This is a genomic window from Dietzia sp. UCD-THP, from assembly GCF_000349585.1.
Classification (GTDB): Bacteria; Actinomycetota; Actinomycetes; order Mycobacteriales; family Mycobacteriaceae; genus Dietzia; species Dietzia natronolimnaea_A.
Map to the genome: position 1 here is coordinate 159,686 of NZ_KB714653.1, position 56,984 is coordinate 216,669.

Consider the following 56,984-nt stretch of genomic DNA (forward strand, 5'->3'; position numbering starts at 1 on the left):
CGGTCCGCTAGCGCCTCGACCTGCGCGAGGATGTGACTGGAGAGCAGGACCGTGCGGCCGGCGGCCTTGACCTCACCGATCGCCTCCTGGAACACGACCTCCATGAGGGGGTCCAGGCCCGCGGTGGGTTCGTCGAGCAGGAGCAGGTCCACCTCGGAGATCAGCGCGGAGATCAGCGCCACCTTCTGCCGGTTGCCCTTGGAGTAGGTGCGGGCCTTCTTGGTGGGGTCCAGGTCGAAACGCTCACACAGCGCGTCGCGACGGCGCCTGTCGAGCGGGCCACGCAGCCGGGCGAGCAGGTCGATCGCCTCTCCGCCGGTGAGCGTGGGCCACAGTTCCACGTCCCCGGGCACGTACGCGAGCCGGCGGTGGAGCTCGACGGCGTCGGCCCACGGGTCTCCGTCGAGCAGGCGGACGGTGCCGGCGTCCGCGCGGAGCAGGCCCAGCAGGACGCGCATGGTGGTGGATTTGCCGGCGCCGTTGGGGCCGAGGAAGCCGTGTACCTCGCCCCGGGCCACCTCGAGGTCCAGCCCGTCGAGGGCACGCGTGGTGCCGAACGTCTTGACCAGTCCTCTCGCCGAGATCACGTGGGCGTCCATCATGTTCACCGTTCCTTCCGGGGGTTGTCCGGGGCGTCAGGCCTGTCAGGGGTGTCGAAGGCGTCCGCGAACCCGTCGGCCGCGCCCGGTTCGAGCAGGCCCTGGCTGAACATCTCCACGACCGGGAGCATGTAGGGCGCGAGACTCTCCGGCGGGGCGCTGGTGTCGAGGAAGTCCACGCCGAGCAGCCGGTTCATGTGTTCGTGCAGGACCAGAGCGCCCAGTGACCAGAGCGTCAGCACGACGACTCGCTCGCGCGGATGGGCGCTGGGCGTGATGAGGCCCGCCTCGACGGCGGCGGCGGTGTACGCCTCGGCGTCGTCGACCATCTCGTCGATGAGCTGCGCGAGGTGATCGCCGCCCTCCGAGAGGGTGCGGGCCAGGTAGCGCAGCAGCGGGCGACTGTCCTCGATCTGCCGCAGCGACTGGAGCGGGTCCAGCTGCGGACCTTGCCCCATCGCGGATTCCTTGCCCTGCCGCACCAGCCGCACCACGTGCTCGTCGCAGGCCCGGTGCAGTCGGTCCTTGCTCCCGAAGTGGTGGAGGATCAGCGCCTGCGACACCCCCGCCTCGGCGGCGATGGCCTTGAGGCTCGTTCCCTTGACGCCGTGCGCGCCGAACTTGGAGATCGCCGCGTCCAGGATGCGGTCGACTCCGCTTCGATGAGCGCCGCTTCGATCGGCTCCGCTGCGGGACGGGTCATCCTCGGGCATGTGGGCCGCCTCTCGTTGCTGACTGACTGTTCAGTCAGCGTAGGACGGGCGGCGTGGGGCGTCAACACGCGATGATCATCGCGCCGGGCCGATGGGCCCCGGCTCGGCCGCGGGCGCGCCTTCGACGACGGCCTACCGGGAAGGCCGGATCCGGTCCCAGCCCGCCGTCTCCTCCGCCGCGCGATGCGTCTGCTCGAGGAATCGCAGGAGCATGGCGTCGGGATCCGGCGCCTGCCGCACGAGGTGGTACGGCAGGACGTACTCGCCCAGCTCCGAGTGCCAGTACGCGGGGCCCTCGACCGCCGGATGGGTGTCGTATCCCTCGGGGTGGGGATAGGCGTACGCGTAGAAGATCCCCTCCTCCGCGCCGCCCGGCCAGTACCCCGCGCTCGACACCTCGTCGCTGTAGGCCTCGTACATGACCCGGTCCGGACAATTCGGGACGCCGCCGGGGTGTTCGGGGGCGGTGCGTCCGGAGAACCGGGTGACGGCCAGGTCGAACGCACCCCAGAAGAAGTGGACGGGCGAGGACTTCCCACGGAACCCGCCGCGGAACCTCGAGAGGACTGCGTGCGCGCTGACCAGCGACCTCCAGAAACGGGCCACGGCGTCGGCGTCGTACGACCCGTGCGTGGCGTCCTCGGCGAACGGGATCACCTCCGGGAGTTCGACTGGGGTCCCGACGATCGGCACATCGAACCCGAGATCACCCAGGTGGCCGGTGTACTCGGCGTAGAAGTCGGCGACGCTCCGCGGTCCGAGCGCCATCCGGCGGGTGCTGCCGTCGGTGACGAGGAACAACAGTTCGTGGCTGACGAAGTCGAAGCGGATCTCCAGGCCACGGTGCTCGGCCACCATGAGAGAAGTGGTGAGCCCCCGCGCGTCCACGTACAGCGGGACACCCCACCAGTGGTTGATGTCCGGCCCGAGGGCCATGCGCGTCTTCCCGACGATCTGGGTCCACAGGTGGAGTGTGTCCCTGGTGTCGATCCACGACTCCAGGGGCAGGGCCGGCCAGGGCTCGTCTCGCGTCTCAATCGACTCATGATCCCCGACCCGGACGCAGGGCGACACCCCCGATTCATGGGCGGCGGACGGGAGCAATGGCGGGCGGGAGCGATGCCGTCAGCGCGAGGTCACAGGACCCCGACCAACTCACGGAGGGCACGACGGGCGCTCGCCGCGTCGATGGGCGCCGGGGTGGCCGTCAACTGTGCGGCCAGCCCGTCGAGCGCGGCATGCAGTGCGGTCACCCGTGCCTCGAGGGCGGGATCCGACAGCTCGGGGATCGTCGCGGTCGAGGCGACCACGCGGTGCCCGTCATCCGGGTCCGCCACGAACGGCGGGACGGGAGTTCCGTGGAGGTGACCGATCACCCTGCGGCACTGGTGGCGCGCTCCCGCCCACCCGGCCTCGCGCCACCGATCCAGCGCGACCGGAAAGGACGCGGAGTCGGCGACAGCCGACCACAGGAACCACTCGACGCGGCGAGGTTCGTCCAAGGGGAGAAGCTCTTCCAGCAGCGCACACGCGGCGACCCGGGCACCCTCCGCGGTGGTGGCGTCATCCAGGGCACGAATCAGGGGCACGAGCCGGCGCGCGGCCTTCGCGGTGACGTCGGCCATCACGTGTTCCAGCAGTGCCTCCTGGGTGGGAAAGAAGTGCCTCACAGCCCCGGCGGACATCTCCGACTCCGTCGCGACACCACGCACCGACGCGGCCTGGAGGCCCCCGCGAGCGATCAACCGCAACGCAGCCTCGACGATGTCGCGTTGCCGCTGCCGCCCTTTCACGCTTCGTGCCATCCACCCTCCCCGCGTCAGAACCCGGCCTGGCCACCGCCGATGGTGGACGCCCCCGGTCTTGATATCCCCGACCCGACCACCGTAGTCTCACAAAAACCGACACACCCGTATTGGAAAGTGGGACGTATGCGCCGTTCGGTCCAGCTCTCACTGGTTGCCGCCCTGACCCTCCTGTCGACACCGGTGACCGCCGACGCCCGATCCGAGAGCGACTCCCTACACGACCGCATCGAGCACATCGCGCACGAGGTCGTGGGCGGGTCGACCGCCGGCATGGCGGTCTCCGTGGTGGACGGGTCGCGGATCGAACTCCTATGAGCCTGGGGCCACGCGGACGACGATGGCGAACGTCCACTCGGACCGGACTCGCGTCTCCCCGTCGCCTCGGTCTCCAAAGTCGTCACCTCCCTGACCGCACTCACGCTGCACGAGGAGGGCACCCTGGACCTCGACGCACCGATCGAGCGATCGAGCGGGGTCCGATTGCGGGACGAACGGGCCACCGTTGACCGGACACCCCTGACGGGGCGGCACCTCCTGACGCACCACGGAGGCCTCGCCGAGTCGACCTTGATGCCCCCGTCCGTCGACGACGGCGACCTCGATCGCCCCCTGTCCGACTGGCTCGAGCGCCACCCGCCCGTCCCGGGCCACCCCGCGATCGGGATGCACTACTCGCCCCTCGTCGGCTACGCCCTGCTCGGTGCGGCGATCGAGAACGCTACCGGAACGGACTTCGACCACGCGGCCCGCCGCGCAGTGCTGGATCCGGTCGGCGCCGACTCCGCGACCTTCGAGGAGTCGACGGATCCGGACGATGCCGTGATCGTCGCGGCGACCGACGGCGGATTCGAGGCCACGCCGTGGCCCCGGGTCCCGGAGACCCCCTCGGCCTCACTCCGGTGGTCGGCACGGGACTCCGCCGCCCTTCTCTCGGCGCTGACTGTCCGGGACGGTGCACTCCCCGAGCGGGTTGTCGAGGAGGCTCGCACGACCAGCGTCAGGCCGCATCGCGGCGGCGGCGGTCACACCCAGGTGTTTTTCGAGGACCACCGCCGGGGTGTCAGGGTGCTCGAACACCCCGGGGCCAACGGGGTGGCCTGGCTCGCGATCGTTCCTGAGGCCGACGTAGGTGTGTTCGTCGCCGTCACCTCCCACGAGACCGCCGCGATGGAGGCGACCGACGCGGTCGTCGACTGGACGATCGACGCCGGACGTGCGCAACCGGCGCCCGCTGCGCCCGCGCCGGCGATCATCCCCGGATGGCTGCCGTCGAGCCGGCCGGCGATCCCGACAGGCACCTTCCAGGAACGCCTCTTCACAGGCCACGGACCGGAGAAGGCGCTGCGCAGCCTGCTGGGGCAGGTCCAAGTGACAGCCGACGGGCACGACCTCCTCATGAAGGGTCGGCGGCTCTCACCCGAGGGAGAAGGGCGGTGGTGCGACCAGGCGGGCTGCGTGGCGGGGCGGATCAGCGACTCCGGCATCACGGTGCTCGAACGTGGGGATCGCGGCATGCTCGAGCAGACGCTCACCCCCGCGTCGACATGGGACGATCAACGGACCATCGTGGCCGCGTTGGCCGCCTGGGGACTGGTCGTCCTCACCATCGCGATCCGGGCGGTCTGGCGGCTCGTCCGGGGCATCCGCGGACGCGCACAAGGCCAATCGCTGGCACCGGGCATTGCGGTCAGCTGGGCCGCCTCCACCACGGCCACCCTGGTCGCCGTGGTCATGGTCCCCCTCGGCCCGCTCCTATGGGGCTCATCCTCCGCCGCGACGCCCCATGCGGCCGCACTGTGGTCGCTGACCGCATTGGCAACGACCACAGTCGCGCTCGCCCTCGCATGGGTCATCACCTCCGTCCGCCGATGGCGGACGGTCTCCACACGCCACGTAGTCGCCGCCGGAATGTGCGCCGCCCTGGCCCTGCCGATGCAGATCTACCTGGTGGACTGGGGCGTCACCCTGCCAGGGTGAGCCCGGTGCCGCTGGACGGCGTCGTGGTTGCCGCAGCGGGCACTGCAGTAGCGCCGCCCACCGTTCCGGCTGGTGTCGACGAACACCTCGGGGCACCCCGTGCGGAGGCAGGCCCCCAGACGGCCGCCCTCCGACTCGACCGCGAAGATCGCCAGACCCCCGGCGGTGATGGCCCTGACGCGCTCCACCACGTCGTCGCCGTCGGCCGCGAAGTGCAGGTGGGGCTTGTGACCGTCGTGAGTACTGAGGGTCGGCCGCGAAGCCGCCGACTCCAACAACTCGTTGATCGCGGCGCACGTGCTGTCCACATCCGGGGCCGAGAACGGTACTCTCAGTCGAGACGCCCACTCCCTCAAGCGTTGTGACCCTTCCTCGTCGAGATCGGGCCTGCGAACGTTGTGGGCGCGGAGCACCGCGACGGCCGCGCCGGAGTCCCACGACCGCCCGGCGAGAGAGGCCAGCTCCGCCGCAAGCGTCGGGCCGACCATATTGCCATGGTTGAACTGCACTGACCCATTGCACCACAGTCAGCGCATGACCACAGCAACCCGTTCCACGAGGATCCCCGACCACCACGCCCCGGCCACGCCACCCGCGGCCCCGGAGGCGCACTATCACCGGTGGGTTCACCGCTCCGCCCACCGCACGAGCGAGGGCACTGTGACCTACGAGTCCTGCCACTGCGGGGCGCATCGTGTCGTGCGCGCCGGCGTGCCGGTCGCCTGGGTGGCCGGTACGCCGCCCACCCGGACGGGGCACCCCGGCACATGAGGTCCTCGGCCTACAGCGCGGGCGCGGGCGCCGAGCTGAGGAAACGCTCAGGTAGGCTCCGACCCAGTCGGTTCGGTCCCGCCTTCATTCCCGGATAGCTCGGAGAGCAGGCAGGGCCGATGCAAAAGGGAATCCGGTGCGAATCCGGAACTGTCCCGCAACGGTGAGAGACCCCAGCGCCCGTGTTCATCACGTGTCATCTGGTCCTCGAGTCCGATACCTGCCGACGCAGGGGCGCACACGGCGCTCCTGTCATGACGGCCGAGGAGCCTCTACAGATGAATACGAACAGACGTCGACCGCGCGTGTCTCGTGACAAGGTGGTCGCCCTGCTGGCAATGCTCGGACTGGTGGTCAGCACCGCATGTTCGGCGCCGGAACAACCCGCCGAGAACCCGCAGGACCAGACCATCACTGTGGTCGACGACGCCGGGCGGACCGTCGAGTTCGACGGCCCGATCGAGTCAGCCGTGGTGGCGAACCGCTACAACAGCGAGCTGATCCGGGCGATGGGCGACATCGACAAGGTGATCGCCGTGGACGGCAACACCGCCCAGGACCGCGTCTACTGGAGCCAGTTCGACCCGGACAACGTGATCGGCAAAGGCCAGAGCGAACTCAACGTCGAGAAGATCATCGAGCTCGACCCCGAAGTGTTGATCCTGCCGCGCAACGGCAACGTCGACGAGTACGCCACCGCCCTCGAACCCGTCGGGATCAAGGTGCTCACCGTGACCGGCTGGGACAACGGCGATTTCGCCTCGCAACTCGAGATCCTCGGCAGCGCCTTCGGCAACGAGGCAGGAGCAGAGAAGGTCACCGAGTTCTTCGAGTCGACCAAGGCCGACATCGCCGACCGCGTGGGTGGGATCGAGCCGAAGAAGACCGTGTACTGGGAGTACGGAGACCCCTACACCACCGCGATCCCCGAGACGTCCAACGACGGCTGGCACCAGATGATCGTGGCCGCGGGCGGGGTCAACATGTTCGGCGACCCCACCCTCGAGGGCGACACTGTCGACCCGGAGCAGATCCTGCGCACCGACCCCGATCTGATCCTCAAGACCACCTCGGGCGGGGCCCTCAAGAACACCGGCGTCTACACTCCCCCGGCCGACGGCGAGTTCGCCTCGATCGGCCAGGAGATGGTCGCGCGTCCAGGCTGGTCGGAGCTGACGGCGGTCCGCGAGGGCAACGTCCACATGATCACCGGATTCGCCGGGGGCGGACTCGGCAAGATCGTCGGCGCGGTCTACCTGGCCACGTGGCTCTACCCGGAACAGATGCAGGACATCGACCCCGACGAGGTCTTCTCCGAATGGCTGGGGCTCCAGGGCATGGAGCTGCCCGAAGGCCACGTCTACACCGTCCCGGCCGTACGGTGAACTGACGATCCGTGGTGGGTCGAGCCTCCGGCGAGGATCGCCGGGTCATCCTCAGGACCCGTCGCACACGACGGATGATCCTGGCTGCCGCGGCGGCGATCATGGTGGCGCTCGCCTGGGCGGGCGTGGTCAACGGCGTGACCGACATCAGCTCGGTCAGGTTGCTGGCCACGCTCCTGCCCGGCGGCGACCGGTGGGCCACCCCCCTGACGTGGAACGAATGGGTGGCGGTGGTGCAGCTCCGCCTGCCGCGGATCGCCATGGCCGTCGTGGCCGGCATCGGGCTCGCGGTGGCCGGTGCGGGCATGCAGATCATCACCAGCAACCCCATGGCCAGCCCCTTCACCACCGGGATCTCCAACGCCGCGGCGTTCGGCGCCTCGGTCGCGATTCTCACGGGCCTGTCGATCGTCGGCTCCCGCACCCTGGGCACGATGGTCGCCGCGTTCATCGGCGCGGTCCTGTGCTCACTGCTGGTCTTCTCCATCGCGACGGTCACGCGAATGGGTCCCACCGCGATCATCCTGGCCGGCATCGCCCTGAGCTACCTGTTCTCGGCTCTGGCGGCGGGCCTGCAGTACGTCGCGGACGAACAGCAGCTCTCGTCGATCATCCACTGGACGTTCGGGGACCTCGGCCGGGCGACCTGGTCCCAGATCGCGATCGCCGCCGTCGTCGTGGCCCTGGCCTGCCTGCACGCCCGCGCCAACACAGGCAACTACCAGCGATTCGCGGCGGGAGATGAGGTGGCGCGCGCTCTGGGCGTGTCAGTCACCAGGCTCCGCCTGGAGACCGGGCTGTCGATCACCCTGGTCGCGGCCACCGTGATCAGCGTGACCGGAGTCATCGGGTTCATCGGCCTCGTGGCTCCGCACATCGCATCCATGCTGGTCGGCGCGGACGAACGCTACCGCCTCCCCCTCACCGCGATCACCGGGGCGAGCATCATCCTGGCGGCGGACCTGGTGGGGCGCCTGACCCTGAGCCCGATCATCGTCCCGGTGGGGATCGTGGTCTCCCTCATCGGGGTGCCGGTCTTCCTGTGGCTGATCCTGCGCGAGGGCCGGTGGTCTCGGTGACCGACGACTCGAGATCCACGACGGGCCTCCGGGTGCGTGGCCTGACGGCTGCACACCGCCGCCGCGGCTCGGCCGTGATCACCGGCATCGACGTGGACGTGGCCCCCGGGGACATCGTCGGTGTTCTGGGCCCCAACGGCTGCGGCAAGTCCACCCTGCTCAAATCCGTGTGCGGTGTGATCTCGCCCCGGTCCGGCACCATCGTGGCCGACGGAACCGACCTGGCGCGGGTTCGCCCGCGCCGCCGCGCGCAGATCCTGGGGTACGTCCCACAACACGACGACGGGGTGGGCCGGGCGCTCACCGTGGCCGAGTCGATGAGTCTGGCCCTGGACCGGCGACGCCTCGGCGACGAGGCGACACTCGACATCGTCCTCCACACCGCTGAGCGGTTGGGGCTCGCGGGCATGGCGTCCCGGCGCGCCTTCGAGCTCAGTGGCGGTCAGCAGCAGCGCGTGCTGATCGGCCGCACCCTTGCCGCGCGAACGCCGTACCTCCTGCTCGACGAGCCGGTCAGCGCACTCGACCTGCGCTACCAGCTGGAGATCATGGAAATCGTGCGCGACCTGGCCCACACCGACGGCGTGGGCGTGTTGATCGTCCTCCACGACCTCAACCTGGCGGCCGCGTTCTGCGACCGCCTGCTCGTCCTCGATCAGGGGCGCGTGCATTCGCACGGGCGACCGGCCGACCTCATCACCACCGAATTCGTCGAGACCCTGTACGGCCCCGTGGCCGATGTGGTCGAGCTCAACGGCGCCAGGTACGTGGTGCCGACGAAGAGAAGGAAGTCCGAGACATGACCGACATCACCGCGCTCCTCACAGCTGTAGACGCGCTCGGTCCGCCCTTTCGAGTCGCCAGCACCGCCTGGGGCGACACAGCGGCCGGCAGTACAGCGGCGGGCGAGCATCTCTTCCACGGCTCGCAGCTGTGCGACCCGGGATCCGGGGAGGCCCGCAGGATGGTGGAACTCCACGCCCGATCCCGTGGGATGGTGACGGGACGTCACGCCGCGTCGTTGGTCTTCCAGCGCTACTGCCACCGTGTCTGCGGGGTCGCCGTCGCCGCGTGGGCGATCCACGGCGTGGCACTCGACCTCCACGCGGCGGGGGTCTCGGTCCGGTTCACCGACGGGTCACCCGACCTGCTGATCCTTCACTCGCCGCGGGCCCTGGACGACGCGACCCCCGAGCAGGTCCTCTCCGCCACCGTCGACGGCCACCTTCGTCCGCTCGCCCGGGCGATAAGCGCCGAGACGGGGCCAGGGATGGGAAACCTCATCGGGAACATCGCCGCCGGCTTCGCCGGAGGGTTCCGCGCACTCGTGGACCGAACCGGCACCGGACTGACGACCGACCAGGTCCGCGAGCGTGCCGAGACCCTGCTGTCCGCCCGGCCCGAGATGGACCGGGGAGGCGACTTCAGGGTGCTCCACGGTGCCGCCGGATCACGTCTGTTCTACGACCGCAAGTCCTGTTGCCACTGGTACGCCGCCCCCGACGGTCGGTTCTGCTCGTGGTGCTCGCGGCTCAGCCACGACGAACGGACGCAGCGCTTCTCCGAAGCGCTGGCGGGCGGGTGACCCCGCGGGCCTACCGCGCGTGAGGCACGGCGTCCCCGATCACGCCACTCAGGTAGAGGTCGAGATCGAACGCTCCTTGACCTTGAACCAGATCGAGAAGTCCTCGGCGGCCTGGCGCACGACGTCATAACCCCCTCCGCCGGTCAGATCATTGAAGCTGTCCCGCACGCCGTGGACTCCGGTGGACCGGGTCTCGGTGGGGATGCCGAAACCCATCTTCCAGTCGGCGAAGCTGCGTTCGGACGTGGATTCCGTCAGCAGCACCCGGACACGGCTGTGCCTGTCGTCGGCGGCGATCTGCGTCATCAACCTGTCGATCTCCGCCGGCGGACCTTCGAGGAACTGGATGAAGCAGTTGTTCCTGAACAGGAGGACGCCGGTGATCCCGGCCGCCCGATTGCGCTCCCGGGAGGTGAACAGGATGGACTCCAGATCTGCCGGCATCATCTTCCGCACCGGTGTACTCGTGTACACCAGGTACTTCAATTCGCCGATCTCAGGTGACGCGTGCGCCTCAGTGTCCACCGTCATTGGGCTCCCCCTTGATCGAATCGGAGAGGTACAGATTGTTGAGGCTGCCCATCGCGCTCTCCAGGGATGTGAATTCACCTCGCGGCCTCGACGTGCTGTCGAAGCAGGTGAAAGAACCGTCCGGATCGTGGTTGATGTACCCCACGAAGTTCCCCCGGAAACTACCGACGAAGAAGCGGTCCTCCACCTCCGACCACCGGATCTCTCGTACGTCTTCGTCTCCGTCGATTGCCGAAGTCAACCGATATCCCTCCACCTCTCCACGACGTCACACCCGATCGGGCCGTCTGACCACGCCGATGACACCTGATGTCGTCACGCACGTGGACAAGCGAGAGAGGACACGCGCCGCTGCGGCAGCACCGAGCACCATCATGGCGCACCCGCACGACCCTCGCCACCGCGGTCAGACCTCCTCCGGCCGCGTGATGGTCCGGCCCAGCCGGTCTGACACCGCGGCCCCCCACGGGGTGGCGAGCCTGGCGGCGGCGAGAAGTGCCTCGTCCCGCAACACCTGGTGGGCCGGGCCGCGGGTGAGGGCTCCGCCGGAGAGCACCACCGCCTCCTCCGCCCAGGCCCACGCGAGGTCCACGTCGTGCGTGGCCATGAGGATCGCGGTCCCGCCGCCACGCAGAGCCTCCAGCGCCTCGAGCAGCTCGGCGCCGGAGTACGGGTCGAGGCCGGCCGTCGGTTCGTCGAGGAGCAGGACGCGGGGACGCATCGCGAGCGCACCGGCCAAGGCCACCTTCTTGCGCTGGCCGAAAGACAGGTGATGGGGGACGCGGTCCGCGAGGTCGGCGATCGCCAGCGTTTCCAGCGCCCCGTCGACCCGCCGGGCGACCTCGTCCCGATCGAGCCCCAGGTTCACCGGGCCGAAGGAGACGTCGGCCCGCACGGTCGTCGCGAAGATCTGGTCATCGGGTTCCTGGAGCACCATCTGCACCGACTGCCGCAGGCGGGTGCGGTCGGCCCGGCGATCCCTCACCTGCTCCCCGTCGAGCTGTAACTCCCCGACCTCCAGGCGGTTCAGGCCCACGAGCAGCCGCAGAAGGGTGGTCTTTCCGCTGCCGTTTCCTCCGAGGAGGGCCATCGTCGCCCCGGCCGGAATCGTCAGATCGACGCCGTCGAGGACGGTCTGAGAACGGGCACCGGAGGGGTCCACACGCCGATAAGAGAACCGCGCGCCGCGGAGCGAGAGAACGCTCACGTCAGTACCCCCACCGTCGCCACGGACACCAGGACCAGACAGATGACGACGACGTGGACGGCCGAGACCGGGGCCGCCGCGGCGAGCACTGCCGTCTGTCCTCGCTCGGCGCGCAGGGACATGGCGTCGTCGATCGCCCGGGCCCGCCTGACCGCGAGGACGAAGACCGAGGCGAACTGCGTCCCGAGTGACAGGATCGCGGCCCGGCTGGTGCGATGCCCGAGTCTGAGGTCGTGGGAGTGCCGCAGGGTGCGCGCGGAGTCGATGAGCACGCCGATGAGTCGGTAGGTGGTGTCGACGAGGTGCGCCAGCGGGCCGGGCAACCCGGCCCTGCGGCCAGCGGCCAGGAGGTCGGCGACGGGAGTGGTGCACGCCAGGGTGATGGTGGCGGCCGTCGCGGCGATCGCTCTGCTCACCGTCCGCCACGCGGTGTCCACCCCGGCCGGATCCACCACGAGGCGCCAGTTCACGAGATCCAGGACGAGCGGGCCGGCCCCCACGGCCAGGAACGCGACGGGGGCGAGGAGCGCGGCGAGATAGATGCGCACGGGGACGCGGGCGAGGGCCACCGCGCACAGGCAACAGACGGCCAGGATCACCAGGTGGCCCACTGGTGGCGGCACGAGCAGTGCCGCCACCAGCAGGCCGCCGAAGAGCAGGAGCTTCTCGGCTACGGGGAGGTTCGTCCAGCGGTTGTGGGACGCCGCGAGTTCGAGCGGGTTCACCTGGTTCCCGGTCTATCAGTGCCCGGTCGGTCCCGCGGCCGTCGCCGGCGCCTGGGTGGCACCCGTCGCGGCCTCGCGGCGCTGCCTGGTCCGCGTGCGGAGTACGCCCAGGCCGTAGCCCACGATCCCGCCGCCGATCCCCGCCTGCAGGGCGAACACCCCGGATTCGACCTCTCCCGGCAACTCGGGCAGGAGCGGCTCGAACCACGGTTCGTAGTCGGGGGAGACCATGCCGATGGTCCCCTCCGCCTGTCCGTCGGCGCCCTCGAACTCGCCGCCCGCCCGGGCGCCGTAGACCAGCGAGAACACCGCGATCGCGACCGCCACGGCGAGCAGTCCCACCAACACCCATGCGTTGACGTGCGTCTTCCTGTTCATCGCACCGACTCCGTGGTCTCGACCGAGGCGGGGTTTTCGTCGGCGCCCGTGGGCGGCTCCACCACGGCCAGCCGGGCCCTCCGGAAGAAGCCCACCAGATCGAGTTCACGGGAGGCGATGCGCAGCAGAACGCTGACGATCACCACGACGATGAGGGCTTCGACGATCGCCAGCGGGATCTGGGTGATCGCGAAGACGGCGAGGAACTCGGACATCGAGTACCACACTCCGTGCTCGGCGCTCGGGAACGCCAGCGCGAGCTGGGCGCTGGTCACCAGGTAGGTCACCAGGTCGGCGAGGAACGCGGCCACGAACACCGCACCGAGCAGTGGCACCGCGACGCGTCGGCACAGGACGAACGCGCCGTAGGCGACCCACGGCCCGGCGACCCCCATGGAGAACACGTTCGCGCCGAGCGTGGTGAGGCCGCCGTGTGCGAGTAGCAGCGCCTGGAAGATCAGCACGACGGTCGCGATGAACGCCATGACCGGGGGCCGGAAGATGATCGTCCCCAACCCGGTCCCGGTGGGGTGCGAGCTGGACCCCGTCACCGAGGGGAGCTTGATGGCCGACATCACGAACGTGAACGCGCCGACCACGCCGAGCAGGACGCCTGCTTCCGGTGTCCGGCGGACGGTCTTGATGACCTCGCGCGCGCCGTGGATCACGAACGGTGCCGCGACGGCCGTCCATGCCAGGGCGTGCGCCGAGGGGAGAAAACCCTCTGCGATATGCATCTACCTGAGACCTTTCTGCCCGTCACCTCGCGGGCACTCGTGGTGGCAGCCACGGCCGGTCTCCTGGCTCACGGGTTCTCCCGGCCCACCCCAGTAGGGATGGACCGGATCGCCGCGGGTCCGCCTTCCCACCCACACAACGCGTGCGAGCAGTGGCACAGAGGACCTGCGACATCATCCGTTCACAGTGGCGAGGGCCGCCCCGGTCTCACACCGGGTTCCCGAGCACCGCAGCTGAGCAGATCCTAGCCCCCTCCCGGGTGCCGGCTCAGTACCGCACCGACTGGGCGTCCGAGACCAGACACATGCCACCGACGGACTCCAGAAGGGGGCGCAGCGCCAGGAGGACCTCGTCGATCCGGTCGGGGTCGACCGCCACGAGCACGAAGGTGTTGTCGAAGGTGGAGAAAGGGTCCCCGCCCCGCTCACCGTGCTGTCCCCGCCCGTAGATTCCCGGGATCACGGTGCGATGGGTCAGGCCCAGCGAATCCAACGCGCCGAGGAACCTCCCGGCGACCCCGGATTCCACCACCAGTTCGATCCGTTTGACGTCTCTCATGGGATCTCCTCGCCTCAGGCGCCCAGGTGCTGGGCGACGGTGTAGTAGAGCGGAATGCCGAGGACGATGTTGAACGGGAACGTCACGGCAAGAGCCATTGTGAAGTACCGGGACGGTCGCGCTTCGGGGATCGCGTAGCGCACCACGGCCGGGACGACGATGTAGGACCCGCTCGCCGCGAGCACGGCGAGCATGGTCAGGTCGCCGACCGGTAGCCCGGCCAGTGCACCCAGGGCCAGCGCCATCGATGCTCCGATCAGGGGCATCACGATGCCGAACCCGATCAGGAACGGACCCACGTCGCGGACCTCGCGGAGTTGACGGGCGACGAGCAGGCCCATCTCGAGCAGGAAGAAGGCCAGTAGGCCCTTGAACATGTCGTTGACGAACGGGGACATGGCCTCGCCGGCGTCGGCCCCCACCATGGTGCCGATCACGAGCGACCCGATCAGCAGCAGGTGCGCGCCGTCGGTGAACGCCTCGTGCAGGATCGCCCGCATCGACAGGGGTGCTCCCGACGCGGGACCGGAGGCTCCGGCCCCCGCGACGTCGCCCGCCATCTGGGCTGAGCGTTGACGTGACCGTGCCCAGGTGGCGAGAAGCACCGCCATGATGATCGCGGGCGATTCCATCAGCACCAGGGCGACCGTCATGTACCCGCCGGGTTCCTCCCCACGGGCGGTCACGAACTGCGTCGCGGCGATGAACGTCACCGCGCTGACCGACCCGTAGGTGGCGGCGATGGCGGCCGCATCGAACTCGTTCACCCTGCGCCGCAGGACCAGGAAGCCCAGCGCAGGAATCACCAGGGCCAGGAGCAGGGCGATGCCGATCACCGCCGCGGCGCGGCCGGTCAGACCGGTCTCGCGGAGAGCCTGTCCACCCTTGAACCCGATCGCCATGAGCAGGTAGAGCGACAGGAACTTGGTGACGGGGGCCGGGATCTCCAGGTTGGAGCGCACCGCGGCGACGAACAGCCCCAGGAAGAAGAACAGGATCGGCGGGTCCGTGAGGCTGCCGAGAATGCTGAGGTCCATCGAGTCTCCCCTGATCTGACCGGAGTCCGTACGCCGCCGAGCGGGGCGAGCGGATCTCCGTGGTGGCGCGCGGGCCGGCTGTTCCGAGCGAGTAACGGGAACGACAATACACGACTTGCAAGACGTGTTTTATAACAGCCTAAATCCATGTCGTGTGTCGTGGCGCGGCGCAAGGGCCGGCACCGCGGGAGATCGGGCATCGTGGACGCCCACATGCGTACCGTGATTCGCGTCAGGCAAAATGGCACTCGGAAGTCGTCGGTGATGGGGTGGTGTGGTGGCGGAGTGGACGTTTCTCACCAATCACGCGCACGTCCTGCTGTGCATCGCGCAGGATTCCGAGACGCGTCTGCGCGACATCGCCGACGCGGTCGGGATCACCGAGCGGGCCACCCAGCGGATCGTGGCCGAGCTGGAGGAGGCCGGGTACCTCCAGCGCATCCGGGACGGGCGCCGTAACCGCTACAGCCTGAACCGGGACCTGCCGCTGCGCCACCCACTCGAACGGGACCACATGGTCGGCGAGATCCTCAGCGTGCTGGGGGCCCCGCGAAAGGGTGCTGGCGACGGCAACGAGTGACCCGTCGGCACTGATCGTGGCGCCCCGACAGCCGGCCTCCACCGCCGTCGACACGGGGTTCGGACCACAGTGCCGCCCCGCCCGCCGAGCTGGGGCAGACTGACCGGATGTTACTGACGATCACTGCCCGCCGTTCGGAGGCGCTCGCCACGCCAAGTGATCTGGGATTCCTGCTGCACAAGCATCCCGACAAAGTGCAGTCATTCGGCGTATATGCGGGCACGGCGCACGTGTTCTACCCCGAGGTCGGCGCGGAGGCGTGTACTGCCGCAGTGCTGCTGGAGGTGGACCCGGTCGCCCTGGTCCGTGGGCGTTCCGGGCGCAGTGACGCCTTCGCACTCGGGCACTACGTCAACGACCGCCCGTACGTGGCGTCGTCGCTGCTGGCGGTAGCGATGGGAAAGGTGTTCCGGTCGGCACTCAACGGCCACTGTGTCGGCTACGAGGAACTGGTCCAGGCTCCGCTGGATCTGACGGTCACCTTGCCGGCGGTCCCCGGTGAACCCGATCTGGTGCGTCGGTTGTTCACGCCACTGGGATGGGACGTCCAGGCCGAACCGATCGCGTTCGACGCCACCCGACCCCAGTGGGGCGCGGCGCCACTGGTGAGTCTGACGCTGACCGGGTCCGTGCGACTGACGGACGCGCTCAGTCACCTGTACGTCCTGCTCCCGGTCCTCGATGAGGTCAAGCACTACTGGGTGGGCCGGGACGAGGTCGACAAGTTGCTGCGTGCCGGTGACCGGTGGTTGCCCGGGCACCCGGAGCGCAATCTGGTGGCGCACCGCTACCTGGCCGGCCAGCGAGATCTACGCGAGAGCGCCCTGGCCCGTCTCGCCGAACTGGACGACCGCACCGCAGAGATCGCCCACGACACCGCTGCCTCGGACGCTGCCCTCGCCCCTCGTCCCCTGGTCAGGCTGCGTCACGACGCGGTGCTGGAGGTGGTCCGCGACCTGGCGCCGGTGTCGATCGCCGATGTGGGCTGCGGTTCAGGCTCCCTATTGGGCGGTCTGCTCAAGGTCCAGGGTGTGGCACGCGTGATCGGCACGGAGGTCTCGGACATCGCCTTGGTCAAGGCGGCCACGCGGTTGAACGTGGACTCGATGACCGAGCGCCAGGCCGACCGCCTGTCCCTCCTGCGCTCCTCCCTGATGTACGAGGACGAGCGGTTGGCCGATCTCGATATGGCGATCCTGATGGAGGTGATCGAGCACGTCGATCCCGACCGTCTGCCGGCGGTGGTGCGAAACGTGTTCGGCGCGATGCGTCCCCGGCACGTGGTAATCACCACGCCCAACGCCGAATACAACGTGCACTACCCGGCACTGGCCGCAGGAGACTTCCGGCACCCGGATCACCGATTCGAGTGGACGCGGGAGCAGTTCCAGTCCTGGGCCCACTCCGTGGCCGGCACCCACGCTTATCAGGTGAATTTCCTTCCCGTGGGCGAGTCCGACCCGCAGGTCGGGCCGCCGACCCAGATGGCCGTGTTCAGTCAGTCCGCCCCAGTGGAGGTGTCCGCATGAGTGAACTGTCCATCCCGGAGCTGTCCCTGGTCCTGCTCATCGGTGCCAGCGGTTCCGGCAAATCGACCTTCGCCGCTACACACTTCGCCCGGACAGAGGTGATCTCCAGCGACGACTGCCGCGCGATGGTCTGCGATGACCCCAATGCCCAGGACGCCACCGCAGATGCGTTCGCGGTGCTGGAGTTCATCGCAGGCAAGCGACTGGCGCGGGGGCTGCTGACCGTGATCGACGCGACCAATGTCCAGCCGGCGGCCCGCAAGTCTCTGCTGGCCCTGGCCAAGGAGCATGACGTGTTGTCCGCCGCCATAGTCCTCGACCTGCCCACCTCGGTGGCGGTGGAGCGCAACGCGGCCCGCGCGGATCGCGATTTTGGCGCCCGGGTCATCAAGCGCCAGCAGGACCAGCTGCGCCGCTCGCTGCGCGGACTCAAGAAGGAGGGGTTCCGCTCCATCCACGTGCTGGATTCGGAGCAGGCGGTGGCCGACGCCTCGATCGTGCGGACCCGGTTGTTCAACGACCGCCGCGACGACCACGGGCCGTTCGATGTGATCGGAGATGTCCACGGGTGCCGCCTCGAGTTGGAGGAGTTGCTCGGGACGCTGGGCTACGCCCTGGAGAGGGACCAGGAAGGCCGCGCGGTCGACGCCCGCCACCCTGAGTCTCGACGCGTGGTGTTCGTGGGCGATCTGGTCGACCGCGGGCCCGACTCGCCGGGGGTTCTCCGGTTGGCGATGGGCATGGTCGAGTCGGGCAACGCCCTGTGCGTGTCGGGAAACCACGAGGCCAAGCTCGCCAAGGCGCTGGGGCGAGGGACGGTCAAGGCCACCCACGGTCTGCAACAGACCCTCGACCAGTTGGCGACGGAGGACGGCTCTTTCGTCGCCAGAACTCGTGCGTTCTGTGACGGTCTCGTGGCGCACTACGTTCTGGACGACGGCAACCTGGTCGTGGCACACGCCGGCCTGAAGGAGAAGTACCACGGTCGCGCATCCGGGCGGGTACGGGCGTTTGCCCTGTACGGAGACACCAGCGGCGAGACCGACGAGTTCGGTCTGCCCGTGCGGTACCCGTGGGCCGAGGACTACCGCGGAGCAGCGACGGTGCTGTACGGACACACCCCGGTCACCGAGACGGAGTGGGTCAACAACACCATGTGCCTGGACACCGGGTGCGTCTTCGGCGGATCCCTGACCGCGCTTCGCTACCCGGAACGCCAGACCGTCTCGGTCCCCGCCCAGGACACCTACTACGAACCGATCCGGCCCCCAGCGCCGCCCGAGCGGGATCCCGCGACCCTGAAACTGACCGATGTCCTCGGGCCCCGGGTGATCGAGACCCAGTACATGGGACGGGTGTCGATGCGCGACGACAATGCGGCCGGGGCGCTGGAGGTGATGAGCCGCTTCGCCGTCGACCCGGAGCAGCTACTCTACCTCCCGCCGACCATGTCGCCGGTCGACAGCTCCCCGCGTGACGGCTTCCTCGAACACCCTGATCAGGCGTTTGACTACTTCGCCGCGCACGGAGTCGATCGGGTGATCTGCCAGGAGAAGCACATGGGTTCCCGCGCCGTCGTCCGCGTGACCGACCAGGGCGACGGGGTGATCCATTCCCGCACCGGTCGCGCGTTCCTGCCCGAAGACCAGCAGTCGGTGGTCCTGCAGCGGATCGCTCGCGCGGCCACAGCCGCCGGGGTGTGGGAGGACCTGGGCGCCACCTGGCTGCTTCTCGATACCGAAATCCTGCCGTGGACGCTCAAAGCCGAGCCGATGATCCGTGACCAGTACGCCGCAGTGGGCGCCGCCGCTACCACCGCTCTCCCCGCGGCTCTCCACGTGCTCGACGCCGCCGCCCACCGCGGCATCGACGTGGGGACCCTGCTGGACCGGACACGCACCCGGGCGGGCAATGCCGAGCGGTTCGTCGAGGCCTACCGTCGCTATATGCAGCCGGTCGACAACGACCTCGGCCTGCAGATCGCTCCGTTCCAGATCGTGGCCAGCGACGCCGGCACCTACGAGAACCGGGATCATCACTGGCACCTGGACCTGGCCGACCGACTCATCGCCGCCGACCCGGGGTTGTTCCGCACCACACGCCGCCTCGACGTCGATGTCGCCGACGGCGGCTCGCGCGCCGCGGGGTCGGCGTGGTGGGACGATCTCACCTCGGCCGGCGGTGAGGGCATGGTCGTCAAGCCACTGGCCAACCTCACCCGCGGGAAGAAGGGCCTGGCCCAGCCCGGACTCAAGGTCCGCGGGCGTGAGTACCTGCGCATCATCTACGGCGCCGACTACACCACCCCGGCGACACTGGCCGGGCTGAAGAATCGCTCGCTCGGACAGAAGCGCTCCATGGCGCTGCGGGAGTACGCGCTCGGCCTCGAAGGGGCACGCCGGGCCGCAGCCGGCGAGCCGATCTGGCGCGTTCACCAGTGCGTCTTCGGTGTCCTGGCCATGGAGTCCGAACCCGTCGACCCGCGGTTGTGAGTGACTGCCCAGCGAACCCGGCCGACAGTGTCGCAGTACGTTCTACCTCGCGCCGAGTCGTCCTCGTCCCGGATGAGTGGCGGTTAACGAGTCTCTACATGTCAGGCCACGCTCTCCGGATATCGCCGATCCGATTACATCGGACCGGAGTAGTCGGGCGCGCAGGTCGCTGACTGACGAGAGTTGACCTTGAAGGGAGCAACCATGATCGAGTTTCTGAACCGCCTCGTCGACGAATTTGAAAGACGCCTCGGCGATGAACTCGACGTCGATACGATCGCCCGCGAGATGGGGACGACCGGCTATCACGCCCGCCGGATGTTCTCGTCACTCGCGGGGATGCCGGTGTCCGAGTACGTCCGGCGTCGACGGATGACCGTTGCCGCGTCCGACCTGGTCGGTGACGAAGACCTACTGACGATCGCCGTGCGGTACGGGTACGGCTCCACCGAGGCCTTCGGTCGAGCATTCCGTGCCGTGCACGGCGTGAGCCATGGTGACGTTCGACGCAATGGCGGCCCCCTTCGCAGCCAACCGCAACTCAGGTTCCGCCTGACCGTCGAAGGGAATGTCCCCATGGATGCCCGAATTCTCAACCACCACGCTTTCCGCCTGATCGGCCACGCCACTCGGGTGCCACTAAGCCACGAGGGCGTCAACGCGCACATCCAGCGACACATCGCTTCTCTGCCCGCCTCCGAGCACGATCGCCTCAAGCAACTCAGCGATACCGAGCCTTCGGGGCTGCTGCAGGTCAGCGCCGATGTTGACCCCGACTACGTGGAGGGCAGTGAACTGACCTACCTACACGGAGTGGCGGTCGCCGTCGACGCCGCAGTTCCCGACGACCTCGACGTGATCGACATGGCCGCTGGGGAGTGGGTGGTCTTCCGTACCTCCGGGCCGCATCCGGCGGCCCTGCAGGAGGCGTACGCAGCGTCATCGACAGAGTGGTTCCCCTCCAACCCGTGGAGGTTGCGCCCCGGCCCGTCGATCGTCTCGGTTCTCGATCGCGCTCCGGACTTCACTACGGCTACCTGCGATCTCTGGTTCCCGATCGAGCGCGCGTAGTTGGGGTACGGGTCGGGCTCCGGAGTATCTCCGATCCCGACCCACCACATCACGACTCGCGGAACTCGCGGCCCCGGCGACCGACAGGTGCCAGTGATGGCCGCGAGCCGAAAGACGTCTGGGCGCGCTTCTCCTGTCGCGGTCGACCGCCCGATTCGTTGACAGACGACCATTCCCGGGGGGCCCGCCGCCGGTCGACCATTGTCGAGTGAATCTCACTGCGGACGCCATCATCGTCGGGGCCGGTGTCATCGGCTCGTCGACAGCCCTCGAGCTCGCGCGCGCCGGCCTCCGGGTCGTCGTCGTCGACCGGCTCCACGGACCCGGTCAGGGCTCGACGAGCGCCTCGAGCGCCGTGGTCCGGTTCAACTACTCGATCTTCCCCAGCGTCGCGGCGGCGTGGGAGGCCAAGCACTGCTGGGAGGACTGGGCCGGCCACCTCGGCATGGTCGACCCCGTGGGGATGGCCGGCTTCCGCCGCACCGGGATGGTGTTCCTCGCCGTCGACGTGGCCCCGACCCACAAGGTGATGCCCCTGTTCGACCGGGCCGGCGTGCCCTACGAGGTGTGGGACGCAACGACCCTCGCCGCCCGCGTTCCCGGCCTCGACCCCGGCCGTTTCTGGCCTCCCAAACGGCTCGACGACGACGCCTTCTGGGGCGATCCGGTGGGTCAACTCGGTGCACTGTGGACCCCCGATGGTGGTTATGTGGATGACCCGATGCTTGCCGCCGTCAACCTGGCCACCGCGGCGCGAGAGGCCGGCGCGCAGTTCCTCTTCCGGAGGCAGGTCGCGGCCGTGCGACGGTCCGGTGGCCGCGTTGCCGGCGTCGACCTGACCGACGGGGAACGAGTGAGCGCGCCCGTCGTCGTCAACGTCGCCGGCCCCTGGTCGCCGACGTTGAACGACATGGCCGGCGTGGGAGACGACTTCACGATCACGACCCGGCCGATGCGCCAAGAGGTGCACCACGTGACGGCGCCTCCGGGCTTCAACGACGGGGACCGCATCGGCCCGGTCATCGCGGACCTCGACCTCGGCACGTACAGGCAACTACATCCGCTTGCTGTCGCCCCACGCTATCGTTGCCCATGCGTCCAACGGCCAACAGCATAGACACCGACCACCTAGTGACTTTGCCCATAGGAAATGAAGATGGGCCAGCATCCCTTGGCTCATGGATAGGAATCCTCACCCATCTGGCATATCGATACACGCGGTTGGCGGACGGCGACTACTCAACGCGCACTTTCTGGCGCGGACAGTCCCGCCCCTGGGTTCTATCCCCGGGGATACATCGAGCCCTCAGGGACACCAGCCAGTGGGGCTTGGGCCAGAACGAGTTCACCGACCGGTCAGTTTCGCTACTCACTAGAACCATTTTGAACGGGGCTCGCGCGCTGGGAATCTGCCCCCCTCAACTCCGTGGTGTCACCGAAATGCAGCTGCTCGCATACCTACAGCACCAAGGCGCTGCGACTCCCCTCTTAGACTTCTCATCCGACCTCATGACCGCCCTTGCCATGGCATGTTTCGACGCTTCAAACGACCAGTACGACGGCGTTCTCTTTTGTTACAGATACCGACCAAGCAGCGCCGCCTGGGTTAGGCCGTTCATCGACTTTGACGCGGCGGCCGCCTTTGACAACGGGGCAACTCCAAACCAGGTAAACCTCTTCGATCCGCCCTATTTGACGTCCCGCCAACGAATTCAACGCGGCCTGCTTCTCTTCTCTGCTATTTCTCACTCGAATCCAGCAACTACAACGGGAATCGACATAATGACGACGAGCGAGTTCCTGTCACATCTATCGACGTCTGGATCTGCCGAAACTTCGACCGGTGAGCATCCCATTCCAGACAGCAAGTGTGTGGCCATTCGACTGCCGGCCCCGATTAAGAATCCACTCCGCGAATGGCTACGGATTCAGCACCAACTCGACGACAAATACGTGTTCCCGGAGCCTCTGAACTCGGATGCTTACCGGCAGTTTGTAGATTCATGCAGTGCGGTATCGTTAATACGGAGCGACAAATTGCCCCCTTGGTGAGACGTCACTGTTAGCGCGAATCCAGAGAACGATCCAAGTTCCCACGCGCGGTGGGGCCAGTAGACAAAAGGGTGCCGACTGCCGTTGCCAATCGATTCACTAAGGAATCGACGACGCGCCATACTTGGGGGGCCAGTTCGGTTCTAGAGCAGCAGGGCGCAGCAGCTTTGGACTGCGCCCGCGCAGCGATGGACTCTAAACTAAGCTCGTAGCCCAAAGGAACATTACAGAGAGGACCAAATGTCGGAAGCTAATGGCATCCAGCAGTTTTGGCGCGAGTTCAATGAATTAGATCGCGATGTTGAGTACTTCGTGTCAGCCCGTCTCTTCGACGACACGCCCGCGGTCTGGTCATCCAGTGTTCAATATGTACGCTGGCGGCACGAAGTAGCAAAACGCCTCAGAGTGGATCCGACTGGAGTACAACTTGTCGGCAGTGCAAGGCTGGGGTACTCACTGAGTCCAAGGAAGAACTTCAAGCTGTTCGACGCCCAGTCGGACTTGGACATCGCAGTAGTATCCAACGAAATATTCGATGCCGCATGGCTTGAACTAAGGGACCTAATAGGAAGCCGAATCGAGCTTGACTCCAAGAAGCGATATCTAGGAAAGCTCGTATTCGAGGAGTGCATCGCCCTCGATATTGTCCTGCCACATTTATCCTTTGGCGAGCGGTGGTCGTATGTCCGCGACGAGATCGCTGACCTATTGGGGGACGAACTCAATGACCGCGAGATCAACTACCGTCTATATCGCAATCACCGCTCCCTAAGGGAGTACCAACTAATCGGAGTCTCCGGTGCGAGAGACCGAGCAATCGAGGATGGGATCTAACATGGCGACAGACTCGCCGCACACGTTTGATATCGACTCTTTAACGGTCGCCGACATCAGAAATATGCATAGATCCGGTGGTCTAATTCTACGCCCAGAATACCAGCGCCAAGCAGTCTGGCCCGACGCAGCAAAGGTCTCCCTGATGGAGACCATTCTGTTAGGCTATCCGATTCCTGAATTGTACTTGGCGTACGAAACGGACCCAGACGGAAACCAAACCGTATCGGTAGTGGACGGCCAACAGCGACTAACTGCACTCCTGGAGTACCTCGAAAACAAGTACACCTTAACGGGACTTGAAGAGGTCGAAATTGCGAAAAAGTACGAGGGAGCCCTTTTTCGCGACCTACCAGAAGATGAAAGGAAGTCATTCTTTCAATATCGGTTCCCCATTCGCAGACTCTCAAACCTCGACGACGAGTTCGTCAGGGCCGTCTTCGCGAGAGTGAATCGCGTCAATATGGTTTTGACAGAGCAAGAGCTCAGGAACGCACTTCTGCCGGGCCCGTTCTTTGACTTCCTTAAAGACTGCGCCTCCCACCGCTTAACGACAGATTCTGGAGTCTTCAGCGGCGAACGACGAAAGCGTGGCGGCGATCTCGAGTTTTTCGCTGAGGTCTTTGGCATGTGCGTCTTCGGCCTGTCTAATAAAAAGGCTGCGCTGGATGAGCGCTACGACGAGCTCTCAGCAAACTTCGACGAATACAGCGAAAAGGCTACTCAGTTCCTAGAGATGCTTACAGTCGTCTCACGCATAGTAAAATGGCAAGGGCAGGTCCGCTGGTCGAACATCATTGATATGTTCACCCTATTACACGTATGTTGGGGCGAGTTTGATTTCATTTCGACGGCTAGCGAAGACACGCTTAATCAGCTAGGTTCCACCCTGGACGAGTTTCAAGGGGCAGTATCTGCCAATAAACGTGAGGGACAGACAGGGCTAGATGACCGGGTGGCCAAGTTGTCGCAACTGGTCGATATGCCAGAGGACATGCTACGAGAAATCATTGAGGGATACCTCGCCGGGATTCGTAATTCATCGGATCTTGGGTCTCGAAGAGCCCGTACACGCGAGTTGCGCAGAGTGGTATTAAGGCAACTCGAAAAAGAACGTGGACTCCTTGAATAACCAAAAATCGGATCCGTGGGCGGTATTGCATCTCGTGCTGCACAGCTAAAGTCTGCGGCGACTAGGGGCTTCCTGCGGCGAGGAACTGGGAAATGGGTTGACCGTAGCTTCCATACTATCCGCCTCTATCGCCGCTTCGACTCCCTTTCCGGATCCGAGGCGTACAACCACGACTCCGCCTCCCCCGGCCGGACCAGCGCCCGGCCCACCAGGATCACCGCGGCCTGGCGCAGGCCGGCGGCCTCGACCGAATCGGCGATGTCGGCGAGCGTGCCCCGCAGCTCGACGCGGTGCGGGCGGCTCGCATTGGCCACCACCGCCACCGGGCAGTCCGCGCCGTGCGTGGGAACCAGCCGTTCGGCGAGCTCGCGGATCCGGGTGATCGCCAGGTGCAGCACCAGCGTCGCGCCGGTGGCGGCGAAGTTCTCCAGCGATTCGGAGGACGGCATCACCGTCGATCGGGCCTGGACGCGGGTCAACACGACGGACTGCACCACCTCGGGCACGGTCAGCTCCACCCCCAGCTCGGCGGCGGCGGCAGCGTAGGCCGGGACGCTGGGCACCACGTCCCAGGGCACGCCCGCTGCATCGAGCCGGCGGGTCTGCTCGGCCAGGGCCGAGTACAGCGACGGGTCACCCGAGCACAGTCGCACCACCTCGAGCCCCTCGGCGTGGGCGGCGACGATCTCCGCGATGATCCCGTCCAGGTCCAGGTGCTGGGTGTCCACCAGCCGCGCGCCTGATCGGCAGTGGTCGAGCACGCCGTCGTCCAGATAGGTGCCCGCGTACAGGCAGACGTCCGCCGCGGCCAGGGCCGCAGCCGCGCGCAGCGTGAGCAGGTCGGCGGCGCCGGGGCCGGCCCCGACGAAGTGAACTGTCACGAGGTCTCCCCTGTCTCCCCGGAGTCCGCCGCAGCGGCGGAATCTGCCATAACAGCGAAGGGCTTAATCGCGCACCACTGCACCACGGCCCGCGCCGGGGCCCAGCCGGTGAACGAGCCGATCGAGTCGGCGTGTTCCACGTGGAACCGTACGAGCTCACCGCCGAACTCCGCGCGGGCATCGATCAGCACCCGCTCCGTCTCGATCGTCACCGCGTGAGCGACCAGCCTGCCGCCGGGACGCAGCGCCTCCCAACACTGCCGCAGCAGGCCGGGCGCGGTGCCTCCGCCGCCCACGAACACCGCATCGGGGCGAGGGAGCCCCTCGAGCGCCTGCGGCGCGCGCCCGTGGACGACCTCCAGCGACGGCACCCCCAGCCGCGCGGCGTTCCGCTCCACGCGCGCGGCCCGCTCGGGATCGGCCTCTACAGACACAGTGCGGCAGGACGGGTGTGCCCGCATCCACTCGATGCCCACCGATCCGGCGCCGGCGCCTACGTCCCACAACAGTTCGCCGGCCGACGGAGCAAGCCGCGAGAGAGCCGAGGCGCGTAGGTCGCGGCGGGTGAGCTGGCCGTCGTTCTCGAAGGCGTCGTCGGGCAGTCCTGGGGCCACACCGAGCGGGCGCGAGGTGGGCCCGGCCAGGCACTCCACGGCAAGGACGTGCAGCTGGGGCACCGCGCGGCCCGGATCCCAGTCGCGCGCCACACAACTCTGACGTGCCTCGGCCGGGCTCCCCAGATCGGAGAGGACGGTCAGCACGCTGTCCCCGAAACCAGCGACGGCGAGCGCCCTGGCAACGTCCCCAGGAGTGTGCCGGTCGGCGCTCAACACCACCAGCCGCTGCCCCGGCGCCAGTACACCGGGGAGCTCGCGGTGGTCGCGCAGCACCGCCACCGTCTCGGCTGGCCACCGCATCCGGGCGCGGGCCAGCGCGACCGACGACACCGCCGGAAGTACCTCCACCGATTCCGGGCCGAGCAGGCCGATCAACGTCGTGGCCACCCCGGCCACCAGCGGGTCACCCGAGGCCAGGGCCACGATCGACCGGCCGTCGTAGCGCTCCACCACATCAGGCAGCCCCGAGCGCAGTGGCCGCGGCCACGGCTCCCGCTCGGCGGTGACCTCGGGGGGCACCATCGCCAGGTGCCGCTCCCCGCCCAGCAGGACGTCGGCACTCAGGACGGCGCGGCGACGGGCCTCGTCGAGGCCGGCCCAGCCGTCACCGCCGATGCCGACGACCACCACCCGTACTTTCATGACGCGGAACCTTACCGCCCGGCCCGACCGCCCGGAGCGCGAGGACGCTGGGTAGCCTCGGCCAGGAGAGACAACTACACCCCAACAGCACGAGGTGCCCCACGACCCGCCCCAGGCGGTGCGGAGGGGAGAATCAGGGAAGCCGGTGAGAATCCGGCACAGGGCCCGCTACGGTGACCCGGCCTCTGAGGCGAACGCGTCCAGCGCTATCGCCCGAGATGAGCCGGGAAGTCCGGAGACCGGCCTCGCGCTGACCAGCCTGGCAGACGAGAGCGGGAGCCCCCATGCCACTGCACTACCCCTTCAGCGCCGTCGTCGGTTCCGACGACATGGCGCTGGCCCTCCTGTTGAACGCGGTCTCGCCGTCGGTCGGCGGTGTGTTGATCCGCGGCGAGAAGGGCACCGCCAAGTCCACGATGGTGCGCGCGCTCGCCGGGATCCTGCCGCAGATCGAGGTCGTGGCCGGCGACAGGTTCTCCAGCGCCCCGTCCGACCGCGGCACCGACACCCCCGACGGACCGATCCCCCACGACGCGCCCACCGAGCACCGGCCGGTCCGTCTGGTGGAGCTGCCGATCGGCGCGACCGAGGACCGCATCGCCGGGTCGCTGCACCTGGAGAAGGCCCTGAGCGAGGGCGTCACCGCGTTCGAGCCCGGCCTGCTGGCCCGCGCTCACCGCGGACTGCTCTACGTGGACGAGGTCAACCTGCTCCACGACCACGTGGTGGACCAGCTCCTCGACGCCGCCGCCATGGGCCGGGTGACGGTCGAGCGGGACGGGGTGTCGGTGGAGCACGCCGCCCGCTTCGTCCTGATCGGCACCATGAACCCCGAGGAGGGGGAGCTCCGGCCCCAGCTGCTCGACCGCTTCGGCCTCACCGTCGAGGTGTCCGCCCCGCGCGAGGCGGCGCTGCGGGCCGAGGTGATCCGCCGCCGGGTCGCCTTCGACTCCGACCCGGAGCGCTTCTCCGCCACCTTCGCGGCGGATGAACTCGCCCTGCGCGAGCGGATCGTCGCCGCCCGGGAGCGCGTGGGCGGCATCGAGCTCACCGACTGGGCGCTGACCACGATCGCGACCGTCTGCGCCGGCTTCGACGTCGACGGCATGCGCGCCGACATCGTCACCGCGCGCACGGCCGCCGCCCACGCCGCCTGGGAGGGCCGGAACCGCATCACCCGCGTCGACATCCGCGTGGCCGCGCGCATGGCGCTCCCCCACCGCCGTCGCCGCGCACCGTTCGACGCCCCGGGGCTCGACGAGGACCTCCTCGACCGCCTCCTGGGGGACGACGACGAGCCCGATCCCGATCCCGATCTCGACACCGAGCCCGACCCCCAGGCAAAAACCCCGGCCGGGGACGACAATCCCGGCGCGGACGGCGCGGCAGGGGACGTCGACACCGCCGGGAACGACACCGCCGGCAACGACACGACCGGCGGGCAGGACGCCGGGTCGGGCGCCTCCGCCGAGCACGCCGACCCCTCCGCTTCCGCGGAGGACTGCGGACGCGCCGAGTCGGATGCGGCCCAGGACGAACCGAGCCCTGACACCGGCACCGATGCCGGGGCGGATACCGGCGCAGAGGGCCGACCGGGCGGCGCCTCGACCGAACCGGGGACGGTCACGGCGGGCTCGGACCCGTACCGCACGCGGCTGCTGACCGTCGCCGGGACCGGCCACGGCGTCTCGGGCCGCCGGTCCCGCGCGATCACCACGACCGGCCGCCGCACCGGCTCGACCGGGTTCACCGGGTCCGACGTCCACCTGCCCGCGACCATCCGCGCCGCCGCGCCCCGGCAGGCCGCGCGGGGGCGCGGGGCAGGACTCGACGGAGGGCGACTGCTCCTGTCCCCCCGCGACCTGCGCTCGGCCGTGCGCGAGGGACGAGAGGCCAACCTGGTGCTGTTCTGCGTGGACGCCTCCGGATCCATGGCCGCGCGCACCCGAATGGAGCAGGTCAAGACAGCAATCCTGTCTCTGTTGATGGACGCCTACCGCCGACGCGACACGGTGGGACTGGTGACCTTCCGGGGGTCCGGCGCGCAGATAACCCTGCCGCCCACCTCCTCGGTGGACGTGGCCGCCGCCCGGCTGGCCGAACTACCGGCGGGTGGCCGGACCCCACTGGCGGAGGGGTTGCTCACGACCGCCGAGGTGCTCCGCATCGCCCGGGTGCGCGATCCGCAGCGCAGACCCCTCGTCGTCGTCGTCACCGACGGCCGCGCCACCCACGGCCCGGACGCCATGGCCCGGTCGCTCGACGCAGCGGCCGGGCTGGCCTCCCTCGGCGTGGCCTCGGTGGTGGTGGACTGCGAGAGCGGCCGGTTCCGCATGGGCCTGGCCTCCGAACTCGCCGCCCACCTGGGCGCCGAGCACATCCCCCTGGGCGAGGTGACGGCCGAGGGGCTGACCCACACCGTCCGCACCCGTACGGCCGCGCGTCAGAGCCCCGCACACCCAGAGGGAGAGGTGGCCTGATGCCGCAGGGACAACCGACCCGCGTGCCCGACGACGGGCTGAGCACCCGGCAACGCCGCAACAAGCCTTTGATCATGGTCCACACCGGGCCCGGCAAGGGGAAGTCCACCGCCGCGTTCGGGCTGGCCATGCGCGCCTGGAACCAGGGCTGGGACATCGGGGTGTTCCAGTTCGTCAAGTCCGCCAAGTGGCGCATCGGCGAACAGACGGTGATGGAGCGCCTCGCCCGACTACACGCCGAGACCGGTGAGGGCGGGCCGGTGGAGTGGCACAAGATGGGCTCCGGCTGGTCGTGGTCGCGCAAGGACGGCACCGAGGAGGACCACGCCGCCGACGCCGCCGAGGGCTGGGCGGAGATCAAGCGCCGGCTCGCTGACGAGCGTCACGACCTCTACCTGCTCGACGAGTTCACCTATCCCATGAAGTGGGGCTGGGTGGACGTCGAGGACGTGGTGGAGACGCTGACCTCGCGGCCCGGCCGCCAGCACGTGGTGATCACCGGCCGCGACGCCGACCCCCGGCTGCTCGACGCCGCCGACCTGGTCACCGAGATGACCAAGGTCAAACACCCGATGGACGCCGGCCAGAAGGGGCAGAGGGGGATCGAATGGTGACCGGATCGCGCACCGAGCTGCCCCGACTCGTGGTGGCGGCCCCGGCCTCCGGGCACGGCAAGACCACCGTCGCCACGGGGCTGATGGCGGCCCTGCGGCGCAGGGGCCTGACGGTCTCGGGCCACAAGGTGGGACCCGACTACATCGACCCGGGCTATCACGAGCTCGCCACCGGACGACCGGGCCGCAACCTCGACCCGCACCTGGTCGGCGAGGACACGATCGTCCCCCTGCTGCTCCACGGCGCGCAGGCCGGACTTCGCCCGGCCGACGTCGCCGTGATCGAGGGCGTGATGGGCCTGTACGACGGCCAGATCGGCGGCGACGGCTTCTCCTCCACCGCCCACGTCGCCGGTCTCACCGACACCCCGGTGCTGCTGGTGGTGGACATCTCCCACGCCTCGCGCAGCATCGCCGCCGTGGTGCTGGGCATGGCGACGTTCGACCCGTCCGTCCGCATCGGCGGCGTGATCCTCAACAAGGCCGGCTCTCTCCGCCACTCGGACGAGGTGCGACGCGCGCTGGAGCCCCTGGGGATCCCCGTGCTCGGGGTGCTGAGCCGGGACGACGAGGTCACCGCCCCGTCCCGCCACCTCGGCCTGGTCCCCGCGGCCGAGCGACCGGGGGCGGCCGGCAGCCTCGACCACCTCGCGGATCGCCTCGCCACCTCGGTGGACCTGGACGCGGTGATGCGTCTGGCCCACACGGCACCGCCACTGTCGGGGCCGACCTGGTCCGCGGAGGAGGCGCTTGTGGGTGGCCTGCCCGACTCGGGACCGCCGGCGCTGTCGCTGTCCGGTCCGCGTCGTCCGGTCGTCGCCGTGGCGGGGGGCCGCGCCTTCACCTTCCGCTACGCCGAGACCGTCGAGTTGCTCGACGCCGCGGGATGCGACGTGGCCGTCTTCGACCCCCTCGCCGACTCCGCCCTGCCCGAGGGGACCGCCGGCGTCTACCTCGGCGGCGGGTTCCCGGAGGTGCACGCGGCGGGGCTGGCCGCCAACCGTCCCATGCTCGCGGCGCTGCGCACCGCCCTCGGCGCCGGCGTACCGACAGTGGCCGAGTGTGCGGGCCTGCTCTACCTCTGTCGCACCCTCGACGGCGCCCCGATGATCGGCGCCGTGCCGGCGGACGCGGCCATGTCCCCGCGCCTCACGTTGGGCTACCGCCGCGTCACCGCGGGGTCGACGAACCTCCTCACCGCGGCGGGAACCGAGGTCACTGGCCACGAGTTCCACCGCACCACCGTCACCCCGGGCTCCGGAGCGGCGGCGGCGTGGACGTGGGGGGACAGCGTCGAAGGCTTCGCGACCCCCACCCTGCACGCGTCATACCTGCACACCCACTGGGCCGGGCACCCCGCGCTGGCCGCGAGGTTCGCGGCCGGGGTCGCCCGAGCCGCCCGAGCCGGCCGCCCGTCGACGGGGGTCGACGGGCGGCCGGTATCAGGTGCTCGGGTCGTGCTCGGTCACATGAGGTAGCACGCCTCGGTGAACTCGAAGTCGGCCGCGGTCGGACCCTCGTACCACTCTTCCTCCAGGACCAGACCCGTCGGGCTGCCCGCCTCGATCCGGTTGAAGATGGTCGAGCGCGACGCGTGCTCGTTGACCTCACCCGAGTAGTCACCGGCGCCCTCGGCGAACATGCCGTCGGTGTCCAGCCCGGTCAGCTGGTCGGCGGTCTCGAAGACCCCGGCCCGGGTGAGGTCGTCGTTCTCGATGGCCTGCTGGAGCAGACCGCGGATGACGGTCTGGGCGGCCCATCCCAGCACGAACCAGTCGTTGGGCTCCGCGCCGATGGACTCGGCGAACTCCCGCATCTCGTTGTGGCCCTCGGAGTCGAATCCCCACGGCGCGACAGTGGCGGCGCTACGGTAGCGGGCCTCCAGCGCGGGGGCCGCCTGGCTCCCCATCAGCCCCGCGCTCCAGGTGGGGGTGGATCCGATGAACTGGCCCTCGTAGCCCTGAGCGACGGTCGCGCCCACGATGGCGCCGGTCTCGATCGCGCTGGTCGCGAGCAGGACGACGTCCGGACGGTCGGCCAGGATGCGCTGGATCACCGCGGTCTGCTCGTCGGTGCCACCGGGAGCCGTGGTGTACCGGGTGAACTCGACGTCGCGCTCCTCAGCGGCGATCTCCGCGCCGTTGGCGGCGTCGTCGCCGTAGTCACCGGGGAAGTGCACCATGCCGACGCTCGTCGCGTCGAGTTCGTCGACGGCGTAGTCGACCATGTTCATCGCCTCGGCGCAGTAGCTGGTGCCGAACTCCAGCACGCCGTCCTCGAAGAGCCAGTTCGATCCCAGCGAGGCGGGGACCGCGAGGATGTTCTGCTGCCGGGTGTCGTCGAGGATGCCGTTGGTGTGGGCGGTTCCCAGCGAGTGCGCCAGCACCAGGATCTGATCTCTGATCTCCCAGTACTCCTGGGAGTGGGTGGTCTCGTTGTACCCGCTGTCCCGGACGTGGGTCACCATGTCGACCTCGTAGCCGTCGATGCCCCCGTTCTCGTTGACGTTCTGCCAATAGGCCTGTGCGCCCTCGATCATCGGGGCGCCGATCGGGGAGAACGGTCCCGTCAGGTCGGTGATCGCCCCCAGGTAGATGCAGCCGTTCGACTCGTCGACCGCGTTCGGACACGGTTCCTCGGTGATCCCGGCGACCTCGGTGTCGGAGTCGTCGTCGCGGCCACACCCCGACAGGACCAGAGCGATGGCCGCCAGGCCGGCCACCCCGCTGCGTAGCGTCTTGGACTTCATGGTGTTCTCCTCGGTGTTCGATGGGTGAGATCAATAGGTGAAGGGGAAGCTCTTCCAATACATCCGCACCCGCAGCCATATGCCGAACAGGCCGCGTGGCTCGAACAACAGGAACGCCACGATGAGGCCGCCGTACAGGATCGCCTCGACCTCGTAGATGTTCGGGCTGACGTTGGGCGCCGTCGAGATGTAGGGGACGAAGTGCGCTATCTCGGAGGAGATCCGGGGCAGCGACGCGATCAGCAGGGCGCCCATGATCGTTCCGGAGATCGTCGCGGCCCCGCCGATGAAGACGATGGCGACGAACTGGATCGACATGATCAACCCGAACTGCTCGGGCCCGAAGTGTCGGTTGGCGACGAACAGCAGCGAACCGCACACGCCCGCGTAGAAGGAGGAGACCGTGAACGCGATGAGTTTGTAACGCGCGAGGTCGACGCCCATGACGCCGGCCGCGATGTCACGGTCGCGGATGGCCCCGAAGGCGCGGCCGACCCGCGACCGCGCGATGTTCCGGGCCGCGAGCGCCCCGATCAGCAGCAGTGCGAGGAAGAACCAGTACAGCTTCTGGTCCGAGGTGAACGCGCTGTCGAGGGTGAGGTCGTCACCGAACAGGATCGGCCGGGGGGCCTCACGTCCGACTCCCTGACCGCCGGTGACGCTCCCCCACTCGGTGAAGATGTACGTGCCCAGAAAGACCAGGCCCAGCGTCACCACCGCGAGGTACAGCCCCCGCAACCTGGTGGCCAGCGGCGCCACGATCACCCCGCAGAGCGCGGCCATCGCGCCCGCGGCGAGGATCCACGCGGGGATGAAGGTGATGCCCAGGCCCAGTGCACGCCCCTCGGGATCGCCCGCCACCACCGAGGCGGTGTAGGCGCCGACCCCCACGAAGAAGGCGTGCCCGAGCGAGATCTGCCCCGCGTAGCCGGTGATCAGGTTGAGCCCGATCCCGCCGATGGCCAGGACCAGCCCGAGCCCGAGGATCCGCAGCACGTCGTCGCTGACGTTGAGCGGCAACAGGACGGCGAGGACGACGAGCACCGCGGCGCCCAGCGCCTTGGCCCGCGTGTTGAACAGCGCCTGCTCCTGCCGGTAGCTGGAGTACAGCTCCGGCCGCCCGCGGGGACCGCCGAAGAACCCGGACCCCCGTCCGGTCGCGGTCCGCGGCGTCGGGGATCCCCCCGACGGTTCCGCCGCCGATACGAGTGTGCTCATACCCGTTCCACCTCCTTGGTGCCGAACAGTCCGTGGGGTCTGACCAGCAGCACGACCAGCATGATGATCCAGGGCATCAGCGGACCCAGGTTCGTGGTGAGTTCGGGCATGACGCCGCTGCCGTCGAACCACTGGTTGTGATAGGTCGAGACCATCGCCTGGGCGATGCCGATGGTCAGGCCGCCGATGATCGCGCCGCCTATCGAGTCGAACCCGCCGATGACGATCGCGGGCAGCGCGATGAGCGCAACCAGCCACAGCGTGTTGCCGATCGGCCCGCCGGTCGCGGCGAAGATCCCCGCGAGTGCGGCCAGGGCCCCGGCCATCGCCCAGGACAGGGCGAAGATCGCGCTGGCGCTGACGCCCTGGGCCATCGCCGCCTCCTGGTCGGAGGCGACCGCCCGCATCGCCAGGCCCACCGAGGAGTACCGGAAGAACAACAGAAGGGCGACGACGATCACGGCGGCGGTGACGAACGCCGCCACGTGCCGGTGCTGGACGATGACGCCGCCGATCACCGAGACGTCGGTCCCCCACGGGTCCCCGACCGAGCGCGGTTGGGTACCGAGGAACATCCCCGCGACGGTCCGGATGACGATGTCCAACCCCACGGTGATGATCGCGACGATGAACACCGCCTTCCCGACCATCGGGCGGATCGCAGCCCGCTCGACCAGCAGGGCGATGACGCCGATGGCGATCACCCCGAGGATCGCCCCGACGTAGAACCCCATCACCGGCGCGAGGAAGCTGACGATGATCGCCCCGGACATGAGGAACGCGGGCTGCGCGAAACTGATGACGCCGGTGGCCTTGAAGATCATGACGAAGCCGATCGCGACGAGTGCGTAGATGGCGCCCGAACCGAGTCCGACGCTCAGGGCGCTGAGGAACTGGGTCATCGTGCCCCCTCGTACAGCTCGTCGACCAGGTCCGCGAACATCCCCGTCACCGCGGAGCGCTTGACCTTCTGGGTTGCGGTCAGCTCACCCTCGTCGTGATCGAGTTCCTTGGGCAGCAGCGCGAACGCCTTGACCTGCTCCACGGCGTTGAACCTCTCGTTGGCGGTGTCGACGACCCCCTGCACCAGCTCGCGGACCTCGGGTTTCTCCGTCAGGTCGCGGTAGGTGGTGTAGGCGATCCGTTTGCGGGTGGCCCAGTCACCGACGGTGTCGAGTTCGATCCCGATGAGCGCGGTGAGGTACCTGCGGCCGTCGCCGATCACGAGGGCCTCCTTGATGTAGGGGGACACCTTGAGGGCGTTCTCGACCTCCGAGGGCGAGACGTTCTTGCCACCGGCGGTGATGATGATGTCCTTCATCCGGTCGGTGATCTTGACGTGGGTCCCGTCGACCCATTCGCCCACGTCCCCGGTGTGCAGCCAGCCCTCGGCGTCGATGGTCTCGGCGGTCTTCTCCGGGTTGCGCCAGTATCCGGCGAAGACCGCCGGACTCCGCACCAGGATCTCGCCCGTGGCGTCGTCGATCCTCAGCTCCGTGCCCTCATGGGGTTCACCGACGGTCCCGAGCTTGACCCGGCCGGGCTTGTTGGTCGTGGCGATCGCGGAGTTCTCGGTCATGCCGTAGAGCTCGTGCATCGGCACGCCGATCCCCATGAAGAACTTCAGCACCTCGGGGGCGATCGGCGCGGCCCCGGAGACGGCGTACCGCGCGTATCGCAGTCCCGTCCTGACCCTCAGTGCCCGGTACATGCAGACCCAGCCCACCAGGTACCACGCCCGGCTCGACGCCGTGTGCCTGCCACCGTTGGAGACCAGCGCGTCACCGATCCGCTCGGCCCGGGCGAGCCAGAACGCCGACCACTTCCGCTTGAGCCAGGTGGCGTCCTCCAGACGGATCTGGGCGGAGGCCAGGAGCTTCTCCCAGATCCGCGGCACACCCATCACCAGGGTGGGCTGCACCTCCTGCAGGTTCTGCGGCACCGTGTCGATGGACTCGGCGAAGGTCACCTGGAGTCGGCTGGCGCAGCTCATCCACGTGGTGAAGAAGCGCTCGGCGACGTGGGACAGCGGGAGGTACGTCAACACGTAGTCGGACGGCCCGGGTGGCGGATCGGACGTCCCACCGCGGGTCATGACGGTGTCGATGGCGAACTCGACGTTGGCCGTGGTGAGCATGGCGCCCTTGGGCGGGCCGGTCGACCCGGAGGTGTAGACGAGGGTGATCAGGTCGTCCGGTCGTGCCTGCTCCATCCGCCGGGCCACCGCCTCCGGGTCCCTCTGACGGTGCTCGCGCCCGAGCGCCAGGAAATCGTCCCAGAAGATCAGGCGCTCGTCCCGGTAGTGCCCCCGGATGCCGCGGGGCTCCAGATACACGATGTGGGTGAGGTCAGGACACTGGTCGGAGACGGCCAGGGCCTTGTCGACCTGCTCCTGATCCTCTGCCACCAGCAGCTTGACCTGGCTGTTCTCCAACAGATAGCCGACCTCGGCGCTCGGGTTGGTCGGGTAGACCCCTACGCTGACGGCTCGGACGGCCACGGCCGCGATGTCGCAGATCAGCCACTCGGGTCGGTTCTCGCTGTGGATCGCGACCCGGTCCTGTGGGTCGATGCCCAGGTCGACCAGTGCGTGCGCGACGTCCTGGATCTGCTCCCAGTACTGCGCCCACGTGGTGGGTTGCCAGACGCCGCGGGACTTCCTCCGCAGCGCCACGTCACCGGGGTGGGCGGCGGCGTTGTCCCGGACCCTCGTGGCCAGAGTGGTGGTGCTCATCAGTGCCCTCCTCCGTCCGCGGGTGCGGCCTGTCCGCCCAGGTAGGCCTCCACCACGGCCGGGTGACTCTGGACCTCGGCGGGGGTGCCGAGGGCCAGAGGGGCGCCGAAGTCGATGGCCAGCACGCGGTCGGCGATGTCCATGACGAGGCTCATGTCGTGCTCGACGAGAATCATGGGGGTCTTGAACTCCTGGCGGATCGACAGCAGGAACCGTGCGGTGTCCTCGGTCTCCTCGAGGTTCATCCCGGCCACGGGCTCGTCCAGGAGGAGGATCTCGGGTTCCATGGCCAGGGCCCGACCCAGCTCGATGCGCTTCTGGATGCCGTAGGGCAACAGCCCCACCGGCAGCTTGCGCCAGGCCTGGAGTTCCAACAGGTCGATGATCTCCTCGACCGCGGCGCGGTGGAACTCCTCCTGACGTCTGGCCCTGCCCACCCAGGCGATCGCGGCGAGCGTGCCGTACCGGAACTTGACGTGTCGGCCGAGCATGAGGTTGTCGACCAGGGTGAGGTTGGCGAACAACTCGACGTTCTGGAACGTCCGGGCGACCCCCAGGCGGGCGATCTTGTGTGGGCGCATCCCGAGGAGCTGGTGGCCGTTGAGCTTCACCGATCCCTGCTGGGGTCGGTACACGCCCGAGAGCACGTTGAAGATGCTGGTCTTCCCGGCGCCGTTGGGACCGATGATCGCGAAGAGCTCGTCCGGGTTGACGGTGAAGTCGACGCCGTTGATCGCCTTGAGGTTCCCGAAGGACAGACTCACATCCGAGAACTCCACGACAGGGGTGTGGGTAGACGAATCCGTCATGAGGCCCACCTCTTGCGGCGCCGGTACTGTTTGACGTCCCGGTAGGACTTGACCTGGTCGGATTCCGACCGGGCGCCCAGATAGAACTCGCGGATGTCGTCGTTGTCGAGCAGGTCCCCCGCGGGCCCGTCCATGACGACGCGACCGGTCTCGACGACGTACCCGTGCCGGGCGATCGACAGCGCCATCGCCGCGTTCTGCTCGACCAGCAGCACGCCGGTCCCCTGCGAGTTGATCTCGACGATGATGTCGCGGATCTGCTCCACCATCTTGGGAGCCAGTCCCAGGCTCGGCTCGTCCAGCAGGAGATAGCGGGGTGCGGACATGAGCGCCCGGCCGATCGCCAACATCTGCTGCTCGCCACCGGAGAGGTAGCCGGCGACCCGCGACCGGCGCTCGTGGAGCACGGGGAACAGGTCGTAGACCCGGGTCATCCCCTCGCGGACGTGGCGACGCTTGACGTGCGCACCGATGCGCAGATTCTCCTCCACCGAGAACTCCTTGAAGATCCGGCGACCCTCGAGGACGTGCTTGACCCCGTGGCGCGCGATCGCCGGCGCGCTGAGGGCTCCGATGTCCTCACCGTCGAGCGTCACCGACCCCTTGGTGATGGCCCCGTTGTGGACATCGAGCAGGCCGGAGAGGCTGCGCAGCAGCGTCGATTTCCCGGCTCCGTTCGCACCCAACAACGCCACGATGTGACCGTCCGGCACGTCGAAACTCGCGCCCCTGATGACCAACATGGCGTCGTCGTAGACGACTTCCAGATTGCGCACTGATAACACTCGACCTCCAGGTGTGATGCAGACCACACTATTGCCAGACCGCTCAGGTTTCCTGGTTATGGGCCGATTTCTCTGATCATGTTCTCGGTTCGCGCTCTCCGCGCGAAGTTCCTGCGCGGGGCACCGGAGCCGTGCTACGGAGCGTGCGGACGCTCGGCTCAACAGCCCTGAGCTGCGCCGATCCGGCCGGCGGCGGCCACAGTCGCGGAGCTCTCGACCGCGCCAACGCACAGCAACCGTCTTCTCTACACCTGTCCGGTGCGAGTTACGGGCCGGGATCGGAGGCCGTCAGGTCAGTGCCCGAACCCACTCCGAGGCGGCGTCGGCGGTGTCCACGCGCGCCACACCCCGCGTGGCTCCCGGGCGGCGGACCACCACCACCGGGACCCCGAGCTCGTCGGCGACCGCCATCTTGGGCCACGTGAAGGATCCGCCGGAGTCCTTGGTCACCAGCACGTCCGCCGCGTGCTCGGCGAACACCCGCCGCTCGTCCTCGACCGAGTACGGGCCCCTGTTCAGCACCACCCTCCAGCGTGGGGGAAGCGCGACCTCCGGTGGATCCACGACCCTCACGAGCGCCTCGTGGGTGGCGAGTGGGCCGGTGAAGCGCCCCAACGACTGTCGACCGATCGTCAGGAACGGGCGCCGGCCCAATTCCGCCGAGGTCGACGCCGCCTCGTCGTGACCCGACACCCAGTGCCACCGGTCGGCGCCGGGGGCCGCCGACCAGCCCGGCCGCTCGAGCCGGAGCAGGGGCACGTCGGCCTCGGAGCACGCGGCGGCCGCATTGGCGGAGATGCCGGAGGCGAAGGGGTGGGTGGCGTCCACGACCGCTCGCACCTCGGCGGCCCGTAGGTGGTCACGGAGCCCCTCGACCCCGCCGAACCCGCCGACCCGGACCCGGCCCACCGGGAGCCTCGGCCGGGCCACCCGCCCGGCCAGGGACGAGCAGAACTCGAGACCCGCATCCTGCAGCAGTACCGCCAATTCGCGGGCCTCGGCGGTCCCGCCCAGGACGAGGATCACCGCCCCGCCCCCGGCGGCAGGAACGGCATCTCCGGCGCACCCTGGCGGGCCAGCTGCAGCAGGGCGTCCAGATCGAGGTGCTCCTCCGCCAGATCACCCAGCAGATCCAGACGTCGTTCGCGCGCGGCCGCGAAGTCCACACCTGAGGGTTCGCGGGTGCGACCCACGCGCGACGCCACCTCGGCCAGATAGGCCTGACGGAACCCGTCGGACTCCAGGCTCCCGTGCCACATGGTGCCCGCCACACCGTCGCGTCTCGCGCCGCCGAGGAACTCCTCGTCGTCGCCGGGCGCGATCCGCCCGTGGTGGATCTCGTACCCGGCCGCATCGTGGCCGAGCCCCGTCCCGGTGGGCAGCCGGAGGATCTTCTCCGGCCCGAACTCCGTCTCCACGTCCAGCAGCCCCAGCCCGTCGACCTCTGCGCCCTCGGGCCCCTCCACTCCCTGCGGGTCCCGGACGAGGCGCCCGAGCATCTGGAAGCCACCGCAGATCCCGAACACCGATCCCCCGGCGCGGGCGTGGTCGATCACCGCGCGGTCCAGGCCCCGGGCGCGAAGCCAGGCCAGGTCGTCGATCGTCGCGCGCGTGCCGGGCAGGACCACCAGGTCCGCACCCCGCACGCTGCGGGGATCGGTGACGAACTCCACGTCGACGTCCGGCTCCAGCCCCAGGGCGTCGACATCGGTGAAGTTGCTGATCCGGGGCAGCCGGATCACGGCGACCCGCAACGCCCGGCGACCGTCGGCGCGGCGACCGCCGATGTCGAGGGCATCCTCGGAGTCCAACCACACGTCGGGGCTCCAGGGCAGCACGCCGTGGACCGGCCGGCCGGTGAGCCCGGCGAGGCGGTCCAGTCCGGGTCCGAGGAGGGACGGGTCACCGCGGAACTTGTTGACGACGAACCCTGCGACGAGCCGCTGGTCGGCCGGCTCCAGGAGCGCCACCGTGCCGTACATCGAGGCGAACACCCCACCGCGGTCGATGTCGCCCACCACGATCACCGGCATGTCGGCGTGGCGCGCCAACCCCATGTTGACGTAGTCGCCGGCGCGCAGATTGATCTCCGCGGGGCTCCCGGCGCCCTCGCACAGCACCAGGTCGACACGGTCGGCCAGCTCGTCGTAGGCGGAGTGGGCGGCGGTGGCCAGGTGCGCGCGACCGTCGACGAAGTCCCGGGACGAGACGGTGCCGGCGGGTCGGCCCATCACCACCACGTGGCTACGCCGGTCACCGCCCGGTTTGAGCAGGACCGGGTTCATCGCCACCTCGGGCTCGGCGCGGGCCGCGAGAGCCTGGATCCATTGCGCGCGCCCGATCTCCCCGAACCCGGCCGGCCCCGGGACGACCATCGAGTTGTTGGACATGTTCTGCGCCTTGAACGGCGCGACCGTGACGCCCCGCCGGGCGAACGCCCGGCACAGCGCCGTGACCACCACGCTCTTCCCGGCATCCGACGTGGTGCCGGCGACGAGGAGGGAGGCTGCCATGGGGATCGATCCTAGCCGCGCCCCTCCGGGTCACTCCGGCAGCGGTTCCAGCCCGGCCCCCTCGAGTGCTCGGCGGCCGCGATCCGAGGTCACCAGCTCGCGGAACCGGTCGGCCGCGACACGCTCCGCCTCGCCTCCCGGGCCGCTCTCCCCACCGGGTACGCGGGCGAGGATGTACCGGGTGGTGCCCGCGGACCTCATCAGGTCGCGTTCACGACCGTCCACCTCCACCGGCGACACCCACCCGTTCGACCCCGCCACGTCGGTCCGGTAGACGATCCCCACGTCCACCCCACCGTCCGCGAGCCTGGCGGTGAGAGCCCGGGATCCACCCGATTCCCTCACGGCGTCAACGGGTTCCACCTCCCAGGCGGCGAGTACCTTCTCGGTCGCCTTCCCACACGGGGTGTCCACCGCGCACAAGCCCACCCTCAACTCCGGACGCGCCAGGTCGCTCATCCCGCGGACGCCGCCGGGGTTCCCGGACGGGACCGCCACCACCACGTGGTTGCGGGCGAAGACCTGCGGCCCCACGGCCGCGCCCCTCTCCACGGCCAGCTCCATGGCCTCCTCGCTCGCCGAGGCGAAGACGTTGAGGTCCGTCCGCTCGGGCAGACTCCTGGCGATCTCGTCCGACCACCCCAGCTCGAGATCGACCCGGATCCCGGGGTTCTCGTCCTCGAAGATGCGGATCAGATCGACGAAGGCCTCGGACAATGTCGGGGTGGCCGCGACGCCGAGCGAGACGACCGTGGTGGCCTCAGGCTCCTCGGTCGCACAGGCGACGCCGGAACACATCAGTGCGACGCCCAGCACGATCCCCGAACGCCGTCGCACCGGTCACCCCCCGGCGAACGGGGGCAGGACGTCGACCGCGGAGACCCCATCGATCGACGCGTGGGGGTCGCGGGTGGTCTCCTCGCCGATGAGGAAGGACGAGACCGTGACGATGCTGGCCAGCGGCTCGCCGTGGCGTTCGCAGACCTCTCGGGCCAGTTCCCCGAGGGTGATCGCGTCCGTGAGGAGTCGCTCGCGCGCCGTGCCTGCCGCGTCCTCGGCCGCCGCGTAGTAGCCCACGGTGATCATTCTGGATGTCCTGCTCACGGCGTCGACTCTAGCCGCTGTCGCGGGGCGGGTCACCACCATTTAATTGACTCGTCATCCACCTATCGCGCCCATCGACCTGCGCGGCCGGTGGAACGCCGTCCCGCCGATGCCGTGACCGGCCTGCTTGCCCCACATCGCCCCGCGCCAGACCTCCGCGACCTCCGCGTCCTTCGCGCCGGAGCGCAGGACGCCCAGGACGTCGGTCTCGTCGTCGCTGAACAGACAGGACCTCACGGTGCCCTCCGCGGTCAGCCTCGTCCGGTCGCAGGCCGCGCAGAAGTTCCGGGTGACGGTGGCGATCACCCCGACGTGTGCGGGCGACCCGGCCACCGAACGCCCGGCCACCTCCCACAACTCGGCCGGAGCGGACGGATCCTCGCGGCCGGCGGGGACGAGGTCGAATCGCGTGCCCAGCACCTTGAGCAACTCCTGCGCGGTGACCATCTCCACCCGGGACCAGGTGTTGTCGGCGTCGAGCGGCATCTCCTCGATGAACCGCAACTGCACGCCCTCGTCCAGAGCCCATTCCAGCAGGTCGGGAGCCCCTGGCAGGGTCGCGCGCATGGGCACCGCGTTGACCTTGACCGGGTCGAGGCCCGCCTCGACCGCGGCGCGCACCCCGCGCAGGACCGACGGCAGCCGATCGCGGCGGGTGAGCTCGGCGAACTCCAGCCGGTTGACCGTGTCCAGGGAGATGTTGATCCGGTCGAGCCCGGCGTCGACCAGCGCACCCACCCGGTGCTCGAGACCGACGCCGTTACTGGTCAGGGCGATCGGCAGGTCCGGGCACGCCGCCCGGGTGCCGGCGATGATCTGCTCGAGGTCCTGCCGCATCAGCGGTTCCCCGCCGGTGAAGCGCACCTCGCGCACCCCGAGTTCGTGGTGCGCGAGCGTGACCAGCCGGATCACCTCCTCGCCCGTCATCCGCGCGGCGTCGGGGATGGGGGGCAGCCCCTCCTCCGGCATGCAGTACGTGCACCGCAGGGAGCACTTCTCCGTCAGCGACACGCGCAGGTCTCGCGCGGTGCGGCCGAAGGTGTCGATGAGTACCGGCGTGGCAGGTCGGTTCGTGGTCACGCGCACCTCCGCTCTGCCGGCCGTCCGGGTCGAGTGTAGGCGCGTTAGCCTCGCCCCGCCGCCTACCTCTCCGGCAACTCCACCTCGGGGTTCGGTCCGAGCAGGGTGAGTTCGTGGATCTCGTCGCGCTCGGCCTGCGCCGCGAGCTGCGGGGCGATCACCCGGGCGAGGTGGTACCCCAGCACCACCACGAGGGTGCCGAGCGCGATCCCACCGAGCTGGAAGTCGTCCGTCACGACCAGAGTCGTGTCGCCCACGGCGATCACCACGCCCGCCGCCACCGGGACCAGGTTGAGCGGGTTGCCGAAGTCGACCCGGTTCTCCTTCCAGATCTTGGCACCGAGCAGGCCGATCATGCCGTAGAGGACCACCGTGATCCCGCCCAACACCCCGCCGGGCGTCGCCGAGATCACCGCACCAAGCTTGGGCGAACACCCCAGGAGGATGGCGGTCAGGGCGGCCACCACATATGCGGCGGTGGAGTAGACCTTGGTCGCGGCCATCACCCCGATGTTCTCGGCGTACGTCGTCGTCGCCGATCCGCCGAACGAGGTGGCCAGGACCGTGCCCGCCCCGTCGGCGGCCAGGGCGCGGCCCATCAGGCCGTCGGTCTCGGTGCGCGTGATCTCGCCGATCGCCTTGACGTGCCCGGCGTTCTCGGCGATCAGGGCGATGATCCCGGGGACGATGAGCAGCACGAACGCGAGCGAGAAGTCCGGGGCGTGGATCCCCACCACGCCCGCGGCCTCGTCGGTCATGGGCGGCAGCCCGAGCCACGGCGCGTCCCACACTCCCGACCAGTCCACCCGCAGGTGCTCGGTCACCTCACCGGCGGTGGCGTTGAACGAGGTGATGGGCCCGGTCACCAGGTCGAGGACCCACGACAGGACATACCCGAAGATCAGCGCGAGGAAGATCGCGATCCGGCCGGCGAAGCCCCTGAGTCCCACGGTCATGAGGATCAGCGCGATCATCACCGTCAATGCCACCCACTGGTCCTGCGGCCAGTAGGTCTCGGCCACCACGGGCGCCAGGTTGAAGCCCAGCAGCATCACCACGGCCCCGGTGACGACCGGGGGCAGCACGGCGGTGACCACGCGTCCGCCCACCACGTGGACGACGATCCCGACGACGGCGAGGGTCGCACCCGCGACCAGCATCGCGCCGGTGACCTCCGCGCTGGTGCCGCCCTGCGCGCGGATCGCCGCGACCGCCCCGACAAACGCCACCGAGGTGCCCAGGTAGCTGGGCACCTGCCCCTTGACGATCGCCAGGAACAGCAGCGTGCACACGCCGGAGAAGAGGATCGCGAGCTGTGGGTTGAGCCCCATGATGATGGGGAAGACGAACGTCGCGCCGAACATCGACACCACGTGTTGGGCGCCGATGCCGATGGTCCGGGGCCAACTCAACCGTTCCATGGGGGCCACGACCTCGCCGGGCCTGATGTTCTTACCGTCCCCGTGGACGGTCCACAACGTCGTTCTTCCCGGCTTTCGCGCCACCGTCGCCCCTTAGCTTCGCCGCCTGCGCCCCGCGCGCGGACCGTAGGCACAGTACAACGCGATTACCGTGGGGTCATGGCCTCCCACCCCGACCGCCCGACCCGCCCTGAGTCCCGTCGTGAGTCCCGCCCTGAGTCCCGCCCGTCCCCCGGCGGGTACCGAGAGCTCCTGCGCACGCATCTCGCGCCGGTGCTGCAGCGGGCCGCCCAGAGCACCCGGCTTCCCCTCGTGGCGTGCGCGGACTCGGTGCTCGCCCGCGACCTGCTCGCGTCGGCCGACCTCCCCCTGTTCGTGAACTCGCAGATGGACGGCTACGCGGTGCGATCGTCGGATGTCGCCGGGGCCGGACCGGACTCGCCGGTGCGGCTCCGGGTGGTGGGGTCGACCCACGCCGGCCACGGGCCGGGACCGGAGATCGACGACGACGAGGCCTGCAAGGTGATGACCGGAGCCCCCCTGCCCGATGGAGCGGACTGCGTCGTCCCAGTCGAGGACACCACCGTGGAGGACACCACGGTCGAGGACACGTCCGTCCTGGTCCACGCTCCGCGGGTCGCCGGGGAGTTCGTGCGGCGGCCGGGTGACGACGTCCGCGCGGGCGACCTCGTGATCCCCGCCGGGACCCGGCTCGAGGCCCGGCACCTCGCTGCGGCCGCCTCACTCGGGGAGTCCGGACTCGACGTGCGGCCGCGCCCGCGGGTCGGCGTGGTGGCCACGGGGTCCGAACTCGTCGCACCGGGCAGGCCCCTGGAGCCGGGCCAGATCTGGGAGTCCAACTCGCTCACACTCGGCGCGGCGCTCCGAGCCTGCGGGTGCGAGGTCACCGCGACCGTGATCAGCAGGGACGAGCGGGACGACTTCACCGCGGCGCTGGACATCGCCACCGGGGACGCCGACCTCGTGGTGACCGTCGGTGCGGTGTCCATGGGGGACGCGGAGGTGGTGCGTCAGGTCCTGGCTGACCGCGAGGGTGCCCGATTCGCCCCTGTCGCCATGCAGCCCGGTGGCCCGCAGGGCCTCTCGTCGTGGCGGGACACGCCGGTGGTGTGCCTGCCGGGTAACCCGGTGAGCGCGCTGGTGTCGTTCGTGGTGCTCCTGCGTCCGGTCATCCTCGAGGCCGTGGGTCGCGTGCCCGTGCAGACCGGCCGGGCTCTGCTGTCGCGCGACGTGTCCTCTCCCGCCGGCAAGACGCAGTACCTGCGGGCGGCGCTCGTCCCCGGTTCCGCCGGCGCCATGTCAGGGCCGCCCACCGCCGAGCCGGTCTCGGGCCCGGGATCGCACCTGGTCGCCTCGATGGCGCGGGCCGACGTACTGATCGAGATCCCTGCCGACGTGACCTCACTGGCGGCGGGCGACGAGGTCGTCGTCGTTCCGCTCTGAACGGTCACCACGTCGCAAGGGTCACCACGTCGCAAGGGTCACCACGTCGCAAGGGTCACCAACGACACGAGCGTTCCGCACACCCGCCTCTCGGGCGATGTGTGCGGAACGCTCGTGTCGACGGGCCTGCACCGGTGGTCAGTACCAGTGTTTGCGTCCACCGACCGCCCGGCCGGCCGAGCCGAGGATAAAGAGGATGACGCCGACCGCGATCAGCACCAGACCGATCGTCCAGAGGATGTTGATGTTCAAGATGAATCCGAGGATCAACAGAATCGCGCCCAGAATAATCATTGATTCGTCCTTTCGCTGTGACCTGACATGGAGCGATGAGCGTATATCGGCCCCGCCCGATCCACGACCGGTCCGAACACAGCGCCATCACCAGCTCAGCCCACGGTCACCGGCTCAGCCCACGCTGTCGAGAGCCTGTTGCCAGAAATCGGCCTCCAACCGGGTGGCCGTGGAGAACACCTCGGTGAGCTCGTCGAGACGCTGATCGCTGAGCCCGCCCGCGGCCAGCTGGTCGAGCTGGGCGATCGCCGCAGCCGACGCCGCGGTGAACTCCTCGCCCGAGTACTCGGCGATCCATTCGCCATACGGATGCTCGGCCACGTCGCGACCAACTCCATCGCCACTGCCACTGCCACTAACGTCACCGTGGTCGGCGAGGCGGGGCTGCAACAGCGCCCCGATCTCGGCGTACCCGATGGTGCACGGCGCCAGCGCCACGTGCAGGTCGAGCAGATCCCCGGACATGCCCGCGTCCAGTACGTAGCGGGTGTAGGCGACGGTGGCCTGCTTCTCGGCGGCGGCCTCGAGCTCGGCGCGCGGGATGCCCCACCGCTCGGTCAGCCGCAGGTGGAGCCCGGTCTCGGCGATGATGGCCCCCGTGGCCTGATGGGCGGCCGTGATGTCGGCCAGCGTGCGGCTCTTGAACGCGGCCAGTGCGTTGGCCCGGGCGAACTGCACCAGGAAGTGGAAGTCCTGGATCAGGTAGTCGCGGAACACGTCGATCGGCAGCGTGCCTTCCCCGAGCTTCTCCACGAACTCGTGCCGGATGTAGGCCTCCCACTCGGGGCGGCAGCGATCCTTGAGGGTCTCGAACAGGGTCATATCGCGTCTCCTCTGGTGAGTGTCGGGATGCCGAGTAGTCCGCTCGGTCGGTGTGCGGATCGTCGCGCTCGAGACCGGGGCCCGCGGCCGCACCCCGCCGAGCCGGTCCTCTCCGCGCAGTGTCGCTGACGCCCACCAGCCTGCCACCCGGGTCGAGTGGCACCGCCGATGACCATGCGTCCTGATCGGTCACGATTCGTGAGTACCGGTCACAGTCCGTGGAATCCGGGCGCGATCCGGGAGGAACCCACTCGGCCGATGCCTCACGGAACTCGCTCGATCTGCACGGCCCGCCGGGCTCGACTGGGCGGGACCCCCTCCCATCGGGTGAACGTGCGTGTGAAGGTGGCGGTCTCGGAGTACCCGAGTTCGCGCGCCACCTCCGACACCGGCACGCGGAGCGCCAACAACTCAAGCGCCCGGTGATGCCTCACCTCGTCGAGCAGCCGCCGGAACGAGGTCCCCTCCGCGGCCAGGCGGCGACGCAGGGTGCGGACGTCGATGTGCAGCTCACTGGCCACCTCCGCCATCGACGGCCAACTCAAGCGCTCGTGCCGCAGTCGGCTGCGGACCTGACCGGCCACACCCACTCGCGCCAGCCGGTCGTCGAGCAGTTCTCGACACTGCCTCTCGAAGAGCTTCGCCGTGTTCTCGTCGCCCTGCGGCAGCCGCGCGTCCAGTCGCTCCCGGGTGATGGCCAGTCGGTTCCGCTCGGCGTGTGGCCGGACCTCGTCGGCGGTCAGGCCCCACGACTCACCGAGGATCACAGCGCTCTCCGGGCCGAGGGTCGTCTCGAGTCCGGTGATCCCCACATCGATCTGAGCCCCACGGAGCGCCGCAGCCAGGCCTGCCAGGTCACGCTCGACCACGAACGTCCGGACATCCGCCGGGATCTCGTCATCGGCGGCGAGCAGAGAGGCCACGTCGATCCCGTCTCCGTTGGGTCCCGCCGAGCCCTCCTCGAGGGAGAACCGCAGGTGAGTGGGCGAGAGCGCGAGGTACGGGATGGCCCGGTCGAGCGCCGCCCGCACGGTGGGTCCCGCGAGCATCATGAAGCCGATGACGCCGGTGCGCCCGAGCGTCGAATGGGCACCGATACCCGCACCCAGACCCGGCCGGTCCCCGAGCGCGCCCAGGAGGTTGCGGATCACCACGAACTCCTGATGCGCCCAGATCTGCTCGGTCTCGTCGTCGAGGTCCACCGCGTCGAGCCCGGTGCCGGCAAGGCACTCCGTCGTCGTCATACCGCGGGCGACGCCGCCGTCCACCATGATGCGGATCCCCTCCGTGCCGCGGGGCACCGCCCACACGGGCGAGGTCGAGCCGAGCGTTCTCGAACCGAGTGCGGCCGAGCCGAGCGCGGCCGAGCCCGACGACGAGGTCATCGTCCGACCGTATCAACGCAACCCGCCAAGTGACCGAAAATGCCAACCATGCGACCGCCAGCGCCCTGTTCCCGGCCCTCACGAGTGGCTACCGTCACATCCATGACTCTCGCCAGTGGCATCAGCGCAGGTACGGGCTCGGAGGGTTCACAGCCGGGGGACCCGATGAACGGGGCGGCACCGCCGTCCGGCCTGGCCGCGGCAGTGGAGGAGCTCTACGCGCGGGCCAAGGCCGAGGTGGGTCAGGAGGACCTGGATCACATCCGCCACGTCACCGCCTACGGGCGGGCGATCGACGCCCGCCGCCGTGAGCTGCTGCGCGAAGGGGGCCCGCGCGCGATCCGCCGGGCCACCGCGCTGGAGATGATGTACCGGCTCATGCAGTTCTCCGAGCTGGGCCACAACATCGTCCACGGCAGCTACGACCACCTTCCGGGCAACGGCGAGTACCACTCGGACCGCTACGACTGGGACTTCAACGTCGATGTGGACCACTGGAAGACGATGCACCACGCGGGCCACCACCCCAACACCAACATCGTCGGCAAGGACCACGACCTCGGTTACAGCGTCTTCCGCGGCAGTGCAGGTCAGGACTGGTACGGCCACCACCTCGGGCAGGTCGCGTTGATCTCCGCGCTCGCGGCCCTGGCCCCGGTCGCGGCACCGTTCTTCCTGGCCAACATCGCGCGCAAGGTCGAGCACCACCCGTTCTTCAGTGCGTACACCCTGCGCTCGCCGGCGAGGATCGCGCGGCGGGACGCGCGCCGCCGCTTCGTGGACGAGCCCTTCCGCTCCGGATGGAAGCCGCTGCCGACCCTGGTGGCCAACTACTTCGGCGGAGTGGCCGGATACATGTCCGTGCTGTTCCTGGTGCTCATCGAACACCACGCGGGTGAGCTGGAACTGTTCACCGATCCCGGCCCCGACGAGACCGCCGACCAGTACTACGAGCGGCAGATCCGTGCGACCCGCAACTTTCTGCCGAGCGCTCAGATGGACGAGGCGCTGACCCGGATCCTGGAGGAGGAGGTACCGTTCGATAACCGCCCCGACCTGCGGATCTTCTACGGCGGACTGGACACCCACGTCGAGCATCACCTGTTTCCCGACCTGCCGCCGTCCATGCAGCGCAAGATCGCGCCGGAGGTACGCGCCCTCGCCGCCCGGTTCGGGCTGCCGTACCACGAGACCCCGTTGCTGGAGACGGTGCCGCTCATCGCCAAGACGCTCACGGGCCTGTCGGTGCCGTTCGGCGAGCGCGAGTTCGGGCGCCCGGCGGAGTTGCTGCGCGACCCCTCCTCGCTGGTGCGGCGCGTGATCTCGGGTTTCACGTATCGGCCCCTGCCCGAGTCCCCGTACCTGGATAAACCGCGTTTCCACAATGCTCCCGCGAGGGTTCTGTCCGCCACACCGGTCGCCGGCGGTGACGCGATCTCCGTGCGCCTGGCCAGGCCGCGCGGGTGGGAGGACGTGGAGTGGGAGGCCGGGGCGTACATCTCGGTGCGGGTGGAGGTCGACGACGACGACCACGGCACCGGCACCGGCACCGGCCGCGTCGAGCTGGTCCGTCAGTACAGCCTGGTCCGCGACAGCATCGACTCGCGACTCGACGACTCGCGGCTCGACGGGCCGGGACCTCTGGAGATCTGCGTCAAGCGGGTCAACGGGGGCAGGGTCTCCACCCGGTTGAACGACGCTCTCAAGCCGGGACGCCACGTCACTCTCGTCGGCGTGCCGCAGTCCTCGGGCGACTTCGCCATGCCGGAGCCCGGCGCCCCGTCACTGCTCATCGCCGGCGGGGTGGGCATCACGCCGATCATCAGCCTCCTGCGCCGCATCGCCCGCGACGCAGGGGCCAGCGCAGGGGTCGATGCCACCCTGCTGTACTTCAACCGCGACGAGCGCTCGATCATCTACGAGGCCGAACTCCGTCGGCTGGCCCGCGACTCGGGCGCCACGCTGCACCTGTTCACCGACACGCCGTCCGGTCGCGACGGCCTGACCACCGGCCGACTGGATCCAAAGGTGCTGCGGAGTCTCGTCCCGGACGCCGCCGACCGGGAGACCTACGTGTGCGCTCCGGCCGCCGTGATCGACCTGGCCCGCGGCTGGCTGCGCGACCTCGGGCAACCGGCCGAGCGGTTCCACGCCGAGTCGTTCACCGCCCCGGAACTCGAGCGACCGGCGGACGACGGCAGCCGCTACACCGTGCACTTCCGCCGAACCGGGGCCTCGGTCGAGATCGACGGGGCCACGACCCTGCTCGAAGCCGCGGGCCGAGCGGGCATCTCCGTACCGACCGGGTGTGAACGCGGACTGTGCAAGGCCTGCGTGACCGGCAAACTCAGCGGTACCACCAGCACGGAGGCCCGTGCGGCCGGCGGCGCGACCGACGCGGAGGTCCGGGAGCGGATCACCGTGTGCACGGCGATGCCCTGCTCGGACATCGAGCTGGACCTCTGACATCGAGCTGGACCTCCGACTCCCGCCCCGGTGGGCCCGCCGCGTTGCCCGGCGGGCCCATCGAGAAGGACGTTCCGCGCACTGCTACTCGGCCGATATGCGTGGAACGCTCTTCCGGATGGCGGGCATCACCACTTGCCGCGCGTGTACTGCGGCGGGTACGGCGCGTCACGCCATGGCACCCCGAGTTCGGCGGCCGCGCGAAGCGGCCAGGCGGGCTCGCGCAGTCCCACTCTGCCCAGGAACACCACGTCGGCCCGCCCGTCGACCAGCACCTGTTCGGCGTAGTGCGGGTCGCTGATGAGTCCCACCGCGCCGGCGAGCACCGCGCCGGACGCCCGGACCTCCTCGGCCAGAGGCACCTGATACCCCTGCTCGAGCGGCACCGGCGGGACCGCGGGGGTGTTGGCGGCCGACGAGACGTCCACCAGGTCGATGCCGTGCCCGGCGAGACGGCCTGCCAGCCAGCGTGAATCCTCCGGGGTCCAACCGCCGGGTACCCAGTCCGTGGCCGAGATGCGAACGAACAGCGGCTTGCCCTCCGGCCAGACCTGACGGACCGCGTCGCAGATCTCGACCAGCAGTCGCGAGCGGTTCTCGCGGGAGCCGCCGTACTCGTCCGATCGCTCGTTGGACAGGGGCGAGAGGAACTCGTGGACCAGGTAGCCGTGGGCCGCGTGGATCTCGACCACGTCGAAGCCCGCCTCGTCCGCGCGTCGGGCGGCCGCGGCGAAGGCGTCCACGACGTCACGGATCCCGTCGGAGTCGAGCGCGACCGGGGCCGCCATGTCGCCGAAGGGGATGGCCGAGGGTGCAACAGTGATCCACCCGCCCTCCGCCACGGGGATCGACCCCGTGGGTTCTCCGGGGAAGGCTCGGTGGGTCGACGCCTTGCGCCCGGCATGGGCGAGCTGGATGCCGATCGCGGCGCCCTGCGTGTGCACGAAGTCCACGATCGGCGCCCATGCGTCCCGCTGCGCGTCGTTCCACAACCCGGCGTCGTGGGGGCTGATTCGACCCTCGGGCACGACGGCGGACGCCTCCGCGAGGATCAGTCCGAACCCGCCCTGCGCCCGCGCACCCAGGTGCACGAGATGCCACGGGGTGGGGACGCCGTCGCCGGCGTCGCACGAGTACTGGCACATGGGCGACAACCACGCGCGGTTGCGGATCTCGAGATCGCGGATGCGGATGGGGTCGAAGAGGAGTGGCATCCCGCCGATTAAACCCCTGCGGGCCACATCCGCGTCGAAGGGCACCACCCCCACTCGGGCTCTCACACACCCGGGCATCGCCGACTAGCGTGGTCGACATGACTGACGCCCAGACCGGACCGGGTTCCACCGCACAGCACGGACCGGGTTCGACCTCGCGGCAGCAGCCGACCCACCAGCCGCAGCTGACCCACCTCGACGCCGAGGGCCGGGTCCGGATGGTCGACGTGGGCGGCAAGGCCGTCACCACTCGCACCGCCACCGCCGAGGGGGTCTTCCGCACCCGGCCCGAGGTCGTGACGATGGTGTCGGGGGACGACCTGGGGAAGGCCGACGTGCTGGCCACCGCCCGGTTGGCCGGTATCGGCGCGGCCAAGAAGACCTCGGAGCTCATTCCGCTGTGCCACCAGATCCCCCTGAACTCGGTCAAGGTGCGCTTCGAGCTCGACGCGCCGGCCGGCGAGATCCGGGTGTGGGCCACAGCCAAGACGACCGGCCGTACAGGCGTGGAGATGGAGGCGCTCACGGCCGTCTCGGTGGCCGGGCTGACACTGCACGACATGGTCAAGGCCGTCGACCCGCTGGCCACGATGGACGGGGTGAGGCTGGCCGCCAAGACCGGCGGGAAGCGGGGCGACTGGACCAGGGACCACGACGAGTCCGCCCTCGACGCCACCGCCCTCGACGCCACGGCCCTCGATGCCACCGCGCGGGCCGCGGTGGAGTCGGGCCGCAGCGCCGTCGTCGTCGTCTCCTCCACCGCCGCCGCGCACGGGCGACGGGAGGACACCACCGGCCCCGCCATCGAGGGCTGGCTCCTCGAGCGGGACTTCTCCCCGGTCGAGGTCCACGTGGTCGCCGACGCGGACGTCGCCGCGGCTGTGACCGAGCAGGTCCGCCGCTCCCCGGCCGTGCTGTTGACCACCGGCGGGACCGGTGTCGCCCCGGATGACCGCACCCCCGAGGCGACCGCGCCGCACCTGGACCTCGAACTCCCGGGCGTCGCCGAGGCGATCCGGGCCCGCGGGCTGGTCTCGACCCCCACCGCCGCCATGAGTCGCGGCCTGACCGGCTTCGCCGGACGTACCCTGGTGGTGAACCTCCCGGGTTCGACGGGCGGGGTGCGCGACGGGCTGGCGGTCCTCGACGAACTGCTGGAGCACCTGCTCGCGGTGCACGCCGACGGCGGCGGACACTGATCGCCGCGCCGGCCCGAGACCGCACCGCACCGCACCGAGACACACCGCACCACGAGGAGGCACCGACCATGACCGTTCACAGTCCACTCGTGCAGATCACCGGGGACGCGATCGACCCCAGGGAGGTCGAGAAAGCGGTCTGGAGCACCGCCGACGGGGCCATGGTGACGTTCTCCGGCGTGGTGCGTGACCACGACCACGGACGCGACGTGGTCGACATCGAGTACTCGGCGCACCCGACAGCCCAGGATGTCCTGACGCGACTCTGTGACGAGGTCGCGACCGAACACACGTCGCCGGACCTGGAGAAGGGCGGACCGCTCGACCCGCGGCGCAGCGTCCGCATCGGCGCAGTGCACCGGGTCGGCGTGCTTGCTGTGGGCGAGATCGCGGTGGTGGTGGTGGCCGTGGCGCCGCACCGAGGCGAGGCCTTTGCCGCGTGCTCGGAGCTCATCGAGCGGCTCAAGCGGGGGGTGCCCATCTGGAAGCGGCAGCGCTTCACCGACGGCGTCTCCGAGTGGGTGGGCGTCGGCGACTGCTGAGGGGTCAGGCTGGTCGTCTGCGGGGGCCGTTCCCGGGACGGCCCGGCGGGTTCACGAGCGTGCCGTCGGCGGCGATGGTCCGATCCGCGAAGGCGTTCCACTCGCGTTCCCGGATGGCGTCACGGGCACGGGCCAGGGGGCCCTTGGGTCTGGTGCGGTGTTCGTGTCCGGTGTCGGTGAGGATGACGAGTTCACCCAGCGGTCCGGTCCGGTAGGAGTTGGTCCCGAACGTCTTCTCCCGATGGTGTTTCCGACACAGGCAGACGAGGTTCCACTCGGTGGTCGGCCCGCCGAGTTCAGGGTCTTTCGTGTTGAACGCGATCACGTGGTCCACGTCGCAGTCCTTGGCGGAGACCGAACACCCCGGGTGCCGGCACGTCCCGTCGCGAAGACGGATCCGCTCGGCCATCGCCGGGGTGATCACGTAGCGCAGGGCGTGATCAGGGGAATCGAGCACGCCCGGGGCGGGATCGATGAGCTCGAACCGCACGCTCGCGTCGTCGCCCTCGAGCAACTCCGTGCAGAGCCACTCGAAACTGCTGTAAGCACCGTGAACGAACTCGACGCGATTGGGCAGCCCCCGGGCCGCGGAGGCGATCACGCTGATGCGGATCGGCCGACCCGCCCGCGCGGCGTTGCCCAGTGTGGGCCGGGGCAGGTCCGCCCCCACCCTGACGTCGCCGAGTTCTATGTCGCCGAGGTCTATGTCACCGAGATCTGTGTTCTCGTGCTCGGTCGCGGACGGGCCGGCCTCACCCTCGTAGACGGCGAGCGCGGCGAGGGCGTCGGCGCGGAGCTGGTCCATGGGACGATCCAGCCCGTCCGCGGAGGCGACGGAGGCGTCGGTCTCGATACGCCGCCGAAGGAGCTCGGCATCGGCGGAGGTGAGCCTGGCCCACATCGTGGCCATGCCGTTACGCGCGCCGCGGAAGCGGACGGAGCGGGTCGCGGCCGCAGCGGCGGCGGCGTCCTCCGCGGCAGCCGGGTCGTGTCGTTCCACGGCATCGTCGATCGCCGAATCCACCGCGAGGCGACTTGGTCGGTCGCCGCCGTCGAGATCGTCAACAAAACGCGCGACCACCTCGTCTTCCACGTCCGACACGATCGCGTCGGGAACCTCGGCCAGGCGGCACGCGATATCGATCGCCAACTGTTCAGGCATCAGCCCGCGGTCGACGGTGGACCGCAGACGGGGCAGCCGCCGGTGGATCTGCGTCCCGGCCGTCACCAACCGCGCGGCATGCCAACACGTGAGCTGACATGCCGCCACCAGGTGATCGCGGGCCCGCGCCTGGGGATCCAACCGGGCGTAGGCCGGCCGGCGCGAACCGGCGCCGCGCGCGTCGGACCGGGCCTCGTCGCACCGGGCCTCGTCGCACCGGGCCTCGTCGGCTCGGGCGAACTGTGCGACCAGGACATGCGCCGCTTCCAACCGCGTGGCCCCGGCGCGGTTCTGCGCCAGCGTCGCGGCGCGGGCCGCCTCGCTGACGGCCTCCGCGTCGATCATGCCGAGGGGCTGGGGGACGGCGAACAGCGCACTCGTCGTCATCGTGATCCCACCTCGCCCTCGTCAGTATCGAACTCACATTCGATAATACCGCAGTAGGTCGTATGGCACAAGTGTTCGAATACTCACTCCAGCCGGCTACCGACCCACTCGGCCAGCACCCGGGCGCACGCGTCCACGCTCTGGACCCACGTGGCCCCCGCCGACTCGTCGGCCGGGTCGGAGACGTACTTGACCAGACGGGTGGGCACGCCCAGCATCGCCCCGGCAGCGGCGACCGCATACCCTTCCATGTCCACCAGATCCGCGATCGCCGCGAGGTGGTCCCGCAACGGCCCGCCGGCCACGAAGCGATCACCGGAAGCGAGCACAGGCGCATCCGTCCCGCCGGGCGCCGACGGCAGCGCGCGGGCAGGCTCCGGAGTGATCGCGAGCTCGGCGGAGAGGGTCAACGGCGGTCCGTCGTGCCGTCCGGTCACGGCGTGGAGCGCCATGTTGTCGAAGTCGTGCTGGAACACGGTGGCGATCTCGTGAACGCCCTGCATCCCCGGGTGCAGACCTCCGGCGGTGCCCACGTTGACGAGCTCGCGGGGCCGGATTCCGCCACCGAGTGCATGCGCCACCGCCACCGCGGCCCGGACCTTGCCGACGCCCGTGACCAGGACGGGAAAGTCCGTGACGAAGTGACGGGCCTCCTGCTCCAGTGCGACGACGACGAGAGGGTGTGCCGGATCGACGGTTCCGAGGAGTTCCACGGTCCCCACGGTAGTCACCGGTGATCAGACGCCTCCACTGCGTTCTGAGTGCGATCCAGCCGCCACGCCTACGGTGGGAGGAGAATGCCACCCGTCGAACCCGTCGACCCCAGAGGTGAACCATGACGCCGCTCCAGTCTCCCCACACCACAGCTCGCCACACCACAGCCCGCCGCGCACTGCTCCTGCCGGCGGTCGCGTTGCTCGCCGCCGCCGGATGCGCCACCGGCGCGGAGGACGAGCAGGCCGATGCCGCGCCGACGGTCACCGCCACCGTGACCGCTCCCGTCGAGACGACCGAGTTGCCCGCCGGCCAGCGGGACGGCGATCGACAGGGGGAGCCCGCCGATCGGGGGGCGTTCGACCGCTCGAACTGCGGGACCGAGGTCTCGGGGCAGGACATCTCCGGCGACGTCCAAATCCGCGACGGTCAGACGTGCGTGCTGTCCGACCTCACCGTCACCGGCGATATCGATATCTGGGGCGGCGGTCGGCTCGAGGCCCGCAACGTCCGGGTCACCGAGGACATCGAGGCCGACGGGCATGCCTTCGTCCTGGTGTCCGGGGGCGAGGTGGCGGGGTCGATCGAGCTGGACAGGGGCGGCGAGGCGACGGTGGAGAACGTCCGGATCGCCGGCGATCTGGAATCGCAGGAGAACTCCGGCCCCCAGCGCTTCGAGGGCAACTCCATCGGTGGCGACCTCGAGTGCGAGGGCAACGCCGAGGCCCCGACCGGCGGCGGCAACCAGGTCGGCGGCGAGCGGGAAGGGCAGTGCGCCGGGCTGTGACCCCGGGACCAGATCTACCCGGAGGGTGACCACCACCGGGTGTCGGACTCCCCCAGTGGCAGACGGTCCACCACCTCGTGTCGGGCCCGCCCCCTGGGACCCTCACCGAGAAAGGAGTCG

The 56,984-nt window shown here is 69.3% G+C and carries 56 protein-coding genes, 1 pseudogene and 3 riboswitches (2 of these 60 running past the window's edge); of the genes and pseudogenes, 23 read left to right on the forward strand and 34 right to left on the reverse strand.

The window, feature by feature from the left end; translation table 11 throughout:
• The 4 genes from H483_RS32770 to H483_RS38225 form a co-directional block, all read right to left on the reverse strand.
• Positions 1-602: the 5' portion of an ABC transporter ATP-binding protein gene (locus H483_RS32770; protein ID WP_031265020.1), read on the reverse strand. Its footprint begins 310 nt before the window's first position; only the first 602 of its 912 coding nucleotides appear in the window; the start codon lies at positions 600-602; the stop codon falls past the left edge of the window.
• Between the two features lie 2 nt (positions 603-604).
• Complete coding sequence (locus H483_RS32775; protein WP_017837577.1) at positions 605-1,312, reverse strand: TetR/AcrR family transcriptional regulator; 708 nt, start codon at positions 1,310-1,312, stop codon at positions 605-607.
• 132 nt (positions 1,313-1,444) lie between these two features.
• Positions 1,445-2,350, reverse strand: coding sequence for a DUF5996 family protein (locus H483_RS32780; RefSeq protein WP_031265022.1), 906 nt, complete (start codon positions 2,348-2,350; stop codon positions 1,445-1,447).
• Between the two features lie 98 nt (positions 2,351-2,448).
• On the reverse strand, positions 2,449-3,117 hold the full coding sequence (locus H483_RS38225; RefSeq protein WP_081615205.1) for a TetR/AcrR family transcriptional regulator: 669 nt from the start codon (positions 3,115-3,117) through the stop codon (positions 2,449-2,451).
• A 126-nt stretch (positions 3,118-3,243) separates the two neighbouring features.
• Between H483_RS38225 and H483_RS32785 the strand changes: the two genes are divergently transcribed.
• Together H483_RS32785 and H483_RS32800 are read left to right on the forward strand one after the other, a co-directional pair.
• On the forward strand, positions 3,244-3,435 hold the full coding sequence (locus H483_RS32785) for a hypothetical protein (RefSeq protein ID WP_017837580.1): 192 nt from the start codon (positions 3,244-3,246) through the stop codon (positions 3,433-3,435).
• A 15-nt stretch (positions 3,436-3,450) separates the two neighbouring features.
• Positions 3,451-5,097: pseudogene (locus tag H483_RS32800) on the forward strand (serine hydrolase domain-containing protein); the annotation flags it as partial.
• Here the strand turns inward: H483_RS32800 and H483_RS32805 are convergent.
• Positions 5,061-5,585 carry a CGNR zinc finger domain-containing protein gene (locus H483_RS32805; RefSeq protein WP_238556329.1) on the reverse strand — a complete coding sequence of 175 codons (525 nt, stop codon included), beginning with the start codon at positions 5,583-5,585 and terminating at the stop codon, positions 5,061-5,063. The pseudogene H483_RS32800 and the gene H483_RS32805 overlap by 37 nt on opposite strands.
• Before the next feature lie 46 nt (positions 5,586-5,631).
• On the opposite strand from H483_RS32805, the gene H483_RS39240 reads away from it, so the two are divergent.
• From H483_RS39240 to H483_RS32825, 5 genes are all read left to right on the forward strand, one after another.
• Positions 5,632-5,868 carry a hypothetical protein gene (locus H483_RS39240; protein WP_152427999.1) on the forward strand — a complete coding sequence of 79 codons (237 nt, stop codon included), beginning with the start codon at positions 5,632-5,634 and terminating at the stop codon, positions 5,866-5,868.
• A 78-nt stretch (positions 5,869-5,946) separates the two neighbouring features.
• A riboswitch (cobalamin riboswitch) is annotated at positions 5,947-6,111 on the forward strand.
• Between the two features lie 62 nt (positions 6,112-6,173).
• A complete protein-coding gene (locus H483_RS32810) occupies positions 6,174-7,253 on the forward strand; it encodes an ABC transporter substrate-binding protein (RefSeq protein WP_017837584.1) in 1,080 nt (359 codons plus the stop codon).
• Between the two features lie 74 nt (positions 7,254-7,327).
• Positions 7,328-8,332: an iron ABC transporter permease gene (locus H483_RS32815; RefSeq protein WP_152428011.1), complete on the forward strand. Its 1,005-nt coding sequence runs from the start codon at positions 7,328-7,330 to the stop codon at positions 8,330-8,332.
• A complete protein-coding gene (locus tag H483_RS32820) occupies positions 8,329-9,135 on the forward strand; it encodes an ABC transporter ATP-binding protein (RefSeq protein WP_193746883.1) in 807 nt (268 codons plus the stop codon). Before H483_RS32815 ends, H483_RS32820 begins: the two co-directional genes overlap by 4 nt.
• Positions 9,132-9,917, forward strand: a complete 786-nt coding sequence (locus H483_RS32825; protein ID WP_017837587.1) for a ferric iron reductase — start codon at positions 9,132-9,134, stop codon at positions 9,915-9,917. The genes H483_RS32820 and H483_RS32825 overlap by 4 nt, the downstream gene beginning before the upstream one ends.
• A gap of 48 nt (positions 9,918-9,965) precedes the next feature.
• Here the strand turns inward: H483_RS32825 and H483_RS32830 are convergent, their stop codons facing one another.
• The 8 genes from H483_RS32830 to H483_RS32865 all read right to left on the reverse strand — a co-directional run bounded on the left by H483_RS32830 (position 9,966) and on the right by H483_RS32865 (position 15,091).
• Positions 9,966-10,448, reverse strand: coding sequence for a BLUF domain-containing protein (locus tag H483_RS32830; RefSeq protein ID WP_017837588.1), 483 nt, complete (start codon positions 10,446-10,448; stop codon positions 9,966-9,968).
• Positions 10,432-10,689 carry a hypothetical protein gene (locus tag H483_RS40150; RefSeq protein ID WP_238556330.1) on the reverse strand — a complete coding sequence of 86 codons (258 nt, stop codon included), beginning with the start codon at positions 10,687-10,689 and terminating at the stop codon, positions 10,432-10,434. Before H483_RS40150 ends, H483_RS32830 begins: the two co-directional genes overlap by 17 nt.
• Before the next feature lie 165 nt (positions 10,690-10,854).
• Complete coding sequence (locus H483_RS32840) at positions 10,855-11,655, reverse strand: energy-coupling factor ABC transporter ATP-binding protein (RefSeq protein ID WP_017837590.1); 801 nt, start codon at positions 11,653-11,655, stop codon at positions 10,855-10,857.
• Entirely contained in the window at positions 11,652-12,380 is a 729-nt protein-coding gene (cbiQ, locus tag H483_RS32845; protein ID WP_017837591.1) for a cobalt ECF transporter T component CbiQ, read from the reverse strand. The genes H483_RS32840 and cbiQ overlap by 4 nt, the downstream gene beginning before the upstream one ends.
• A 15-nt stretch (positions 12,381-12,395) precedes the next feature.
• Positions 12,396-12,758 carry an energy-coupling factor ABC transporter substrate-binding protein gene (locus tag H483_RS32850; protein ID WP_017837592.1) on the reverse strand — a complete coding sequence of 121 codons (363 nt, stop codon included), beginning with the start codon at positions 12,756-12,758 and terminating at the stop codon, positions 12,396-12,398.
• A complete protein-coding gene (locus H483_RS32855) occupies positions 12,755-13,495 on the reverse strand; it encodes an energy-coupling factor ABC transporter permease (RefSeq protein WP_017837593.1) in 741 nt (246 codons plus the stop codon). The genes H483_RS32850 and H483_RS32855 overlap by 4 nt, the downstream gene beginning before the upstream one ends.
• A gap of 35 nt (positions 13,496-13,530) precedes the next feature.
• A riboswitch (cobalamin riboswitch) is annotated at positions 13,531-13,743 on the reverse strand.
• 20 nt (positions 13,744-13,763) lie between these two features.
• Positions 13,764-14,054, reverse strand: coding sequence for a P-II family nitrogen regulator (locus tag H483_RS32860; RefSeq protein WP_017837594.1), 291 nt, complete (start codon positions 14,052-14,054; stop codon positions 13,764-13,766).
• Positions 14,055-14,068: 14 nt separating this feature from the next.
• Entirely contained in the window at positions 14,069-15,091 is a 1,023-nt protein-coding gene (locus H483_RS32865; RefSeq protein WP_017837595.1) for a sodium-dependent bicarbonate transport family permease, read from the reverse strand.
• 277 nt (positions 15,092-15,368) lie between these two features.
• Between H483_RS32865 and H483_RS32870 the strand changes: the two genes are divergently transcribed.
• From H483_RS32870 to H483_RS38815, 8 genes are all read left to right on the forward strand, one after another.
• Positions 15,369-15,671, forward strand: coding sequence for a winged helix-turn-helix domain-containing protein (locus H483_RS32870; protein ID WP_042329960.1), 303 nt, complete (start codon positions 15,369-15,371; stop codon positions 15,669-15,671).
• 107 nt (positions 15,672-15,778) lie between these two features.
• Positions 15,779-17,200, forward strand: a complete 1,422-nt coding sequence (locus H483_RS32875) for a 3' terminal RNA ribose 2'-O-methyltransferase Hen1 (RefSeq protein WP_017837597.1) — start codon at positions 15,779-15,781, stop codon at positions 17,198-17,200.
• Entirely contained in the window at positions 17,197-19,692 is a 2,496-nt protein-coding gene (locus H483_RS32880) for a polynucleotide kinase-phosphatase (RefSeq protein WP_017837598.1), read from the forward strand. Before H483_RS32875 ends, H483_RS32880 begins: the two co-directional genes overlap by 4 nt.
• Before the next feature lie 183 nt (positions 19,693-19,875).
• Positions 19,876-20,763, forward strand: a complete 888-nt coding sequence (locus H483_RS32885) for an AraC family transcriptional regulator (protein ID WP_238556331.1) — start codon at positions 19,876-19,878, stop codon at positions 20,761-20,763.
• Between the two features lie 208 nt (positions 20,764-20,971).
• Positions 20,972-21,880 (forward strand): FAD-binding oxidoreductase, encoded by a 909-nt coding sequence (locus tag H483_RS32890; protein ID WP_017837600.1) that lies wholly within the window; start codon positions 20,972-20,974, stop codon positions 21,878-21,880.
• The gene (locus tag H483_RS40395) at positions 21,856-22,815 is read left to right on the forward strand and encodes an FRG domain-containing protein (protein WP_081615208.1); all 960 of its coding nucleotides are present in this window, start codon (positions 21,856-21,858) and stop codon (positions 22,813-22,815) included. Before H483_RS32890 ends, H483_RS40395 begins: the two co-directional genes overlap by 25 nt.
• 240 nt (positions 22,816-23,055) lie before the next feature.
• On the forward strand, positions 23,056-23,649 hold the full coding sequence (locus tag H483_RS39245; protein ID WP_152428001.1) for a hypothetical protein: 594 nt from the start codon (positions 23,056-23,058) through the stop codon (positions 23,647-23,649).
• 1 nt (position 23,650) lies between these two features.
• Entirely contained in the window at positions 23,651-24,781 is a 1,131-nt protein-coding gene (locus H483_RS38815) for a DUF262 domain-containing protein (protein ID WP_193746884.1), read from the forward strand.
• A 125-nt stretch (positions 24,782-24,906) separates the two neighbouring features.
• On the opposite strand, the gene H483_RS32895 is transcribed toward H483_RS38815, so the two are convergent.
• Together H483_RS32895 and H483_RS32900 are read right to left on the reverse strand one after the other, a co-directional pair.
• On the reverse strand, positions 24,907-25,662 hold the full coding sequence (locus H483_RS32895) for a cobalt-precorrin-4/precorrin-4 C(11)-methyltransferase (RefSeq protein WP_017837601.1): 756 nt from the start codon (positions 25,660-25,662) through the stop codon (positions 24,907-24,909).
• Positions 25,659-26,921 carry a bifunctional cobalt-precorrin-7 (C(5))-methyltransferase/cobalt-precorrin-6B (C(15))-methyltransferase gene (locus H483_RS32900; protein ID WP_031265028.1) on the reverse strand — a complete coding sequence of 421 codons (1,263 nt, stop codon included), beginning with the start codon at positions 26,919-26,921 and terminating at the stop codon, positions 25,659-25,661. The genes H483_RS32895 and H483_RS32900 overlap by 4 nt, the downstream gene beginning before the upstream one ends.
• 75 nt (positions 26,922-26,996) lie before the next feature.
• A riboswitch (cobalamin riboswitch) is annotated at positions 26,997-27,184 on the forward strand.
• A gap of 21 nt (positions 27,185-27,205) precedes the next feature.
• Here H483_RS32900 and H483_RS32905 point away from each other — a divergent pair.
• The 3 genes from H483_RS32905 to H483_RS32915 are packed head-to-tail and all read left to right on the forward strand — an operon-like array spanning position 27,206 to position 31,493.
• Complete coding sequence (locus tag H483_RS32905) at positions 27,206-29,401, forward strand: VWA domain-containing protein (RefSeq protein ID WP_017837603.1); 2,196 nt, start codon at positions 27,206-27,208, stop codon at positions 29,399-29,401.
• Positions 29,401-30,015, forward strand: coding sequence for a cob(I)yrinic acid a,c-diamide adenosyltransferase (gene cobO / locus H483_RS32910; RefSeq protein ID WP_017837604.1), 615 nt, complete (start codon positions 29,401-29,403; stop codon positions 30,013-30,015). Before H483_RS32905 ends, cobO begins: the two co-directional genes overlap by 1 nt.
• Complete coding sequence (locus H483_RS32915; protein WP_017837605.1) at positions 30,009-31,493, forward strand: cobyrinate a,c-diamide synthase; 1,485 nt, start codon at positions 30,009-30,011, stop codon at positions 31,491-31,493. Before cobO ends, H483_RS32915 begins: the two co-directional genes overlap by 7 nt.
• Here H483_RS32915 and H483_RS32920 read toward each other — a convergent pair.
• The 12 genes from H483_RS32920 to H483_RS32975 all read right to left on the reverse strand — a co-directional run bounded on the left by H483_RS32920 (position 31,481) and on the right by H483_RS32975 (position 44,428).
• The gene (locus H483_RS32920; RefSeq protein WP_017837606.1) at positions 31,481-32,764 is read right to left on the reverse strand and encodes an ABC transporter substrate-binding protein; all 1,284 of its coding nucleotides are present in this window, start codon (positions 32,762-32,764) and stop codon (positions 31,481-31,483) included. The genes H483_RS32915 and H483_RS32920 overlap by 13 nt on opposite strands.
• Before the next feature lie 30 nt (positions 32,765-32,794).
• A complete protein-coding gene (locus tag H483_RS32925; protein ID WP_017837607.1) occupies positions 32,795-33,982 on the reverse strand; it encodes a branched-chain amino acid ABC transporter permease in 1,188 nt (395 codons plus the stop codon).
• On the reverse strand, positions 33,979-34,884 hold the full coding sequence (locus H483_RS32930; protein WP_017837608.1) for a branched-chain amino acid ABC transporter permease: 906 nt from the start codon (positions 34,882-34,884) through the stop codon (positions 33,979-33,981). Before H483_RS32930 ends, H483_RS32925 begins: the two co-directional genes overlap by 4 nt.
• Entirely contained in the window at positions 34,881-36,716 is a 1,836-nt protein-coding gene (locus H483_RS32935) for a long-chain fatty acid--CoA ligase (protein ID WP_017837609.1), read from the reverse strand. The genes H483_RS32930 and H483_RS32935 overlap by 4 nt, the downstream gene beginning before the upstream one ends.
• Complete coding sequence (locus H483_RS32940) at positions 36,716-37,525, reverse strand: ABC transporter ATP-binding protein (RefSeq protein ID WP_017837610.1); 810 nt, start codon at positions 37,523-37,525, stop codon at positions 36,716-36,718. Before H483_RS32940 ends, H483_RS32935 begins: the two co-directional genes overlap by 1 nt.
• Positions 37,522-38,301, reverse strand: coding sequence for an ABC transporter ATP-binding protein (locus tag H483_RS32945; protein WP_017837611.1), 780 nt, complete (start codon positions 38,299-38,301; stop codon positions 37,522-37,524). Before H483_RS32945 ends, H483_RS32940 begins: the two co-directional genes overlap by 4 nt.
• Before the next feature lie 297 nt (positions 38,302-38,598).
• Positions 38,599-39,336, reverse strand: a complete 738-nt coding sequence (locus tag H483_RS32950; RefSeq protein WP_017837612.1) for a cobalt-precorrin-6A reductase — start codon at positions 39,334-39,336, stop codon at positions 38,599-38,601.
• Positions 39,333-40,823: a cobyric acid synthase gene (locus H483_RS32955; RefSeq protein WP_017837613.1), complete on the reverse strand. Its 1,491-nt coding sequence runs from the start codon at positions 40,821-40,823 to the stop codon at positions 39,333-39,335. The genes H483_RS32950 and H483_RS32955 overlap by 4 nt, the downstream gene beginning before the upstream one ends.
• 30 nt (positions 40,824-40,853) lie before the next feature.
• Positions 40,854-41,660: a substrate-binding domain-containing protein gene (locus tag H483_RS32960; RefSeq protein ID WP_017837614.1), complete on the reverse strand. Its 807-nt coding sequence runs from the start codon at positions 41,658-41,660 to the stop codon at positions 40,854-40,856.
• 3 nt (positions 41,661-41,663) lie between these two features.
• Entirely contained in the window at positions 41,664-41,927 is a 264-nt protein-coding gene (locus tag H483_RS32965) for a hypothetical protein (protein WP_238556333.1), read from the reverse strand.
• Positions 41,928-41,981: 54 nt separating this feature from the next.
• Positions 41,982-43,007, reverse strand: a complete 1,026-nt coding sequence (gene moaA, locus H483_RS32970; protein WP_017837616.1) for a GTP 3',8-cyclase MoaA — start codon at positions 43,005-43,007, stop codon at positions 41,982-41,984.
• 62 nt (positions 43,008-43,069) lie between these two features.
• Entirely contained in the window at positions 43,070-44,428 is a 1,359-nt protein-coding gene (locus H483_RS32975) for a uracil-xanthine permease family protein (RefSeq protein ID WP_152428012.1), read from the reverse strand.
• A gap of 159 nt (positions 44,429-44,587) precedes the next feature.
• On the opposite strand from H483_RS32975, the gene glp reads away from it, so the two are divergent.
• Positions 44,588-45,892 (forward strand): gephyrin-like molybdotransferase Glp, encoded by a 1,305-nt coding sequence (gene glp, locus H483_RS32980; RefSeq protein WP_081615210.1) that lies wholly within the window; start codon positions 44,588-44,590, stop codon positions 45,890-45,892.
• Positions 45,893-46,030: 138 nt separating this feature from the next.
• On the opposite strand, the gene H483_RS39665 is transcribed toward glp, so the two are convergent.
• From H483_RS39665 to H483_RS32990, 3 genes are all read right to left on the reverse strand, one after another.
• The gene (locus H483_RS39665) at positions 46,031-46,186 is read right to left on the reverse strand and encodes a DUF6131 family protein (RefSeq protein WP_017837619.1); all 156 of its coding nucleotides are present in this window, start codon (positions 46,184-46,186) and stop codon (positions 46,031-46,033) included.
• A 114-nt stretch (positions 46,187-46,300) separates the two neighbouring features.
• Positions 46,301-47,008 (reverse strand): TenA family protein, encoded by a 708-nt coding sequence (locus H483_RS32985; protein WP_017837620.1) that lies wholly within the window; start codon positions 47,006-47,008, stop codon positions 46,301-46,303.
• A gap of 263 nt (positions 47,009-47,271) precedes the next feature.
• The gene (locus tag H483_RS32990) at positions 47,272-48,393 is read right to left on the reverse strand and encodes an AraC family transcriptional regulator (protein ID WP_017837621.1); all 1,122 of its coding nucleotides are present in this window, start codon (positions 48,391-48,393) and stop codon (positions 47,272-47,274) included.
• A 102-nt stretch (positions 48,394-48,495) separates the two neighbouring features.
• On the opposite strand from H483_RS32990, the gene H483_RS32995 reads away from it, so the two are divergent.
• Positions 48,496-50,859: a fatty acid desaturase gene (locus H483_RS32995; RefSeq protein WP_238556334.1), complete on the forward strand. Its 2,364-nt coding sequence runs from the start codon at positions 48,496-48,498 to the stop codon at positions 50,857-50,859.
• Between the two features lie 128 nt (positions 50,860-50,987).
• Here H483_RS32995 and H483_RS33000 read toward each other — a convergent pair whose 3' ends face one another.
• The gene (locus tag H483_RS33000) at positions 50,988-52,073 is read right to left on the reverse strand and encodes an NADH:flavin oxidoreductase/NADH oxidase (protein WP_017837623.1); all 1,086 of its coding nucleotides are present in this window, start codon (positions 52,071-52,073) and stop codon (positions 50,988-50,990) included.
• Positions 52,074-52,291: 218 nt separating this feature from the next.
• Here H483_RS33000 and moaCB point away from each other — a divergent pair, with 218 nt between their 5' ends.
• Both moaCB and H483_RS33010 read left to right on the forward strand, forming a co-directional pair.
• On the forward strand, positions 52,292-53,272 hold the full coding sequence (gene moaCB / locus H483_RS33005; RefSeq protein ID WP_042329964.1) for a bifunctional molybdenum cofactor biosynthesis protein MoaC/MoaB: 981 nt from the start codon (positions 52,292-52,294) through the stop codon (positions 53,270-53,272).
• Between the two features lie 68 nt (positions 53,273-53,340).
• Positions 53,341-53,814 carry a molybdenum cofactor biosynthesis protein MoaE gene (locus H483_RS33010; RefSeq protein ID WP_017837625.1) on the forward strand — a complete coding sequence of 158 codons (474 nt, stop codon included), beginning with the start codon at positions 53,341-53,343 and terminating at the stop codon, positions 53,812-53,814.
• A 4-nt stretch (positions 53,815-53,818) separates the two neighbouring features.
• Here the strand turns inward: H483_RS33010 and H483_RS33015 are convergent, their stop codons facing one another.
• Positions 53,819-55,363, reverse strand: a complete 1,545-nt coding sequence (locus H483_RS33015) for an HNH endonuclease signature motif containing protein (RefSeq protein ID WP_017837626.1) — start codon at positions 55,361-55,363, stop codon at positions 53,819-53,821.
• An 83-nt stretch (positions 55,364-55,446) separates the two neighbouring features.
• Positions 55,447-56,076 carry a nucleosidase gene (locus H483_RS33020; RefSeq protein ID WP_042329966.1) on the reverse strand — a complete coding sequence of 210 codons (630 nt, stop codon included), beginning with the start codon at positions 56,074-56,076 and terminating at the stop codon, positions 55,447-55,449.
• A 122-nt stretch (positions 56,077-56,198) separates the two neighbouring features.
• On the opposite strand from H483_RS33020, the gene H483_RS33025 reads away from it, so the two are divergent.
• Entirely contained in the window at positions 56,199-56,864 is a 666-nt protein-coding gene (locus tag H483_RS33025) for a hypothetical protein (protein ID WP_017837628.1), read from the forward strand.
• 14 nt (positions 56,865-56,878) lie between these two features.
• Here H483_RS33025 and thpR read toward each other — a convergent pair whose 3' ends face one another.
• Positions 56,879-56,984: the final stretch of an RNA 2',3'-cyclic phosphodiesterase gene (gene thpR, locus H483_RS33030; protein ID WP_017837629.1), read on the reverse strand. The gene runs 509 nt beyond the window's last position; the window shows 106 of its 615 coding nt (coding positions 510-615); its start codon lies off the right edge, out of view; the stop codon is at positions 56,879-56,881.

Coding starts and splice junctions, on each gene's coding strand:
- H483_RS32935 (WP_017837609.1), bottom strand. CDS start 36,716: ATGAGCACCACCACTCTGGCCACGAGGGTCCGGGACAACGCCGCCGCC.
- H483_RS39245 (WP_152428001.1), top strand. CDS start 23,056: ATGTCGGAAGCTAATGGCATCCAGCAGTTTTGGCGCGAGTTCAATGAA.
- glp (WP_081615210.1), top strand. CDS start 44,588: ATGGCCTCCCACCCCGACCGCCCGACCCGCCCTGAGTCCCGTCGTGAG.
- H483_RS38225 (WP_081615205.1), bottom strand. CDS start 3,117: ATGGCACGAAGCGTGAAAGGGCGGCAGCGGCAACGCGACATCGTCGAG.
- H483_RS32855 (WP_017837593.1), bottom strand. CDS start 13,495: ATGCATATCGCAGAGGGTTTTCTCCCCTCGGCGCACGCCCTGGCATGG.
- H483_RS32785 (WP_017837580.1), top strand. CDS start 3,244: ATGCGCCGTTCGGTCCAGCTCTCACTGGTTGCCGCCCTGACCCTCCTG.
- H483_RS32815 (WP_152428011.1), top strand. CDS start 7,328: ATGATCCTGGCTGCCGCGGCGGCGATCATGGTGGCGCTCGCCTGGGCG.
- H483_RS39665 (WP_017837619.1), bottom strand. CDS start 46,186: ATGATTATTCTGGGCGCGATTCTGTTGATCCTCGGATTCATCTTGAAC.
- H483_RS32900 (WP_031265028.1), bottom strand. CDS start 26,921: ATGAAAGTACGGGTGGTGGTCGTCGGCATCGGCGGTGACGGCTGGGCC.
- H483_RS40395 (WP_081615208.1), top strand. CDS start 21,856: ATGCGTCCAACGGCCAACAGCATAGACACCGACCACCTAGTGACTTTG.
- cobO (WP_017837604.1), top strand. CDS start 29,401: ATGCCGCAGGGACAACCGACCCGCGTGCCCGACGACGGGCTGAGCACC.
- H483_RS33000 (WP_017837623.1), bottom strand. CDS start 52,073: ATGCCACTCCTCTTCGACCCCATCCGCATCCGCGATCTCGAGATCCGC.
- H483_RS32875 (WP_017837597.1), top strand. CDS start 15,779: ATGTTACTGACGATCACTGCCCGCCGTTCGGAGGCGCTCGCCACGCCA.
- H483_RS32975 (WP_152428012.1), bottom strand. CDS start 44,428: ATGGAACGGTTGAGTTGGCCCCGGACCATCGGCATCGGCGCCCAACAC.
- H483_RS32930 (WP_017837608.1), bottom strand. CDS start 34,884: ATGACCCAGTTCCTCAGCGCCCTGAGCGTCGGACTCGGTTCGGGCGCC.
- H483_RS39240 (WP_152427999.1), top strand. CDS start 5,632: ATGACCACAGCAACCCGTTCCACGAGGATCCCCGACCACCACGCCCCG.
- H483_RS32990 (WP_017837621.1), bottom strand. CDS start 48,393: ATGACCTCGTCGTCGGGCTCGGCCGCGCTCGGCTCGGCCGCACTCGGT.
- H483_RS32805 (WP_238556329.1), bottom strand. CDS start 5,585: ATGGTCGGCCCGACGCTTGCGGCGGAGCTGGCCTCTCTCGCCGGGCGG.
- H483_RS32920 (WP_017837606.1), bottom strand. CDS start 32,764: ATGAAGTCCAAGACGCTACGCAGCGGGGTGGCCGGCCTGGCGGCCATC.
- H483_RS33015 (WP_017837626.1), bottom strand. CDS start 55,363: ATGACGACGAGTGCGCTGTTCGCCGTCCCCCAGCCCCTCGGCATGATC.
- H483_RS32995 (WP_238556334.1), top strand. CDS start 48,496: ATGACTCTCGCCAGTGGCATCAGCGCAGGTACGGGCTCGGAGGGTTCA.
- moaCB (WP_042329964.1), top strand. CDS start 52,292: ATGGTCGACGTGGGCGGCAAGGCCGTCACCACTCGCACCGCCACCGCC.
- H483_RS32880 (WP_017837598.1), top strand. CDS start 17,197: ATGAGTGAACTGTCCATCCCGGAGCTGTCCCTGGTCCTGCTCATCGGT.
- H483_RS38815 (WP_193746884.1), top strand. CDS start 23,651: ATGGCGACAGACTCGCCGCACACGTTTGATATCGACTCTTTAACGGTC.
- H483_RS32905 (WP_017837603.1), top strand. CDS start 27,206: ATGCCACTGCACTACCCCTTCAGCGCCGTCGTCGGTTCCGACGACATG.
- H483_RS32865 (WP_017837595.1), bottom strand. CDS start 15,091: ATGGACCTCAGCATTCTCGGCAGCCTCACGGACCCGCCGATCCTGTTC.
- H483_RS32955 (WP_017837613.1), bottom strand. CDS start 40,823: ATGGCAGCCTCCCTCCTCGTCGCCGGCACCACGTCGGATGCCGGGAAG.
- H483_RS32915 (WP_017837605.1), top strand. CDS start 30,009: ATGGTGACCGGATCGCGCACCGAGCTGCCCCGACTCGTGGTGGCGGCC.
- H483_RS32830 (WP_017837588.1), bottom strand. CDS start 10,448: ATGACGGTGGACACTGAGGCGCACGCGTCACCTGAGATCGGCGAATTG.
- H483_RS32825 (WP_017837587.1), top strand. CDS start 9,132: ATGACCGACATCACCGCGCTCCTCACAGCTGTAGACGCGCTCGGTCCG.
- H483_RS32860 (WP_017837594.1), bottom strand. CDS start 14,054: ATGAGAGACGTCAAACGGATCGAACTGGTGGTGGAATCCGGGGTCGCC.
- H483_RS32940 (WP_017837610.1), bottom strand. CDS start 37,525: ATGACGGATTCGTCTACCCACACCCCTGTCGTGGAGTTCTCGGATGTG.
- H483_RS32850 (WP_017837592.1), bottom strand. CDS start 12,758: ATGAACAGGAAGACGCACGTCAACGCATGGGTGTTGGTGGGACTGCTC.
- H483_RS32925 (WP_017837607.1), bottom strand. CDS start 33,982: ATGAGCACACTCGTATCGGCGGCGGAACCGTCGGGGGGATCCCCGACG.
- H483_RS33025 (WP_017837628.1), top strand. CDS start 56,199: ATGACGCCGCTCCAGTCTCCCCACACCACAGCTCGCCACACCACAGCC.
- H483_RS32775 (WP_017837577.1), bottom strand. CDS start 1,312: ATGCCCGAGGATGACCCGTCCCGCAGCGGAGCCGATCGAAGCGGCGCT.
- H483_RS32985 (WP_017837620.1), bottom strand. CDS start 47,008: ATGACCCTGTTCGAGACCCTCAAGGATCGCTGCCGCCCCGAGTGGGAG.
- H483_RS33010 (WP_017837625.1), top strand. CDS start 53,341: ATGACCGTTCACAGTCCACTCGTGCAGATCACCGGGGACGCGATCGAC.